The organism is Campylobacter hyointestinalis subsp. lawsonii, from assembly GCF_013372165.1.
Classification (GTDB): domain Bacteria; phylum Campylobacterota; class Campylobacteria; order Campylobacterales; family Campylobacteraceae; genus Campylobacter; species Campylobacter lawsonii.
Map to the genome: position 1 here is coordinate 1,669,532 of NZ_CP053828.1, position 57,428 is coordinate 1,726,959.

The 57,428-nt window shown below is 32.9% G+C and carries 61 protein-coding genes, 6 tRNA genes, 1 rRNA gene and 5 pseudogenes (2 of these 73 running past the window's edge); 46 read left to right on the top strand and 27 right to left on the bottom strand.

The window, feature by feature from the left end; translation table 11 throughout:
- A 16S ribosomal RNA gene (locus CHLWT_RS08585) occupies positions 1-26 on the bottom strand (it extends 1,713 nt beyond the left edge of the window).
- Positions 27-437: 411 nt separating this feature from the next.
- Between CHLWT_RS08585 and cheQ the strand changes: the two genes are divergently transcribed.
- Positions 438-914 carry a cheVAW transcriptional regulator CheQ gene (gene cheQ / locus CHLWT_RS08590; RefSeq protein ID WP_082858104.1) on the top strand — a complete coding sequence of 159 codons (477 nt, stop codon included), beginning with the start codon at positions 438-440 and terminating at the stop codon, positions 912-914.
- A 255-nt stretch (positions 915-1,169) separates the two neighbouring features.
- Here cheQ and CHLWT_RS08595 read toward each other — a convergent pair.
- The 6 genes and pseudogenes from CHLWT_RS08595 to ssb all read right to left on the bottom strand — a co-directional run.
- Positions 1,170-1,433, bottom strand: a pseudogene (locus CHLWT_RS08595) (ERF family protein); the annotation flags it as partial.
- 156 nt (positions 1,434-1,589) lie between these two features.
- Positions 1,590-1,742 carry a hypothetical protein gene (locus CHLWT_RS08600; RefSeq protein WP_170253232.1) on the bottom strand — a complete coding sequence of 51 codons (153 nt, stop codon included), beginning with the start codon at positions 1,740-1,742 and terminating at the stop codon, positions 1,590-1,592.
- Between the two features lie 427 nt (positions 1,743-2,169).
- On the bottom strand, positions 2,170-2,775 hold the full coding sequence (locus CHLWT_RS08605) for an RloB domain-containing protein (RefSeq protein WP_112000671.1): 606 nt from the start codon (positions 2,773-2,775) through the stop codon (positions 2,170-2,172).
- Complete coding sequence (locus tag CHLWT_RS08610; protein WP_112000672.1) at positions 2,768-3,841, bottom strand: AAA family ATPase; 1,074 nt, start codon at positions 3,839-3,841, stop codon at positions 2,768-2,770. Before CHLWT_RS08610 ends, CHLWT_RS08605 begins: the two co-directional genes overlap by 8 nt.
- A 137-nt stretch (positions 3,842-3,978) precedes the next feature.
- On the bottom strand, positions 3,979-4,632 hold the full coding sequence (locus CHLWT_RS08615; RefSeq protein WP_170253233.1) for an NYN domain-containing protein: 654 nt from the start codon (positions 4,630-4,632) through the stop codon (positions 3,979-3,981).
- Positions 4,633-4,984: 352 nt separating this feature from the next.
- A pseudogene (gene ssb / locus CHLWT_RS09490) lies at positions 4,985-5,164 on the bottom strand (single-stranded DNA-binding protein); the annotation flags it as partial.
- Positions 5,165-5,473: 309 nt separating this feature from the next.
- On the opposite strand from ssb, the gene CHLWT_RS08625 reads away from it, so the two are divergent.
- The 10 genes from CHLWT_RS08625 (at position 5,474) to CHLWT_RS08670 (ending at position 13,085) form a co-directional block, all read left to right on the top strand.
- Positions 5,474-6,076 (top strand): MotA/TolQ/ExbB proton channel family protein, encoded by a 603-nt coding sequence (locus CHLWT_RS08625; RefSeq protein ID WP_112000673.1) that lies wholly within the window; start codon positions 5,474-5,476, stop codon positions 6,074-6,076.
- Entirely contained in the window at positions 6,073-6,486 is a 414-nt protein-coding gene (locus CHLWT_RS08630) for an ExbD/TolR family protein (protein ID WP_112000674.1), read from the top strand. Before CHLWT_RS08625 ends, CHLWT_RS08630 begins: the two co-directional genes overlap by 4 nt.
- Positions 6,487-6,507: 21 nt before the next feature.
- On the top strand, positions 6,508-7,164 hold the full coding sequence (locus CHLWT_RS08635; protein WP_112000675.1) for a TonB-dependent receptor plug domain-containing protein: 657 nt from the start codon (positions 6,508-6,510) through the stop codon (positions 7,162-7,164).
- Entirely contained in the window at positions 7,165-8,508 is a 1,344-nt protein-coding gene (locus CHLWT_RS08640; protein ID WP_112000676.1) for a TonB-dependent receptor domain-containing protein, read from the top strand.
- A gap of 8 nt (positions 8,509-8,516) precedes the next feature.
- Positions 8,517-9,113 carry an energy transducer TonB gene (locus CHLWT_RS08645; RefSeq protein WP_112000677.1) on the top strand — a complete coding sequence of 199 codons (597 nt, stop codon included), beginning with the start codon at positions 8,517-8,519 and terminating at the stop codon, positions 9,111-9,113.
- Between the two features lie 65 nt (positions 9,114-9,178).
- Positions 9,179-9,694 carry a flavodoxin family protein gene (locus tag CHLWT_RS08650; RefSeq protein WP_111971008.1) on the top strand — a complete coding sequence of 172 codons (516 nt, stop codon included), beginning with the start codon at positions 9,179-9,181 and terminating at the stop codon, positions 9,692-9,694.
- A gap of 63 nt (positions 9,695-9,757) precedes the next feature.
- The gene (locus CHLWT_RS08655) at positions 9,758-10,519 is read left to right on the top strand and encodes a DUF2470 domain-containing protein (protein WP_111971007.1); all 762 of its coding nucleotides are present in this window, start codon (positions 9,758-9,760) and stop codon (positions 10,517-10,519) included.
- Position 10,520: 1 nt separating this feature from the next.
- On the top strand, positions 10,521-11,507 hold the full coding sequence (locus CHLWT_RS08660) for a FecCD family ABC transporter permease (protein WP_112000678.1): 987 nt from the start codon (positions 10,521-10,523) through the stop codon (positions 11,505-11,507).
- Positions 11,500-12,276 (top strand): ABC transporter ATP-binding protein, encoded by a 777-nt coding sequence (locus tag CHLWT_RS08665; RefSeq protein WP_112000679.1) that lies wholly within the window; start codon positions 11,500-11,502, stop codon positions 12,274-12,276. The genes CHLWT_RS08660 and CHLWT_RS08665 overlap by 8 nt, the downstream gene beginning before the upstream one ends.
- Before the next feature lie 2 nt (positions 12,277-12,278).
- Entirely contained in the window at positions 12,279-13,085 is an 807-nt protein-coding gene (locus CHLWT_RS08670) for an ABC transporter substrate-binding protein (RefSeq protein ID WP_112000680.1), read from the top strand.
- 63 nt (positions 13,086-13,148) lie between these two features.
- Here the strand turns inward: CHLWT_RS08670 and CHLWT_RS08675 are convergent.
- Positions 13,149-13,236: transfer RNA gene (locus CHLWT_RS08675), tRNA-Ser, on the bottom strand.
- 352 nt (positions 13,237-13,588) lie between these two features.
- Here CHLWT_RS08675 and moaC point away from each other — a divergent pair.
- The 5 genes from moaC (at position 13,589) to CHLWT_RS08700 (ending at position 18,643) form a co-directional block, all read left to right on the top strand.
- Positions 13,589-14,065 (top strand): cyclic pyranopterin monophosphate synthase MoaC, encoded by a 477-nt coding sequence (gene moaC, locus CHLWT_RS08680; protein ID WP_063998854.1) that lies wholly within the window; start codon positions 13,589-13,591, stop codon positions 14,063-14,065.
- Positions 14,058-14,321: an HP0495 family protein gene (locus tag CHLWT_RS08685; RefSeq protein ID WP_034963177.1), complete on the top strand. Its 264-nt coding sequence runs from the start codon at positions 14,058-14,060 to the stop codon at positions 14,319-14,321. Before moaC ends, CHLWT_RS08685 begins: the two co-directional genes overlap by 8 nt.
- An 8-nt stretch (positions 14,322-14,329) precedes the next feature.
- Positions 14,330-15,505 (top strand): hypothetical protein, encoded by a 1,176-nt coding sequence (locus tag CHLWT_RS08690; protein ID WP_112000755.1) that lies wholly within the window; start codon positions 14,330-14,332, stop codon positions 15,503-15,505.
- Between the two features lie 162 nt (positions 15,506-15,667).
- Positions 15,668-16,804, top strand: coding sequence for a hypothetical protein (locus CHLWT_RS08695; protein WP_112000753.1), 1,137 nt, complete (start codon positions 15,668-15,670; stop codon positions 16,802-16,804).
- Between the two features lie 51 nt (positions 16,805-16,855).
- Positions 16,856-18,643, top strand: coding sequence for a hypothetical protein (locus CHLWT_RS08700; RefSeq protein ID WP_112000752.1), 1,788 nt, complete (start codon positions 16,856-16,858; stop codon positions 18,641-18,643).
- 84 nt (positions 18,644-18,727) lie between these two features.
- Here CHLWT_RS08700 and CHLWT_RS08705 read toward each other — a convergent pair whose 3' ends face one another.
- Together CHLWT_RS08705 and CHLWT_RS08710 are read right to left on the bottom strand one after the other, a co-directional pair.
- Complete coding sequence (locus tag CHLWT_RS08705; RefSeq protein ID WP_112000751.1) at positions 18,728-19,537, bottom strand: M48 family metallopeptidase; 810 nt, start codon at positions 19,535-19,537, stop codon at positions 18,728-18,730.
- A gap of 8 nt (positions 19,538-19,545) precedes the next feature.
- Entirely contained in the window at positions 19,546-20,514 is a 969-nt protein-coding gene (locus CHLWT_RS08710; protein WP_112000750.1) for a putative transporter, read from the bottom strand.
- Between the two features lie 379 nt (positions 20,515-20,893).
- Here CHLWT_RS08710 and CHLWT_RS09495 point away from each other — a divergent pair.
- The 6 genes and pseudogenes from CHLWT_RS09495 to CHLWT_RS09610 form a co-directional block, all read left to right on the top strand.
- A pseudogene (locus CHLWT_RS09495) lies at positions 20,894-20,998 on the top strand (anaerobic C4-dicarboxylate transporter family protein); the annotation flags it as partial.
- Positions 20,987-21,214 (top strand): hypothetical protein, encoded by a 228-nt coding sequence (locus tag CHLWT_RS09500; RefSeq protein WP_244948774.1) that lies wholly within the window; start codon positions 20,987-20,989, stop codon positions 21,212-21,214. The pseudogene CHLWT_RS09495 and the gene CHLWT_RS09500, both read left to right, overlap by 12 nt.
- A gap of 90 nt (positions 21,215-21,304) precedes the next feature.
- Positions 21,305-21,430, top strand: a pseudogene (locus tag CHLWT_RS09505) (hypothetical protein); the annotation flags it as partial.
- 193 nt (positions 21,431-21,623) lie between these two features.
- Positions 21,624-22,931, top strand: coding sequence for a hemolysin family protein (locus CHLWT_RS08720; RefSeq protein WP_111969441.1), 1,308 nt, complete (start codon positions 21,624-21,626; stop codon positions 22,929-22,931).
- 249 nt (positions 22,932-23,180) lie between these two features.
- Positions 23,181-24,122, top strand: a complete 942-nt coding sequence (locus tag CHLWT_RS08725) for an acyltransferase (protein ID WP_143211768.1) — start codon at positions 23,181-23,183, stop codon at positions 24,120-24,122.
- 45 nt (positions 24,123-24,167) lie between these two features.
- Positions 24,168-24,290, top strand: a complete 123-nt coding sequence (locus CHLWT_RS09610) for a hypothetical protein (protein ID WP_280525906.1) — start codon at positions 24,168-24,170, stop codon at positions 24,288-24,290.
- 287 nt (positions 24,291-24,577) lie between these two features.
- Here CHLWT_RS09610 and CHLWT_RS09725 read toward each other — a convergent pair whose 3' ends face one another.
- The 11 genes from CHLWT_RS09725 to folE form a co-directional block, all read right to left on the bottom strand.
- Positions 24,578-25,990: a CofH family radical SAM protein gene (locus CHLWT_RS09725; protein ID WP_244948775.1), complete on the bottom strand. Its 1,413-nt coding sequence runs from the start codon at positions 25,988-25,990 to the stop codon at positions 24,578-24,580.
- Positions 25,991-26,147: 157 nt separating this feature from the next.
- Positions 26,148-26,933: a hypothetical protein gene (locus CHLWT_RS08735; protein ID WP_112000409.1), complete on the bottom strand. Its 786-nt coding sequence runs from the start codon at positions 26,931-26,933 to the stop codon at positions 26,148-26,150.
- Positions 26,930-27,082 carry a hypothetical protein gene (locus tag CHLWT_RS08740; RefSeq protein ID WP_170253194.1) on the bottom strand — a complete coding sequence of 51 codons (153 nt, stop codon included), beginning with the start codon at positions 27,080-27,082 and terminating at the stop codon, positions 26,930-26,932. Before CHLWT_RS08740 ends, CHLWT_RS08735 begins: the two co-directional genes overlap by 4 nt.
- 18 nt (positions 27,083-27,100) lie before the next feature.
- A complete protein-coding gene (locus tag CHLWT_RS08745) occupies positions 27,101-27,925 on the bottom strand; it encodes a hypothetical protein (RefSeq protein ID WP_112000410.1) in 825 nt (274 codons plus the stop codon).
- A gap of 4 nt (positions 27,926-27,929) precedes the next feature.
- A complete protein-coding gene (locus CHLWT_RS08750; protein ID WP_112000411.1) occupies positions 27,930-28,547 on the bottom strand; it encodes a hypothetical protein in 618 nt (205 codons plus the stop codon).
- A gap of 249 nt (positions 28,548-28,796) precedes the next feature.
- Positions 28,797-29,357 carry a bacteriohemerythrin gene (locus CHLWT_RS08755; RefSeq protein ID WP_063998893.1) on the bottom strand — a complete coding sequence of 187 codons (561 nt, stop codon included), beginning with the start codon at positions 29,355-29,357 and terminating at the stop codon, positions 28,797-28,799.
- Between the two features lie 71 nt (positions 29,358-29,428).
- Positions 29,429-29,824, bottom strand: a complete 396-nt coding sequence (locus CHLWT_RS08760; RefSeq protein WP_112000412.1) for a hypothetical protein — start codon at positions 29,822-29,824, stop codon at positions 29,429-29,431.
- Positions 29,821-30,822, bottom strand: a complete 1,002-nt coding sequence (locus CHLWT_RS08765) for an iron-sulfur cluster assembly scaffold protein (protein WP_111985938.1) — start codon at positions 30,820-30,822, stop codon at positions 29,821-29,823. The genes CHLWT_RS08760 and CHLWT_RS08765 overlap by 4 nt, the downstream gene beginning before the upstream one ends.
- 21 nt (positions 30,823-30,843) lie before the next feature.
- Positions 30,844-32,034, bottom strand: a complete 1,191-nt coding sequence (locus CHLWT_RS08770; RefSeq protein ID WP_111969308.1) for a NifS family cysteine desulfurase — start codon at positions 32,032-32,034, stop codon at positions 30,844-30,846.
- A 143-nt stretch (positions 32,035-32,177) separates the two neighbouring features.
- Positions 32,178-33,482 carry a flagellar protein export ATPase FliI gene (gene fliI, locus CHLWT_RS08775; protein ID WP_111969307.1) on the bottom strand — a complete coding sequence of 435 codons (1,305 nt, stop codon included), beginning with the start codon at positions 33,480-33,482 and terminating at the stop codon, positions 32,178-32,180.
- A complete protein-coding gene (gene folE / locus CHLWT_RS08780; protein WP_063998888.1) occupies positions 33,479-34,066 on the bottom strand; it encodes a GTP cyclohydrolase I FolE in 588 nt (195 codons plus the stop codon). Before folE ends, fliI begins: the two co-directional genes overlap by 4 nt.
- 144 nt (positions 34,067-34,210) lie before the next feature.
- On the opposite strand from folE, the gene tig reads away from it, so the two are divergent.
- From tig to CHLWT_RS08855, 15 genes are all read left to right on the top strand, one after another.
- Entirely contained in the window at positions 34,211-35,515 is a 1,305-nt protein-coding gene (tig, locus tag CHLWT_RS08785; protein WP_112000413.1) for a trigger factor, read from the top strand.
- Positions 35,515-36,105 (top strand): ATP-dependent Clp endopeptidase proteolytic subunit ClpP, encoded by a 591-nt coding sequence (gene clpP, locus CHLWT_RS08790; RefSeq protein WP_063998886.1) that lies wholly within the window; start codon positions 35,515-35,517, stop codon positions 36,103-36,105. Before tig ends, clpP begins: the two co-directional genes overlap by 1 nt.
- A 21-nt stretch (positions 36,106-36,126) precedes the next feature.
- Positions 36,127-37,209 (top strand): GGDEF domain-containing protein, encoded by a 1,083-nt coding sequence (locus CHLWT_RS08795; protein ID WP_112000414.1) that lies wholly within the window; start codon positions 36,127-36,129, stop codon positions 37,207-37,209.
- The gene (gene def, locus CHLWT_RS08800) at positions 37,209-37,724 is read left to right on the top strand and encodes a peptide deformylase (RefSeq protein WP_112000415.1); all 516 of its coding nucleotides are present in this window, start codon (positions 37,209-37,211) and stop codon (positions 37,722-37,724) included. The genes CHLWT_RS08795 and def overlap by 1 nt, the downstream gene beginning before the upstream one ends.
- Positions 37,721-39,235, top strand: a complete 1,515-nt coding sequence (locus CHLWT_RS08805) for a YifB family Mg chelatase-like AAA ATPase (protein ID WP_112000416.1) — start codon at positions 37,721-37,723, stop codon at positions 39,233-39,235. Before def ends, CHLWT_RS08805 begins: the two co-directional genes overlap by 4 nt.
- The gene (locus CHLWT_RS08810) at positions 39,232-40,617 is read left to right on the top strand and encodes an NAD(P)H-hydrate dehydratase (RefSeq protein WP_112000417.1); all 1,386 of its coding nucleotides are present in this window, start codon (positions 39,232-39,234) and stop codon (positions 40,615-40,617) included. The genes CHLWT_RS08805 and CHLWT_RS08810 overlap by 4 nt, the downstream gene beginning before the upstream one ends.
- Entirely contained in the window at positions 40,608-41,195 is a 588-nt protein-coding gene (gene purN / locus CHLWT_RS08815; protein ID WP_112000418.1) for a phosphoribosylglycinamide formyltransferase, read from the top strand. The genes CHLWT_RS08810 and purN overlap by 10 nt, the downstream gene beginning before the upstream one ends.
- A complete protein-coding gene (locus tag CHLWT_RS08820; RefSeq protein ID WP_112000419.1) occupies positions 41,188-41,907 on the top strand; it encodes a TerC family protein in 720 nt (239 codons plus the stop codon). The genes purN and CHLWT_RS08820 overlap by 8 nt, the downstream gene beginning before the upstream one ends.
- 120 nt (positions 41,908-42,027) lie before the next feature.
- Positions 42,028-42,105 (top strand) — tRNA-Pro (locus tag CHLWT_RS08825).
- A gap of 4 nt (positions 42,106-42,109) precedes the next feature.
- Positions 42,110-42,186: transfer RNA gene (locus CHLWT_RS08830), tRNA-His, on the top strand.
- A 17-nt stretch (positions 42,187-42,203) separates the two neighbouring features.
- Positions 42,204-42,280: transfer RNA gene (locus tag CHLWT_RS08835), tRNA-Arg, on the top strand.
- A 51-nt stretch (positions 42,281-42,331) separates the two neighbouring features.
- Positions 42,332-42,408, top strand: a tRNA-Arg gene (locus CHLWT_RS08840).
- 11 nt (positions 42,409-42,419) lie between these two features.
- Positions 42,420-42,504, top strand: a tRNA-Leu gene (locus CHLWT_RS08845).
- Positions 42,505-43,059: 555 nt separating this feature from the next.
- Positions 43,060-43,803: a carbonic anhydrase gene (locus CHLWT_RS08850; RefSeq protein WP_112000420.1), complete on the top strand. Its 744-nt coding sequence runs from the start codon at positions 43,060-43,062 to the stop codon at positions 43,801-43,803.
- A gap of 405 nt (positions 43,804-44,208) precedes the next feature.
- Positions 44,209-45,126 (top strand): type I restriction-modification system subunit M, encoded by a 918-nt coding sequence (locus tag CHLWT_RS08855; protein ID WP_112000421.1) that lies wholly within the window; start codon positions 44,209-44,211, stop codon positions 45,124-45,126.
- A gap of 165 nt (positions 45,127-45,291) precedes the next feature.
- On the opposite strand, the gene CHLWT_RS08860 is transcribed toward CHLWT_RS08855, so the two are convergent.
- The 3 genes and pseudogenes from CHLWT_RS08860 to CHLWT_RS08870 form a co-directional block, all read right to left on the bottom strand.
- The gene (locus CHLWT_RS08860; RefSeq protein WP_111949313.1) at positions 45,292-45,723 is read right to left on the bottom strand and encodes a hypothetical protein; all 432 of its coding nucleotides are present in this window, start codon (positions 45,721-45,723) and stop codon (positions 45,292-45,294) included.
- Positions 45,714-46,397 (bottom strand): toll/interleukin-1 receptor domain-containing protein, encoded by a 684-nt coding sequence (locus CHLWT_RS08865; protein ID WP_112000422.1) that lies wholly within the window; start codon positions 46,395-46,397, stop codon positions 45,714-45,716. The genes CHLWT_RS08860 and CHLWT_RS08865 overlap by 10 nt, the downstream gene beginning before the upstream one ends.
- A 135-nt stretch (positions 46,398-46,532) precedes the next feature.
- Positions 46,533-47,616, bottom strand: a pseudogene (locus tag CHLWT_RS08870) (DNA topoisomerase); the annotation flags it as partial.
- 31 nt (positions 47,617-47,647) lie between these two features.
- Here CHLWT_RS08870 and CHLWT_RS08875 point away from each other — a divergent pair.
- Positions 47,648-47,914 carry a type I restriction endonuclease subunit R, EcoR124 family gene (locus CHLWT_RS08875; protein WP_112000423.1) on the top strand — a complete coding sequence of 89 codons (267 nt, stop codon included), beginning with the start codon at positions 47,648-47,650 and terminating at the stop codon, positions 47,912-47,914.
- Positions 47,915-48,190: 276 nt separating this feature from the next.
- Here the strand turns inward: CHLWT_RS08875 and CHLWT_RS08880 are convergent, their stop codons facing one another.
- Genes CHLWT_RS08880 through exbB form a run of 3 tightly spaced genes read right to left on the bottom strand, consistent with a single transcriptional unit; the run spans position 48,191 to position 49,741 of the window.
- Entirely contained in the window at positions 48,191-48,934 is a 744-nt protein-coding gene (locus CHLWT_RS08880; RefSeq protein ID WP_112000424.1) for an energy transducer TonB, read from the bottom strand.
- Positions 48,931-49,320, bottom strand: coding sequence for a TonB system transport protein ExbD (exbD, locus tag CHLWT_RS08885; RefSeq protein ID WP_059434175.1), 390 nt, complete (start codon positions 49,318-49,320; stop codon positions 48,931-48,933). The genes CHLWT_RS08880 and exbD overlap by 4 nt, the downstream gene beginning before the upstream one ends.
- Complete coding sequence (exbB, locus tag CHLWT_RS08890) at positions 49,304-49,741, bottom strand: TonB-system energizer ExbB (RefSeq protein ID WP_104064118.1); 438 nt, start codon at positions 49,739-49,741, stop codon at positions 49,304-49,306. The genes exbD and exbB overlap by 17 nt, the downstream gene beginning before the upstream one ends.
- Positions 49,742-49,954: 213 nt before the next feature.
- On the opposite strand from exbB, the gene CHLWT_RS08895 reads away from it, so the two are divergent.
- From CHLWT_RS08895 to CHLWT_RS08930, 8 genes are all read left to right on the top strand, one after another.
- Complete coding sequence (locus CHLWT_RS08895) at positions 49,955-52,057, top strand: TonB-dependent receptor domain-containing protein (RefSeq protein ID WP_112000425.1); 2,103 nt, start codon at positions 49,955-49,957, stop codon at positions 52,055-52,057.
- Between the two features lie 75 nt (positions 52,058-52,132).
- Positions 52,133-53,239 carry a PepSY-associated TM helix domain-containing protein gene (locus CHLWT_RS08900; RefSeq protein WP_170253193.1) on the top strand — a complete coding sequence of 369 codons (1,107 nt, stop codon included), beginning with the start codon at positions 52,133-52,135 and terminating at the stop codon, positions 53,237-53,239.
- A 319-nt stretch (positions 53,240-53,558) separates the two neighbouring features.
- Positions 53,559-54,143 (top strand): DNA-binding protein, encoded by a 585-nt coding sequence (locus tag CHLWT_RS08905; protein WP_111985756.1) that lies wholly within the window; start codon positions 53,559-53,561, stop codon positions 54,141-54,143.
- Complete coding sequence (locus CHLWT_RS08910; protein WP_063998872.1) at positions 54,140-54,763, top strand: UPF0323 family lipoprotein; 624 nt, start codon at positions 54,140-54,142, stop codon at positions 54,761-54,763. The genes CHLWT_RS08905 and CHLWT_RS08910 overlap by 4 nt, the downstream gene beginning before the upstream one ends.
- A gap of 12 nt (positions 54,764-54,775) precedes the next feature.
- Complete coding sequence (locus CHLWT_RS08915; RefSeq protein WP_063998871.1) at positions 54,776-55,060, top strand: hypothetical protein; 285 nt, start codon at positions 54,776-54,778, stop codon at positions 55,058-55,060.
- Between the two features lie 37 nt (positions 55,061-55,097).
- Positions 55,098-56,276, top strand: coding sequence for a glutathionylspermidine synthase family protein (locus tag CHLWT_RS08920; RefSeq protein WP_112000427.1), 1,179 nt, complete (start codon positions 55,098-55,100; stop codon positions 56,274-56,276).
- Entirely contained in the window at positions 56,276-56,821 is a 546-nt protein-coding gene (locus tag CHLWT_RS08925) for a UbiX family flavin prenyltransferase (RefSeq protein WP_112000428.1), read from the top strand. Before CHLWT_RS08920 ends, CHLWT_RS08925 begins: the two co-directional genes overlap by 1 nt.
- Positions 56,822-56,883: 62 nt before the next feature.
- Positions 56,884-57,428, top strand: the 5' portion of a protein-coding gene (locus CHLWT_RS08930; RefSeq protein WP_112000429.1) for a D-2-hydroxyacid dehydrogenase. The gene runs 403 nt beyond the window's last position; the window shows 545 of its 948 coding nt (coding positions 1-545); the start codon lies at positions 56,884-56,886; the stop codon falls past the right edge of the window.

Below are 57,428 nucleotides of genomic sequence, written 5' to 3' on the forward strand. Positions count from 1 at the left end.
TGAGCCAGGATCAAACTCTCCATTTTTATGTTCTTTAACGCGTCAGCAAAGCTGCCGCTAAGAACCAATCCCTAAAGACAAAGATTGCTTACGCAATCTAAATTAAGGATTTTATGTTGAAGTTTTAATCTAAAAACTTAATTATTTGTAACTATTAAATTAGCAATTAATAATTAAAATTGCTTGGCTCAATCGATCACTTGTTTAGATTTCAAAGATTGACTATAAAAGATAGTTTAACATTTATAAATTTAAAAAACATCGAAAATAAAAAAAATGATTTCTAACTAGAAGAGTTAAAAGGTGTTTCTCATTTCGTGAGTTGGAATTATATAAGAGTTAAGCTTAAAATTTACTTAATGAAGTGAGAGAAAAGTGGAATTTATTGAATTTTTTTTATTTATTTATTAAAATAAGCTAAAAAATTTGGAGTTGGCGTGATTAAATTTACATTGGCATCTAATAATTTTTTAGATGAGTACGTATTAAATTGCGAATTTTGTAGTATTTGTAAAATATCAAATGGGGCTTATAAATTTTGGAAAGATGTGATTTCGGCCTCGTATCAAAACTCTCGCACAGTATTTTTGCATAAAAAATCCATTCCACCAAAATATCAATACGCTATAAAATCGTGTTCGAATTTAGATGGGTTCGTGCTAGCAAGTGCGTTTTGTTCGTTTAGCGGTGTGGCAAGTTCGCATTTGGTGGCGTCAAATGGCTCGAATTTACATAATTTGCTTGAGATTAAGATGGTTGATAAATTTAAATTTGTCAATCTTAAAAAGCTTTATGATGACCTTGGGCTTGCCTATTCGGTGCATATTTATATAGAAAAGTGTAAATATTTTTCGCCAACACCATTTGAAAAGCGTATCAAGATCACTGATACGCTTTGCTTGGGGTATTATTAGCGTTTGGATTTGTGTTTGTTTTGGATCTTTATAGCTTCAAATATAAATTTAATATATCCGCCTTTATACCAACTTTTGTGTGCTTTTATAAAAGCATTTCCTAGCTTGTAGCTTAGATGATTTTTGATGCTTTGGTTAGTTATTTCTAAATTTTTAATCTCTAGATCTTTTTTGCGTAAGCTCTCGTTTGTTGATTTTAGACTAGCTTCTTGAGCGCTTAATTTATCGCTAATTTCTTTTATAGCCTTATCTTTTTTATTTATCTCTTCTTTGAGTGAGTTTATCTGCTCTTGTGGGGTTGATTGTGGTGGCGTGGCGGGTTGAGTGGGTTGATACGCTTAGTTTATCGCCTTTTTCATTTATGATAGTAGCTGTGGCTTTGATATAGTATCTATCGCCGATGATGACTAGCTCATCATTTAGCAAAACTACGCATTTATATTTTTCTTGAAGTGGCTTTAAGGCTTCAACTATGTCTTCGCAACTTCTATATTGATAGCCACCAAATTTGTTAAATTGAGTTTTTTGGGGCTTTTAGCTCTGTTTGGATTTTAAGCAATTCTAGTACTTTATACTCCTATCTTTTAGTTTTTATTTATATTCTCTAATATTTCATCTCTATTTGTTAATTTATAGATATAATCTTTGCCATTAGGCGTTTTACCGTTTTAGCTTCTATTTGCCAAGTTGGATTTTGCTCCTTGATAGCATATATATGTCTTTTAAGAGAAAATATAAGCTTTCTGAAGCACTCATTGCGTGTAATTTGCCCTCTTTAGAGCCAAGTGGAGAAGCATTAGATTTAGAGTAAGTATTATCAGATACCAATTTTAATCCTTAAATTTACTTTAAAACAAAAATTAAAAAGGATTATACCATAAAAATTAAATAAAAGTGTAATAAATTTGTTTTTATTAAATTTTAAATATCTGAATACTAAAGAAAAATGAAGTATAAATTTAGTAGAATTTTTTCAAAACATAAAAGAAAAATATTACTCTCTAGATATATAAAGATACTTTTAGAAAGGAAAAGGAAATGAGTGGTATAACAATATTTGGGGGAATACTATTAATCTTTACATTTATAGCTGCTATATATTTTCATTTTAAATATAAAGATGGTACAAACAATCATAAATTACATAACAGTTAAGATATAAATACCACAGCTACTAGGCTGGGTACCCTAAAGCATAAGCTTTGAGCTTGTTCTCTTTGCAGAGCAAAATAGAATTTGGTTCTTAATTATAGCATTATTTTTTATTTTTTAAATCATCACAATATTCTATAAAATATATAAATGAGGATTGTTCTAGTCGGATTTTAGATTTATCAAATGTAGTTTTATTTTCTCTCTTATAACAACATAAATTTTCCTTTCTATATCTTTTAAAAATATTATTAAAACTACCATCATTTTTTAGGATATGGTTATAGATATCTCTTTTAGATTTTAATTCAGCCTTGCTGTTTAAATTTAATCTATTTAATATATTATTTTCATAAGGATCAAAATGAGATGATAGAAATCCTTCAAAATTAGGATATGTTATAAAAGCAAAACTATATCTAAACTCATTTAACTCTTTTAACATAATTTTAAAACTATTAAGCTCATTTTCATCATTAACTAACCTATCCATATCAGTTACAATAAATATAGTAACTTCAGATAAGCCTTTAAAAGATCTTATTCTTTTAGTAATAGAGTGATAACTACCACCCTTAACATTGTGGAAATTAAATCTAAGGGTTTCATCAAACTTATCTCTATCTTTTGTAAATTCTTTTAAGTAGTTTTCTTCAGTCATTCCTTCTACTATAACTTCTATTCTTATCCTAGGTTTTGTTTTACTCATAATCCCCCCTAAGAAAATTTAAATAAGCTTTTCTTTTATCCTTTCTTAATTCAAAAGAATCTAAAGAGTTTATCTTAGTAGCATAATCTTCTTTAGTTACTATATATATTTGATCTGGAGATAATAACTCTGTATCAAAGAGTAAAGGATTATGAGTACTTATTAAGAATTGACCATTTTTATTATCTTCTGAGTTTATTGTGCTATTTAAAAACCTGATTAACGATACAGTACCTATAGAGCTATCTAGCTCATCTATAAGGACTATTCCACCATTTTCCATAGTATTTATTATAAGTGGAATTAAATAAATTATTTTTTTAATTCCACTGCTTTCTAGCTCTATACCAAAATCTATCTCTCCTCGTTTCAAGATCATTTTATAGGAACCATCTTTTAAATCTAAGAAGTAAAAATCAGTTATACTATTATCTAATATTTTAAGAATATCTATAAGAGTATCTTTTGCTTTTTCAAAAAGCATTTTAACCCATTCTTCTGTTATCTTATAATTACGCATTCCATACTCTATTCTATAAAACATATAATCGTATTCTATAAATTCATATATTTCTGAAATTATATTATCTTTTAACTTTTGAAGAATAGTGCTTTTAGATTTGACAGAGAGTAAAGAGTTAAAATCTTGATAGAGGTCAGAAACTAAAGTACCATTTTTAAACTCATAAAATTCTTCATTGTTTTTAGCTAGATATTCATAGAGTATCTGCTCTTGGTTTATCTCTAATTTATAAGTATATAAGTTATTACCACAGATTACCTCTAAGTGATATTTTAACTCTTTTGTAAAAGTATTTATAAAAGTTTTTTGTTCTTCTAAGTCTATACCTTTATTTATAATATTAAATAGATTATCTATAGATTCTAAAACATTAGTTTTACCTACTGCATTATGACCAAACAAAAATATTGATTTAGGTAATCTATTATTAAAATAATTATACTCATATTTAGTCCCTTTAATTCTTTTTCCTTTAGAATTTAAATCTAATTCTATAGGCTCTCTTATAGATTTATACCCTGATACTTTAAAATATTTTATCATATAATATCCTTTTTAATTTTACTATTATATAAAACATAAACAAAAAAAATGCTTATATTTTTATAATTAGAATATTTATTACCAAAGATTACTATCACAGAGATTTGCCACAAAATTATAAGCTAAACCAAATCATCTTAATTTTTTAGAGAATTTAAAACTTCGACTATTGATTTTTCTCTAATTAGATCAGAGTGTAGTTTTAAGGGGTAGGTTACAGAGTGTTTTGACTCTTTTAGTGTAGGAATAATAGTTGTCAAGCCATTTGTTCTAGCTACTTTTAACACTGGTTTCATATCTGAATCTTTTGAAAATAAAATCACTTTATCTACAAGTTTTAAATACGAAACATGTGCTATGTCTAGTCCAATCAACATATCAACTTGTTTCTGTTTAGCATCCAGTCTGCCATTAGAAAGCAATTTATCTCCATACTTAATAATCCCTAGTCGCAACGCTATATACGGCTCAACAACTATTTCTTTTAAAAAATTATTTATTTTTTCTTCATATTCTCTATAATTATTTTTATCTTGTTCGGTTTTATAGACATCTGGGATCTCGTTAATATTTTTTGGTTTGGCCGTATAAAAGAAAATTCTATAAATCTCTTCATCATTTTCTAGAAAAGCTTCTATCAACTTGATAATATGTGATGAATTATTATAATCAAAGTTTTTTTGAAAATCTATAATAGATTGTTCATTTGTATATTTAGAATAATTTTGAATTTTTGCTATATCTTTTCTTAAATTGTCCCAATCAACAAAAATAGCAACTTTCTTTTTCAAATTATCTCCTATGTTTTTTAGATAATCTCGTATTATAGTAAAAATTTGAATAAAGAAGTAAAAAGTTACCCCCCCCCCACTCTCCCTAGGATTAATGGGAGAAAGCATTTGGGCTAGAATATGCATGAAGTTATACAAGAATTTCATAAAAATACGCTTAAATTCTATAATATTTTTTGATACTATATTACAAATATCCACTAAATAGACATTACAATTATTTTTTATTCCCTTTGTGTTAGCTAAGGTTACTTGGCTTAATTGGGAAACACTCGCTTATAGAAACGAGTGTTGTTCACTAGCTCATTCAAAATGGTATTATGTCATTATCTGTTTCATAATATTTATCATCATTTCTAGCTTGATTATCAGTATTTTCTTTGTTATATAGCATTTCCATACTCTCAACTATAATTGAGTGTTTATAGTAATTTATCCCGTTTTTGTCTTGCCAAATGTCAAACTTTAGCCGTCCTTCTACTAGGATTTTGCTACTTTTTTTTAGATATTGATTTGCCGCTTCGGCGGTCTTTTGACCCTATTTTCTCACTCTTAAATTCCGCTATTTTATCATTTTATTTTGCCATCTAGATAGATTTACAGATGAATTTTAACACCTTGTAAAGAGATGCTTCGTGGTGGCTGGATTTGAGTCAAACTGCGATTAATTTCATTTAAATTTCACCTCTTAAACCGACAATCAAAACTAAAATTTCAGATAGAAAAAAATATTGATATTTATTATCGTTTAAGGAATTTTCCGCTATAGTTCTCTTTAATTTTTGATAACAAATATCAATAAATATTAATATATCTTTATTTACTATTTACGGAGAATGCGATGTTAGCATATCTTTATGCTGGTGGTCCATTTATGTGGCCTATATTTTTCCTTTTTGTTTTGTCATTTGGCGTGATGCTAGAAAAGCTTTGTTATTTTCTGATTTACGAGCTAGATGCCACAGCGAAATTTAAGATGAGATTAGCCACTTTAATCAACGCCAACAAAGATGAAGAGGCAAAAATTTTGTGCCAAAGATATAAAAATACAATTGCTAAGACTACGATTTTTGTCCTTGAAAATGTGAATTTTAAACTAGATACAAAATCACAGATAGACTACACCATAGAAGAGGCCATAAATGACAAAGTGCTAAATTTAGAAAAGCACAATTGGATCCTTGCGATGTGTGCGAGCGTATCGCCGCAACTTGGGCTTTTGGGGACGATCACTGGAATGATTAGATCCTTTGCTGGTCTAAGCGGCGGAGTGAATGCACCAGAGGTGGCTGTGGGGATCTCTGAAGCGCTCTATACCACAGCAGCTGGGCTGATGGTGGCGATCCCTTGTTTGGTGATTTTACTGATGATAAACAAAAAAATAGATTATATTTTAAATGATTTAAATAGAACAATTGGGCTCTTTAGTAGGAGAATATCGTGAAATTTATCCAAAGAAAGCGGGAGCAAATCGGCAGAATTTCTATGCTAAATTTGATCGATATTATCTTTGTTTTGCTTCTGTTTTTTATGCTAACAACGACATTTAATCAACTCACCCATTTTGACCTTGAACTACCTAGTAGTAGCGCTGATTTCCAAAAAGATGATAAAGCGATGGTGGAGTTATTTTACGAAATAGATGAGAAAATCACATTAAAAATTGGCCCGATGGAGCAAATTTTGAGCATAGATGGATTGGAAAATTTTATTTTAAATTTGGATGAGAATCAGAAAAATATTATCAAAATAAGCGCCGATGAGAGGCTAGAATATAAGAAAATTATCGATCTTATTTCGATTTTGAAAAATGCAAATGTTAATAATGTAGAGTTAAATATAAGAAAAAATTAAACTAATAATTTAGGAGTGAAAATGATAAAAAAATTTGTTTTTTTTGGTGTATGTGCCACATCGACTATCGCTCTTAACGCCGCTGATACCAAGCTTGATACGACAGTCATCACGGCTACAGGCTTTGAGAGCCCCTTAAAAGATGAAACTAGAAATGTTTCGATCATCACAGCTGATGAGATCCAAGGGGGGGGGTATGCTAGCGTCCAAGAGATCTTAGAAAAACTCCCAAGTGTAACCTTTGTCAATCTAGGATTTGGCGATACGGTGGATCTTCGAGGTCAAGGGAGCAAGGCCAACACATCTGTAAAAGTCTTGATTAATGGAATTTCATTAAATATGTTAGACACCGCTCATGCTGTTGTCCCCATCAATATGATAAATGTCGATGATATTGAGAGAATCGAGGTGATCCCAGGCGGTGGAAGCGTCCTTTATGGTGGCGGAACAGCAGGTGGCGTGATAAACATAATTACCAAGCAAAAGCCCGAGGATTTTTTCGCTAATATTTCAGCTAAATTTGGCTCATACGCTCATAGATCTACAAATTTAGCTCTAGGGGTAAAAGCAACCGATGATTTGTATCTGAAATTTAACGCAAAAGCCTTCAGCGAAAATGGCTATAGATATGATGAAAGAAATAGGGGATATTATACGAGTTTAGCCACTATCTATTAGATGACAGATACCCAGAGCATAACGCTAAATACAAACTACTATAGCTCAAAAATCGACACCACAAGCGCAATATCAAAAAATGAGCTTAATAAAAATAGAAAATCCGCAGGCAGTGATAAAACACTACAAAAAGATAATCAACTAGATATCAGCTTGGATTACTCTATTAAGCCAACTGATAGGTTTGAATTGCGACTAACGCCATATTATCAAAAAATTAAAATGGCCCCCGATATCTACTCATCATATGTTACTTATGGCGTTTTCGAAGATGAAAAAAAAGGCGTCAAAACAAAAGGTAGATTAGATTATGGTAGCGGCGAATTCGTAGCTGGATATGAATTCGAACAAAATGATGGAGCAAGAAGCTCTATTATGGATATGAGTACTCCGATGATGAGATATCATCACGATATCAAGGTAGATGTAGCCAAAAGAACCCACTCCATATATGCGCTTGAAAGGCATGATTTTAGTAGTTGGTTTTCTTTGAGTGCGGGTGCGAGATATGAGTGGGCTGATTATGAAAATAGCAGAAATACAAATGTAAATATCACAATGCCAAATAGGCCTATTAATACAATAGACGGCATCCAAAATAGCACAAATATCAATAGCTACGCATTTGAGATTACGCCGAATTTCAAATACTCAGATACGGGGAATGTCTATTTGAAATTTGAGCGTGGATTTATATCGCCAAGTCCAGTTCAATTAACAGATAAAGATCAAATCAGAGGCTACTCATTTAATAACTTAAAACCAGAGATATTTAAAACCTATGAAATTGGTATGAAAGATCTGATTTTAGGACAATTTACAAGCGCTACAATATTCAAAACAGACACAACAGATGAGATCGTTTATGAAGAGATCGGCGCCACTCACGCTCAAGCTTGGAGATACTACAATCTCGCCAAAACCAGCCGTTATGGTGCAGAGCTATACTCGGAGCAATGGCTATTTGATCAATTAAAACTAAGCCAAACTCTCTCCTACATCAATGCACAGATAAAAGAGGGCAAAGATAGTGGCAAAAGAGTTCCATTCGTCCCAAAAACCAAAATTGTGCTAGGCGCTGACTATTCGCCGATTAAAAGCTTACATTTTATGAGCGATTTCAAATACTTGACAAGCATGGTTGATAGCAATTACGATAGGATAAATGATCGCTTCGTTGTTGATATCGGCTCTAAATATGAATTCGCCAAAAATTTCTCAATCTCTGCTGGGATAAAAAATCTATTCAATGAAAAATACAACACATACCAAAACAAAAAACAAAATGCGTATATCCCAGCGCCTGAGAGAAATTTTTATGCTGAACTCAAATATACATTTTAAGGGCTAAAATGAGATATTTCTTGCTCTCTTTTGTTTTAAATTTGGCGATACTCTTTTTGCCGCTACACTCAGATGAAGCGCAAAAACCATCCAAAAATATCACTATCAAATTAAACGAAACAAAAGAGCAAGAATATCCAAAAATCGAGCCAAAAATCAAAAACACAACCCCAAAATCCAACCCAAAACCCAAAAATCAACCAAAAACTACAAAAAAAGTAGAAATAATGGAGCAAATAAGCCAAAAACCGAGCCAAAATAGCCTTGAAAAATCTCAAATTCCAAACAAAACAACCCAAATCAATGAGCCCAAATCAAACAAAGATATCTGTACTGAGGGCGTCGGCTTTCTCATCACCAACAAGATAGAGCCAACCTACCCCAAAAAGGCGCTTTTGCTAAGGCTCAAAGAGAGTTTTAAAGTCGAGGTTGAATTCCAAATCAACAAAGATGGAAGCATCAAAATCCTAAATATAAACTCAAATAGCGAAATTTTCAATGACGAAGCAGTGAAATTAACCAAAAAGCTAGGTATTAAGGTACTCAAAGATGAAGTTACCAATTGTAAAATCATAAAACCATATGAATTTAAATTTGAAGGATAAAATATGTTTAGAGACCAAATTTGGCTTAAGACTTTGATGAAATTGAGCTTTATAAAGGATCTAGCGTGAAAAAAATTGTTATCTTTTCATCACTCACAGGCAACACCCAAAAAGTCGCAAATAGCATCGCAAACGCATTGAATTGCAAGAGTGTAAATTACACCCAAATTTCATTAGATGAGCTTAGAAATTATGATTTTATAGCGGTGGGATTTTATATAAATAAAGGCGATATGGATAGCGAATTTAAGGAGTTTGCCAGTAAAATCAGATCCAAAAAATTAGGCATATTTATAACTATGGGCGCAGACGCAAATAGCCAATACGCCCAAAAGACCATAGATGATTTTCGGGCTAAATTTATCTCACAAAATAATGAGGTTTTGACTACTTTTTGCTCTCAAGGTGCGATTGATCCTAAAATCATAGAAAAAATGCGAGAAATGGCGGCAATTTATCCAGATGATGAACGATACCAAATCACGCCAGATAGAGAAGCCAGATGGCTACAAGCTAGCACTCATCCTGATGAAACTGACTTAAAAAACGCTAAAAACGCATTTTTGGCGCTGAAAATTTAGGGGTTAAATTTTAGCCCAGATTGCTAGGCAGTTTGAGCTAAAATTTAATTTAAGGAGAAAAAAATGAAAAATAATGCAATCAAGCATATGAACGAAGAGCACGGCGATATAGTCGAAGAGATGGCACTAAAATTTGGCTCATTGCAAAATGCCAAAGGTGCAAAAATAGTAGATATCGATGAAGATGGTCTAGATATTGATGTTAGCGGCGATATCATCCGAGTTCCATTCGCCCAAAAAGCCAACCAAAATGGCCAAGGATACAAAGATGCGATAATGGAAATTTGCAAAGATCTAAATCCAAATGGTGACAAACTTGCCAAGATCTCATCTCAATTGATCGAATTCGTAGATAGTAGCAGTAGCGTCATAATCTCTAGCCTAAAAGATGGAGCGCCATTTTCGTCTTATGCGCCAGCTATCAGAAAAGATGATGAAATTTGGGTCTTGATCTCATCGGCAGCACCACACTATCAAAATTTGATATCAAATCCAAATAAGGTTTCGATACTTTTCATACAGGATGAAAGCAAGGCTAGCACGATATTTGCGCGTATTAGAGCTAGTTGGGAGGCTGAGGCGAAATTTGATAGAAATAGCCAAATAAAGGAGTTTTTCTTTGGTCAAATAAGCCAAAAATTTCCACAAGACCAAGCGGTGAAATTTATAAAAGAGATGAGTGATTTTGAGGTTGTCAGATTCACTCTTAAAGGTGGCAGATTCGTGCGTGGCTTTGGCGCGGCTTATGATATGATGGGATTAAAGATCTTATCACAAGCTAGCAGTGCTAATCCGCACAATATCCATCACAAACACAGGAAATGATATGCGAAAATCTTGGCGAGCGAATCTGTTTTTTATAGTTTTGTTGGTTGTTTTGGCTATCTATTTGCTAGGTGTCGGTGGAGCTGATATTGGTTTTGGCGATATTTTGCGGCTATTTAGTAGCGAAAATAGCATAGATGAAGCCAAAAAAACAATTTTACTTCAAATAAGGCTCCCAAGGCTCATTATGGCGCTATTAATCGGAATGCTCCTAGCTAGTAGCGGTGTGGTTGTTCAGAGCGTATTTTTAAATCCGCTTGCCGATCCCTATATAATAGGGATTGCGGCTAGTGCGACATTTGGTGCGGTTATAGCTTACTTTTTGAAGCTCCCTGATGTTTATTATGGGGTTTTTGCTTTTTTTGTGGCTTCGGCACTATCTTTGGTGATTTTTAGCCTTTATAAAAGAGGGAAAAATATCGCTACTTTGCTCATAATCGGTATCGCATTTAGCTCATTTTTGGGGGCATTTACGAGCTTTGCTACATATTTGATTGGCGAAGATAGCTTTAAGATAGTTGCTTGGATGATGGGGTTTTTAAGTGGAGCAACTTGGGAGAAAGTGGCTATTTTGATAGTTCCAGTGATTTTTTCTACAATGTATTTTTACTTTAAAAGACATGAGTTAAATGTGCTTTTAAGCGGAGATGAAGAGGCCAAAACCCTTGGTGTAAATGTCGAAAAAAGCAAGAAATCATTGCTCATTATAGCCAGCCTTGCGACAGCTTTTAGCGTGGCATTTACGGGGATGATAGGCTTTGTAGGGCTCATAATCCCGCATACTCTAAGGCTGATTTTGCGCACTTCAAGCAATGTGATTTTGATCCCAAATTCGTTGATTGTGGGGGCTTTATTTTTGCTATTTTGTGATAATTTAAGCAAAAGTATCTTATCACCAATAGAGATCCCAATAGGCGTTGTGACGGCGTTTTTTGGTGCTCCGTTTTTTCTATTTTTGGCGATGAAGCAAGGGAGAGGTAATGGCTGAAATCAGCACAAAAAACCTTAGCTTTTGGTATAGCAAAAAGCATATTTTAAAAGATATAAATTTAAGTGCTAAAAGTGGCGAATTGGTCGGGATTTTGGGCGCGAATGGCTCTGGCAAAAGCACTCTTTTGAAAAATCTTTTAAGGCTGATTGAGCCAAAAAGCGGAATTATAAAAATCAATGATAAACCACTTCAAAATTACACACTAAAAGAGTTAGCCCAAACCATCGGTTTTGTTCCGCAAAAGTCGGCGTTATCTATGCCTTTGAGCGTTTTTGATATTTTAATGATGGGGAGATTTTCGTATCTGAAAAATGGTTTTAAAAACTACTCAAATATAGATATGAAAAAGATAGATGAGATTATGAATCTACTGAAAATTTCTAAATTCAAAGATAGATTAGCAAGCTCATTAAGTGGTGGCGAATTCCAAAGGGTCTTAATAGCAAGGGCGCTAATCAGCGAGCCAAAAGCCCTATTTTTAGATGAGCCCACAAGCGCACTTGATCTGCGCTATGCTGTTGAGATTATGAAAATTTGTAAAAATTTAAGCAAAAATTTGAATTTACTAAGCTTGATGGTGATCCATGATCTAAATCTTGCTAGTATGTTTTGTGATAGATTGATTATGCTAAAAGATGGCAAAATCCGTTATAGCGGTGCTCCAAAAGAGCTTTTGAAAAAAGAAATTTTAAAAGAAATTTATTGCATAGATTGCGAAATTATCGAGCATAATGCCTCATATTTTGTTATAGTTTCAAAGGATTAAAAATGAAAAAATTTGTTATATTAATTTTGGTGGCGTTTTTTGCTTTAAATTTAGATGCCAAACGCCTTGTTGTACTCGATCCAGCCATTGTCGAGATGCTCTATATGCTCCAAGCCCAAGATGAAATTGTCGCCATCGCACAGCCGACAACTTCGGCAATTTGGCCAGAAAACCTAACGAAAAATCTCCCTAGCGTGGGCACCTACACCAAGCCAAATTTAGAAAAAATTATCGAGCTAAAGCCAGATCTTGTGATCGCTAGCTTTCACTCCATCAACATAGTAAGTGAGCTAAAAAAATTCGATATAAATGTCACAATTTATGAGGCCAATAGCCTTGAAAATATCTACTCTAATCTAGAACAAATCGGCAAAATCGTCCAAAAAAGCTATAAAGCTAACGAAATTATCACTTCGCTTAAAAACTCATTAAACAGCGCCACCAATCACGATAAATTTCAAGGCAAAAAGATTGCGATTTTATTTTCGGTCAATCCAATTATGGCATTTAACGATCAAACCTTGCCAGGCGATATCGCATCAAAGCTAGGTCTAAAAAACATCGCCACCGACACAAAAGCCAAATCACCCACCTTGTCAATAGAGACTCTGCTCGCTGCAAATCCTGATTTTATCATAGTTATCGGAGACAATGAACAAAAAAATAGCTTGATAAAATCATACCCGGCACTAAAATCCATCAAAGCTGCAAAAAATGGCAAAATCATATCCATTCCTTCATCACTTATATTAAGAGGGACGCCTAGGATAGCAGAAGGGATTGAAATTTTGCTAAAAGAGATGAGATAGCGCGTCTGTTTTCTTGGCGAATTTGCTAAGAAAACAGTAAAATCGCAAATAGATCAAATTTAGTGGCGGACAGAGAGGGATTTGAACCCTCGAAGGCTTGCACCTTACACGCGTTCCAGGCGTGCTCCTTCAACCGCTCGGACATCTGCCCAAAAAAATGAAAGTCAAATTATACATTTTGTAAGCTTAAATAAAGAAGAAATGCCCAAAAAATAGGGCATTATAAAAGGAGGTTATCTGTTTAGGGTTTTGGATTGTATAATATAATTATTAATATATAAAAAATAATTATTTAATATTATAATTATTAGGCAAAATTGCTTGATTTTCATGATATTTAACTTTATTTTTTATTAACTAGCCATTAAGAGCTAATTAGCTTAATAAATGTATCATTACAAAGTCCAACAAAAACCTCCTTTTTATAACAGCTAATGCATCTCATCAAAGAGATGCATTTTTTATTTATACACTTTTTGATATAATTCCCAAAAAGGAAAATTATGCTGACACACTTAAATGAACAAAATTTACCAAAAATGGTTGATGTAGGAAATAAAAATATAACAAGAAGAATAGCACTTGCAAGCGGTAATATCAAAATGTCTAGAGACGCTTATAATGCTATCAAAGAAAATACCGGTAAAAAAGGTCCAGTTCTACAAACCGCTGTAGTAGCTGCTGTCATGGCTGCTAAAAAAACAAGCGAACTCATACCTATGACGCATCCTCTTCCTATAACTTCGGTAAATATAAATGTTATCAGTCTTGAAGAGCTTCCGGGGTTTAAGCTAGAAGCTGAGGTCATAACAGACGGCAAAACAGGAGTAGAAATGGAAGCGCTAACTAGCGTAAGCGTAGGTCTGCTTACGATATATGATATGATAAAAGCCATAGATAAATCAATGATGATAAGCGAAATAGTCTTAGAAAGAAAAAGTGGCGGGAAAAGTGGAGATTACAGGAGAGCAGATGCCTAGTGTTTGTGATTTTGATAAAAAACCTGATATCAAATACCCTGTTTTTTGGGAGTATAAGATCATTTTAGATAAGAATGACGACGAAAAAGAGCTTGTAAAAAATTTGATCGGCACTAAAGAACATACATTAAATTTCTCAAAAAATTCAGGGAATGGTAAATTTAAAAGCTTTAATTTGGCGGTGCTAGTTTATAGCGATGAAGAGCGTTTGGAGCTTTTTAGTCTTCTAAAAAGATATGCTAAATTTGTATTGTGAGAAAAAATATGATTTTAACTGAGTTGATAAGTTCAAATTTAAATGAACCAAATTTATTAGGTCTGATAAAAGAAAAAGTTTTTAAAGACGCTAAGGAAATTTTTGCCTGTAAAAGTGATGAAGAAAAACTAGAAATTTCAAAGAGTTTCTTTGCAAAAGTCTGCACTGATTTAGATGAATTTAGTATTTTAAATTCAAAAAACGTAGATGTTGTTTTGGAGTCTATAAACAAGGCTATGAACTATGATGCTGAGCAGTATCTTTATAAGATAATGTTTGAGCGAGACAGACTAAAAAAACAGATAAAAGATGAAAAACAGCATATGAAAACTCTGATGAGCCTTACTTGCAAGGGCTTAGAAGAGTTCATCTCTACTAGTAAATTTAAAAATAAAGACGAGATATCAAAGATCCTAAAAGATAGACTTATAAATGATCTTGAGTTGCTTGGTATCTTAAAAGAGACGGCAGAATCCGCGTTTTTAACCACTATAGAGATGGGAAATGACGTCGAAGATACGGCTTATGAAATAGCAAAAAGTATGGTCTATCTAGCCATAAATGAAGGTGAGCTTTCAAAAAGCCGTTTTATGGATATAACTTTGGTTGTTATAGAATCAGCTATAAGTATTTCAAATGAGAGTAAAATTTATGCAAAAGAGTTGCTAAAAGGTGCCATAAATGGCAGCAATGATGGCATATCAAAAGCGATAGAAAAGTTCAAAGACGAGCTTAAATTTATCCCAGATGAGATCAGCGATAGTCTAGAGCTGAGCATAAAAGAGATAACCAAAGTAGAAGATGAGTTTATATCTTTGCTAAAAGAGCTAAGCACAAAATGTGACGAGCCTGCAAGTAGCATTATCACCGAGATCTTGCAAAGCGATTATGATACGTATTTTGCAAAGCTAAGAAGAATTTCAGCCGAAGCAAGAGAGCAAATACTAGAAAAGATAGAAGAGATTAGAGGGAAGAGCCTTAGGCTAAAAGATGGACTAAATATAGACGAAAAAATACTAAATTTAAAAAAAGAGATAGTAGAACTAGAGAAAAAAGCCAGTCAAAAATTAGCTCAAATGAAGAGCTTACAAACATTTGAAAACGCTAAAGAACAAGCCAAAAAGCTTGGTGATAGAGTTTATGAGGCTGCTAAAAATCTCATTGACAATGCAAAAAAAAGCTAAATTTATACTTTACTTCTTGAATGGTGATAGAAATCGCCATTCTAATATAAATTTATCCTTAAACAAAATTCAAACCAAATAACTTCACTATAAAGTAAACTATATTAATCTATTTTTAGTATCGCCGATTTATGGATTATATTTCAAATAAAAGAAGATTTGATGAAAAAATTTGCTTTAGCAACTATTTTTTTAGTTTCTGCTCTTTTTTCAGCAGATAATTTTACTTTTGAAAAAGTAAATAACCCAAAAGAGATTTTAAGTAAAATTTCTACTAAAAAGCCAAGCAGATCCAAGCGAAGTGTTCGCTCTTACACTCCACTTCCTATAGATCAGTTTGTGTTTGATTCAAATTTAGATGAGCTTACGAGCATTTCAAGTGGCGGACAGCTTTTATTTTATTTGGCTTATAATAAAAATCAAGGTGATCCCACAAATTTTCTAATTAAAAATATTTCAGAAAATTATCGTTGTGATTATGATGGAACAAATCAAGCTAATTGTAATTTCGATTTGTATCATACTAGAGTTGAATACGCCCTAAATAGCATCGGTGGTTGGTTTTATTTCACGCAATATCCATCTAGTGATGATGAGTTTGTTTTAATCAGTAGAATGAATTCGCAAAGAGGTTCGGTTGAATCTTTGATGTTAGATACCCCGTCTTATAGAAAACCACATTTTAAAGTATTTGTTGATACTTATGGTAAGCTTAGTGTAACATTTACCTTAGTAACTGGTGGCACTCAAACAGTATCAACACCACAAGCTATACCATTAAATACTAAAGTTTATCTTCAAGCAAACAATACGGGAATAAACTATGAAGTAGGCTGGACTACACTTGATGGAGTTAGCTCAAGAGCAAGTGGAAGTCATCAAGGATTTTCTATCCCAGCTGATATAGATGAGCATAGGGTTGGTCGAAATACTCAAAAACTTTGTGTATCAGATGGTGGTGATAACGCTACAAAAGAGACATCTGGTTGTATAACGATCTCTTCTCCTTTTGCGGGGCAAGAATTTAATAGATCAAAAAATACATACAAAACTTTTTCTAAATATCACCGTATGACTAACTTTTTTTGGGATTATGGCGTAGATATGTTTGCAGATATGAATACAACAAATCTTAGCAATAAGCCTATATACCAATCAAGCTTATCTATAGATGGAAATTTGATAAATAAAATACTTTCAGATCTGTCTGGCGCTACAAATTATTTTAATAATGGCGAACTTAGAGTTTATGTAGATGGCAATAATAATGTTATAGTTGCCGATATTAGGGCATATTAATTAACTTTGGGCGATTAATTCGCCTAAAACTCAACGCAAGAAAGGTTTAAAATGAATATTAGCTTGCTATCATCAAATACATTTCAAATTCAAATTAATCAAAAATTGCCAAAAATAGAGCCAAATTTCGCTCAAACAGAGCAAATAAAACAAGATGAAAACACTGATAGATTTGGTAGAAAAATAGAGTATTATGATTATTATGCAGGATCTTACGGAGACATAAATATAGTCCAAAAATATGAAACAAAAACACAAACCAAAGAAGAAGCGTTGGATGAATTTATCGCTAGACAAACAAAGAGTATTTTAGATGGTGCTTTGTATAATTCAACATTTGGTGTGTCAGATATAAAAGGTATATCAGAAGTAAGAGAACACACTGCGACCATAGAGGATTTTGAGTATCCAACATTTGATAGTGGATATTTCATGGATATATATTATTATCGATATGGCAAAATCCCGCAAGAGTACTACCTAAATTCCTACGCAAACTCAAATTTAATTGATACTAAATTTGGTAAAGCAGAGCTATTTTTGGATTTAGCTGGAGATAATGATAGATTAGGAGTTGGAAGCTTTAGCTCAAATTCGCAGCTTTTTAGATTTGATAGTGATGGAAATGGATTTGTAGATAAAAATGACACCTACTTTGATAAACTAAAAATAAGAGCTTATGATAAAGATGGAAATGAGATTATCAAAAAACTCAGCGAAGTAGTTGATAGTATAAATTTAAAAGATTTTATAGATAGCAAGAGCAATGCCTTAAAAAAACTTGAAGCTCAAAAAGATAATTATGGAACAATAGAAGCTTATGAAAACTCATTACAATCGCTAAAAGATTATAATCCATACTCTATTTTTAAGCCTGAAGTAAGATATGAAAGTATGAATGAGAATGATATAAAAGAGCTCTCAAAACTAGCCGATGAAGATGGCTGGATAGATATAAATTTAAATTTAGGAACTTTTGATGTAGGATTACTTGGGATTGCTTACGCTAAGCAAGGGGTTGATGGGAATTATAGATTAGAAGAGTTATCTAGCTGGATTGAAGGCTATACGACAAATTTCGGTGCTAAAAATGAATATAACCCAATTACTAAAAAAGTTTCTTGGCGAGATAGCGATAAAGACTCTTATCAAAATCAACAATACACTAGATTTATAAATTTATATAATGATTATATGAGCGAGCTTAAAAATAGAGATGATTATATAAATGAATTTGATGATGAAACAAAGGCAAGGTATCAAAATGTAAAATCTAGCGTTATGCTATCTATAGAGCGTGAATTTAGCTCTGCGACCGGACTTAACTTCACCTTAGAAAATCTACAAAAAGTCAAAGATAGCTTTGCAAAAGATAGAGCAAATACCGCAAATATGCTTAAAGACACAGACGCATTAACAGCTATAAAAATCAACAAAAATGGCACATTTACCCTTAAATTTAACAGCGGAAGGGAGATAATCGTAAATGAGCTTTATAAAGATAGCGGTAAAGCCTTTGATATAGAACTAAATTTAAATGCTAAGTTTATGAGCGAAGAAGAACTAAACCAAAACTTAGATCTAAGCGTAAGCGTCGCAAAAGTAAAAGATGAAATAACAGGAGAAGTACAAACCAAATCTTTAAAAGATTTAGGAGTGCAAATAATCAAAAAGCTGACAAATGGTAAATTCGCACTTCAAACAAATGATGGCAGAAATATCATCGTAGATCAAATTTACACCAAACTAAATGATAAAGAAAAAGATCAAAATAGTAATAAAAATCAAATAGATGATAAAGAAAAATTCTACCCAAAACCACTTAGAATTTGGGCGTAAGCAGTTTAGAGTATATTTTTGATTATAAATTTATAAAATCATTTAAAGACCATAAAAACAGCTTTTAAATTTGCTTTAAAAGCGTTATTGCTTTTTAGCATTTTTGTATAATGGTTCTACTTTTGCGACTATTTGTTTAAGATCTCGTATTCTAGTGTCGTTTGATGGGTGAGTAGAAGCTATCTCAAGAGGCGTATTTGCGTTTTGCTTTGCCATTTTTTGCCATAGTTTTATAGCAGCGTTTGGATCAAATCCTGCTCTTGCCATTAGCTCTGTTCCCATAGCATCTGCTTCGCTTTCGTTTGAGCGAGAAAATGGAAGAGTTATTGTATATTTTGTCGCTAAATTTGCTAAATTCGCTCCTTCTTGCCCAAGTCCAAGCACACTAGCACCTATTGATAAAGCGGCGTTTTTGGCTAGATCTATACTTGCTTTTTCTCTGCTATGCTCTCTTAGAGCGTGAGAAATTTCGTGTCCGATTATGGCGGCTAGTTCATCGTCGCTTAGGCTTAGCTTTTCTATTATTCCGCTATAAACAACTATCTTTCCTCCTGGCATACACCAAGCATTTATAGTATCTTCATTTATTACATTGACTTGCCAGTCCCATTTCAAAGCATCATCTCTAAAAACGCCGACTTGCTTTATAAGGCGATTTGATATCTCTCTTACTCTTTTTGTTTGAGCTACATTTTTATTTAATGTATTTTTGGCTTTTGCCTCATTTAAAGCTACTATGTAAGCTTGTGTGGCTGCATTATCTATCTCTGATTTGCTTATTAAAAATAGTTGAGAGTTGCTACTTTGAGCAACAGAAGGCTTTGTAGAGCTATAAAAACAGCCTCCAAAAATAAGCAGACCTACTACTAAAATGGCAAAAGAGCGTTTTTTCATTTTGCATACTATCCTTTAAATTTAATGTTTATTTCAAACTCATCTAGACGTTTATGTATGCTTCTAAGTTCTGTTATAGTAGTCCAGTTGTCTATAAACACACTAAAACTACTTCTTACTTGATCAAAGGCATTACTGACTTGTACTAAGATACCAAGCGTAATGATGCCAGTAAATAGCCCAGGTCCCATTATCACATAAGGGACTATTACCATAAATTGCGAGAACGATATAAGCCAAACGTTAAAATATCCATAATGCAAAAACAGCCTATAGAAATTATACCTAAGTCCAGTAAAAAGCTCAAAGATTGTCTGTGAGTTTGCATAGTTTATCTTATCATCTTCAGCATACACAAGCTCTTTTCTAAATGCAGCTTCACTTTTTTGTATGTTGTATTCGAGTTTTGGTAGTTTTATGCCGACAAACCATGAAATTATCAGTCCGCCGACGCTAACAACTAAGGCTATCCATACAAGTGATCCTGGTATTTCTTTGATGATAGGCATATCTATACCCTTGCTAAGCCCCCATAAAACCGGTATAAATGCGATAAGCGTCATTATGGCTCTTAAAATTTGAAGCCCCAAACTTTCAGTGATCTTTGCAAATCGATAAACGTCTTCTTGCATACGTTGGCTTGAGCCTTCGATATCCTTTTCGCATTTTTTCCAAACATCTACATAGGCAAAAGTCATCGCCTCTCTCCAGCGAAACACCCAGTGGCTAGCAAAGAAGCTTGTTATGGTAGATATAATCACATAAGGCATTGCTATATATAAAAACTGCAAAATTCCAGCCCAAAACTCATCAACGCTATGTTCTTTTACATTTTGCAAAATATCGTAGAAATCTTTATACCAGTTGTTTATCGCTACATTTAAATGAGTTTGAAATACTAAAGATACTATGATAAGACCAAGTCCGCCATAAGCCCAAAAAGCCCATTTTTTACTTTTGAAAAATGATGAAAACATATACACCTTTTTTTAAATTTGAGTGATTATATCACAGGTTTCTTAAATAAATTTATTTGTTTTTGTGAAATGAGTTATCAAAAAATAATAGTTTGCAAGGTTTTGTTTTTATCTTTTTTTCAAATTTAGCTAAATTGAAACTAGCTTATCTATATTTTATAGCAATAAATAATTTATAACTAAATTTATACTTATAAATTTACATTAAGTTTTAAATATATAATTTATACGATTAAACTATATCTTAAATAAACTTTAATACTATAGGTTAATTAAGAAGAAAATAAACATTTTAATAATATAATACTTACAAATCTTAAATTAAAAGTAGAAATGTATGGATTTTTTTATGAATCTTAGCTAAGGTTGGCAATTTACTATTTGGCTTCTCATAGTCCTTATTTGTCTATTTTATGGAGCAAAAAAGGGCGGTATAGCTTTAGGACTTCTTGGTGGTATAGGTCTTATAGTTTTGGTATTTGCATGCAGTGGTTGCGACATTAGGATATTTCAAAGATTTAAGACCGGCTTGGAACTCAACCAAAGGGTAGTTCAAATCGTAGCTGTTTATCCAACAGAACAAAAGATCTTAGAAAAAATCGTTTTAAAAGATGCAAAGATCTTAGGCTCTCATATAGATATTTATGGTAGTAAGCTAAAAGGAAATGTAAATAATATTTCTAGATTGACGCTTACTTAAAAAGATGGTTCAAAAATAACTTTTACTCAAAATGAACAAGGTAGCGTTGTATATACAAATGCAAGAAATATAGGCAAAAACGAGATTTTCCGCTTAGGAACTACTCATATAGGCAAATATGTTATCAATCACAGCTTCATTTTTCCTGGACTTATCGGAGTTATAAGTTCTTGTATATTTGGTTATATTTTAGCCGGACTTTATGGTTATCTATAGTAGATTTGGGCTTTATAGCCCAGATCTTTTATTTTAAAAAATATCTACTGATTTTATCTATTCTTTTATAAAAGATCATCTAAATTTAAAAATATACAAAAAATGTTTTTAAATTTATTTTTGTAAATTTTTTGGTATAATAATCCAAAATTTTTCTATATAAGGACAATAATTGGACACGGAACCCTTTATTATGGTTATTTTAGCTGCTGTTTTTATATTTTTAAACGGCTTTTTTGTTTTATCTGAATTCTCGATCGTTAAAGTTAGAAAATCAAGACTTGAGGAGCTTGTAAAAGATAAAGTTCCAAATGCAAAACTTGCTTACAAAATGTCAAATTCACTCGATACTTATCTTAGCGCAACACAACTTGGAATAACTCTTAGCTCTCTTGCACTTGGTTGGGTAGGCGAGCCAGCAGTTGCAAATCTCATAGAAACACCTCTTAAAACTTATTTTGGTATAGATGGCATTGCCGTCCATACTATAGCATTTATCATAGCTTTTACTCTTATCACACTTTTGCACGTCGTACTTGGAGAGCTTGTGCCAAAATCAGTAGCCATAGCAAAAGCAGAAAAATCAGTTTTATTTATCGCTAAACCACTTTATATATTTTGGGTGATATTTTTTCCTGTTATTAGGACATTTGACTTCATTGCTAGTTTATCTCTTAAAACTATAGGTATAAAACCTGCAAAAGATAGCGAGCTTGCCCACTCTGAAGAAGAGATTAAAATCATAGTCGGTGAGAGCTTAAAGGGCGGTGTGCTAGATAGCATGGAAAGTGAAATCATAAAAAATGCCGTTGATTTTAGTGATACAGTGGCTAAAGAGATCATGACTCCACGCAAAGATATGGTATGCCTAAATAAGCAAAAAAGCTTTGAAGAAAATATGAAAGCCATAGAAGATAGTAAATATACACGTTTTCCATATATAGATGGAAGCAAAGATATAGTGCTAGGAATGATACATATAAGAGATATATTGCAAAATAATCTAAGAAATATAGATACAAATTTAGATAATATAGTTCGTAAATTTATCATAGTTCCAGAAAATAGCTCAATATCTAAAATCCTTGTAATGATGAATAAAGATAGAATTTCAGCAGCTCTTGTCGTCGATGAATACGGCGGGACTGCGGGACTTCTAACGATGGAAGATATCATCGAAGAGATTGTAGGTGATATCAACGACGAACACGATGATAAAGACCAAAATTATAAAAAAATCGCCGATGATACATATGAATTTAATGGTAGATTTGAGATTGAATCTGTGGAAGAGATAATGGGAATTTGCTTTGATGAAGAGACAGAGCAGCTCACAATCGGCGGATATGTCTTTAATCTATTTGAGAGACTTCCTATAGTCGGAGATAAGATAGATGATGAAAACTGCATATATGAAGTCACAAAGATGGACGGGGCTAGTATCGGTGCAGTTAAAGTAACGCTTTTAAATTCCAATGATAATGAAGAGGAATTCAACTAACACGCTACGCCTTTTTGGCGTGGTATATTCTTAAATTCATATAAACTAAATTTAGTTTTTTAATCAAATTTTTTATCCCACGCCAATGCAAAGCGATCTATTTTCTATTTTGCGTAGTTTAAAGGAAATCATCAAATCTACCAAATTTGATTTAAGATTATTGAAACTAATCTTAAATAAATAAACTAGTCTATTTTTCTCATTTCGTTTTTTTTGATAATCTACCGCCAAAGTTTCGCAGGAGAGATTATGCAAAAACATATAATAGAAAATGGAAATGTGATTTATGCTTATGAATCTTTGGATAAAATTTTAAATAATTCAAATATCAAATTTAATGGTAAGAATAATATTTTATTTTTATGCAGCGGTGCTAAAATCGATAATTCTAATATTGAATTTGTCAATGATAATTCACTAGTGTTTATATGTTCAACTAATTTAATCAAAACAAACATTTCTTTGCATTATAATAGTATTTGTTATATTGGAAATTACTCATATTTTAATCCATATGGAATGCGATATTTGGCCCTAGCTGAAGGGCAAAATATTATATTTGGAGATGGATGTTTATTCTCTACTCATATAGAATTTCATACACTTGATTGGCATTTAATATATGATAACGATACGAATTTAAGAGTAAATTTATCAAAATCTATCTATTTAGGAGACCATGTGTGGATTGGTATAGATGCTTTGATATTAAAAGGCTCTATAATCCATTCCGGTGCGATCATCGGCGCTAGAAGTGTATCTACAAAGCAATATTATTCTAATACTGTAAATGTGGGTAATCCGGCAAGGGAGATAAAATCAAATTTGTTTTGGGATGCGAAATGTCCGAAGAGTTATACAAAAGAACAAACCCTAAAACACTCAAATATCCCAAATGATGATTTCAAATACACCTACAACCAAAACGAATTCCTATCACCAAAAGCAATTGAAGCCAAGCTAGACTCCCTAAATACAGCACAAGAGAAATTAGAATTTGTATATGACGCAATCTATATGAATAAAAACAAAAATCGCTTTGCTTACTTCAAAGATATGCCTTACGATATCCCTTTACCAAAATACGAAAGCAAATTTAAACTTTTAAAATTTGAAGAGATACAGCCCACATCGTCACAACCCGCCACACCACAACCAACCCCACAAGAGCAGATAAGCTCACTCAAATAAGAGATAAATAAAAAAGATAAGGCTATAAAAGAATTTAGTGATAAATTGAGTTTGCAAGAAGCTAATCTAAAATCAACAAACGAGAGCTTACTCAAAAAAGACCTAGAGATCAAAAATTTAGAAATAACTAGCCAAAAAGCCCAAAACATCAAAAATCATCTAAGTTAGGAAATGCTTTTATAAAAGCACACAAAAGCTGGTATAAAGGCGGATATATTAAATTTATATTTGAAGCTATAAAGATCAAAAACGAGCATAAAAATAGAACAAAATAAAGATAAAAAATAAATAAAAATAAAGCATTATGGCTGAGCTATTTAGTTTTTGTAATTTTAAAATATAATAAATACAAAGTAAATAGCCAAGCAAAATGTTATAAATTTAAATTTTGTAAGACAACCAAAAATAATCAAAATATCATAAACTTAAATTTATAAAATAGGCCATAATCAGGGCTAAAACATCTCCAAAATATCATAGTTTGTGTTACGTTTAGCAGGAATTTCGCCTATATCTTTGATGATTTCTATCATCTCATTTTGGCTCATTCTAAAGCTTGCTCCGGCTGCTTTGACGACGTTTTCTTCCATCATAGTGCTACCTAGATCATTTGCTCCAAATTTTAATGCAAGCGCCCCAACATAACTGCCTTGAGTCACCCAGCTACTTTGTATATTTTTAAAATTATCTAAAAATAGTCTTGAAACTGCAAGCAGTCTTAAGTATCTATTTGGCGATTGTTTTTTGATATTTGGATACTCTTCTTTTAATTTAGTGTTTTGTGACTGAAAACTCCAAAGTATAAAAGCTCTAAAGCCACCTGTTTCATCTTGAAGACGTCTGATTTTATCCAAGTGTTCTATTATCTCAGTGTCAGTTTCAACCGTCCCAAACATCATCGTAGCCGTAGTTTTCATACCTATAGAGTGAGCTTCTTTATGGATATCAAGCCATTTTTGGCTACTGCATTTTTTAGGTGCGACTATATCTCTTACTCTATCACTTAGCACCTCAGCACCAGCTCCTGGGATACTATAAAGCCCATCATCACGCTCATACACGCTCATATCGGGGTTAAATGTAAAATCATCAGCTTCCATATCGCTCGTCTTAGGCGAAAAATCAAGCCTTTGGATATAAACCCCACTTACCCCAGCAGGCAGACTTTCATTTAAATCATTGATTTTATTTAGCTCATAATTATTTTTATAAACATTACTAACAACACCTAGAGATACATTGTTCGCACTAAAAGCACTATCATTAGTGCTAAAACCTTTTGGCAAATCTGCCAAATCACTTGTGCTAAAAGTGCTTTTGCTAGTGCGAACCACGCTTTGGGGCTGCGCATAATAAGCCCCAAAATTTGCTGCTACATCTATGTTTTTGTAGTAGCTAGGTTCTGTGATTTTACCCTGCTGTGCTGCTATGAAGTTTTTGTGTAAAGTGGCGTTCCAAGCAGTGTTTTTATGCGAGACTTCTACAAACTCATCTAGTGTGCTTTTGTGAATTTGAAACTCAGCTGGCAAACCAGCGGCCGCGTTAAAATCCGCTCCCATAAAGCCTTTGCTATCTACGCTATATCCATAGGCGGTAGCGGTTGAGGTAGTTGCTTGACTGACAGCAGTCGCCGAACTCACAGCCGAACTCACACTTGAATTCATAGCTGAATTTATCTCTACATTTGAGCTATGGAATTCTAGGTATTCTATGCCGTTTATTTCTAGTTTTTTGCCTGTTTTTATATCGCTTTGGGTTTTTATCTCGGCAGGGAATTCTAGTTTGAAAGTTTCATTAGAATTCCCTTGTTTTTGCTTAGAAAAACTAGAATTCCAGCTTAAAGAGCTTTGATTTTGTGTTACTAGCATTTTTTGCCTTTTTATTTTATATGCTAAGCAATATCTGTTCCAAAATGAGAGAAAGTTTTATAAAATATTGTTACAATTCTACACAAAATATTAATTTAAAATTCTTAGCAATTTTCTATGTTTTATTCTATAATTCCTAGATACAAAACTCTAGATTTTACGCCTTTATATCTATTTTTTTCATTATTTCTAAAAGAGCTAATGGATTATTATTTTTTAAAAACTCTTCAAAGAAAGTTTTTAGAATTTCGTTTTTACTCTCAAAACTAGCACTCCTGCTTTTTGCGCCGTTATATTGTCGCATTAGCATACGATTATTGCGTTCTATTTCATCATCTGCACTTGTTATATCAGCCGCTGCTTTGCTTAGATTTTCTCTTAAATTAGCAAAATCAGCTTTGATATTTTTTCCGCCACTTTGCTCGCTTAGCTCTTTTACTCTATTTTTCCACTCATCTATGCTTATAGGCTCAAGAAACAAAGCACTAGCTTTTTCTTCCATGTTTGGTGCGCTAAAATTTATAACATTTTCATCGTAGAATTTCACAATCTCTAATTGCTTTTCATTACTCATAGCTATGAATTGCTCCATAAAAGTTCCTTTTTTCTCTCCGCCAAAAATAGCTTGAGTTAGCGAATATTGTAATGCCTCTACAATATTGCCATTAGGTTTTGGCGAGTTTAAGAGCTTATAGATTTCAATGCTTTTTGGATCGGTTTTCTCATCATTGCTCAGCTCTTCTTTCCAAAGCTTGATTTCTCCGTTTTTTTCTTCACCTTTTATACCTGAATTTACAAATGCATCAATTTTTGCATTACTCAGCTCGTTTGCGCTTAACTCGTTTTGGTTTTTTACTTCGTTTGAAAATGCCTTTGTTATAGCAGCATAAGCTCCAGCCTCTACAAATCTAGAACTAAAAGTTTGTGAAAAAATATCATTCATTTTAGACCTAACCTTAACCCGAGCACCCTTACACCAGGGCTATTATCACTAACATTACCATTAGTAAGACTAGCTAATAAATCAGCACCAAAGGCACCGCTAGCTAAAATAGTTGAAATTACAGCACCAAAGAAAAGTTTTTTAGACATATTTACTCCTTAAAAAATTTACGCCCTAATATCTATTTTTTTCATAAACTCTAAAAACTTCAAAGGGTTATTATTTTTTAAAAACTCTTCAAAAAATATTTTTAAAATCTCATTTTTACTCTCAGCGTTTATATTTTTACTCTTTGCGCCGTTATATTTTCGCATTAGCATGCGATTATTGCGTTCTATTTCATCGGCTTTTTCTTGTTCGTTATTTTTAGTATTTGTGCTTATTGCTGGTGTTTGGCTAAAATCTACACCGGCGTATTCATAACCCTTATATTCACCTGGGTGTGAGTTTTTATATTCCATTGTTTTTTTAGAAAATTCAGCCCATTTATTCTTAAACTCATCAATGCTAATATCATCTAAAAATAGCTTAGCAAGTTCGCTTTCACCATAAGGCGTGATTAGGCTAACTGGGTTTTTACCTATGAAATCAACCAAGCTTTTTATCTCACTTTGGCTCATTTTTGACATTTGCTTTGTGATAGTGTTTTTATCGCTAAGCCCTATAATTGCATCATAAGATGAATATTGTATTGCTGAAATAATGTTTGAGCTATCAGCACCACGCTCTATGATGCCTTTTATATATTCTATTTGATTTTGCTGAGACATCAAGCGCTCATCATCGCTAAGCTCTTTTGATGGTGCTAGAATAGTGCCATTTTCTAGCCTAGCTTCTAGGCTTTTAGCACCTTTTTCTACTTGCGTAAGCTCTTTTAATTTACCATCTAAACTTTGGTTTAAATTTATTTTTTTAGCAAATTTTGCGCTTTGAAAGGCTCCATTTATGTCTTGTTCTATGTTTTGTGCTGCTATATCTCTTAGATTTATCATTTTTTTACCTTATACTTTTTATTTGCAAGCCGCCTAATTGGCTTTCAAATTGCGATTTAAAATTAGCGCTCAAAGTTTTAATAATTTGATTGTTGTTTAATAAATTGCTAGTTGTAAGATTGTGAAAAGTCCTTAGTTTTTCATCATAAGAAACAACTTTATAAGTGAAATATGTATACTGTTGACTTCTGTTGATGCTTGTATTTCTTGTTACTACATAGCCTATATGTTGTGTCATAGCGTAGTCTATCATATTTTTAATTTCTTTATGATTTTTGTAGCTAATAGGAGCAATCTCAGCTATTGCACTTAAGTATTCTTGACCTATCCTTGTCAAAGTAAGACTGGTAGCTGTTCCATTTTTAATTTCATCGTAATTTGGATTTAGCTTATATTTATTAAAGGGTCTTACGAGCACAAGCATCTCATTTTGATTTAATTGACTAACATATGAATATAAAAGCCCACCCTTAACTTGCTTTGCTTCATCTAGGCTAAGCACCTTTGCGCCAGGGCTATTATCACTTATTTTGCCATTTGTTAGCTTAGCTAATAAATCAGCAGCAAATAACGAACTAGCTAAGCTAACAATTAAAAAAGATAAAAAAAGAAAATTTTTCACTAACTTTCCTTTTAAATAAGATATTTGACATTATAATAAAACGAGAAATAAATAACAAGAGCTTTTTATGTAAGTGTTTATATTTTACGCATTTTACCTTTGCATATAAAAAATATTTTTGCATAATTTTATTTAGAGAATTTTATTATTTCTAAATTTAGTTGGTGCATTTTCCAACTGCAACCTTGAAACATTCCTGATTTGCACTAGGTAGCACTTGCAATCAATAATCGATCTTAATATTTATGATTATCGGTCTTTTATTTTTATGAGTTGGTTGCATATAGAACATGAATATTTTTTACCTTGCAGTATTCTATCATGTATGGTTTTTGATATATTGTGTATTTTATTTTGGCAGCCACAGACGTATTCATACTTTATGTCATCTTTTTTCAGATCTTTTTGTATATTTATGGCTTTTAAACGTCTCCATTCTTCTATTTTAACATCATTTTGAAGTATGTGTTCAATTAGCCATCTTTCAGCTATTACGACTAAATTTTCTTTCATATCATTGATATTTTTTGTAGTGCGTATCAAATTTGACATACTATTTATAATGTCTTTATGGATCTTAGAGTGCTCTTCTAGTCTTGGATAGCCTATTTGTTCCATATATAGCTCTTCTTTGCTAAAATGTTCTTTCATATACTCAAAGAATTCGCCTATAATACCCTTCATATCATCTTTTGAGATATTTTTGTTCGCGTATATATAGGCTTTTCTTGCTAATTCGAACAATTTTTTGTGTTGCGCGTCTATCTCGTCATTATTAATGCTATACTTTGCATCCCATATAGGAATCATAATACCACTCCCTCACAAAAAAATTCGCACGATGTGTATTATACTAAATTCTATGTGAGTTTGTATATATTTTATCTGAATTTTATATTTAAATCAGCAATTGTGATACTTTTTTCATCAAAGCTTACTATAAAGTCATTTTTAAATTCGACAACTCTAGCAAGAAAGAAGCTAGTAAATTTATTTGCAAGAACAGAATTTCTTAGTGTTAAAATACGCTCACTCAAAAGCTCTTTATCTATGATATCTGAGCTTATGATTCCTAAGGTTTCATCATCTATGCAGTATCTAAATTTATCGCTATCTTCTAGCCCATCATCATGAACTCCGACATTAAAATTCGCATATTCATAGACGCCATTAATTTTACCAAAGCCAAGTTTTATTTCACATAGGTTTTCATAGCTTAGTATGTATTTTAAGGCGCCTATATAGTAGCTTCCTTTTTTAAATTTAGCACTTATCAAACTGGAAGTACTCTGATATTTGGGCTGAGATTTTCTTGAAGTACTGTTTCTATTGCATAAAGCGTACCGCCAGCTCCACTAGCACAACCACTACAAGCACCAAGATATCTAATGTAAATATCTATTTTACCGCTCTCTTCGTCTTTTTTGATATCCAATATCTCAAGATTTCCACCATCCATCGCAAGCATAGGGCGTATATTTTCATCTATTACTGCTTCTACGGCTTTTAGTTGTTTTACGATAGTTAGCTCTTCAAAGCTTAGATCGCTATCAAGTCCGCTTCCGCTTATTTTTGCATCAGCTATGGCTTTTAGTCTTTCAGCTTCCATTTCGGCTCTAGTTTCTGCTAAGATATCGACTAGATAATACTCTCTTTTTTCATGGCCACCTGGTTTGATACAGCTCTTACAAAAAGCCCCCGCCTTTGTATATTGAGTGATCTCTTCAACTGTTTTTAAGTCATTTAGTCGAATTACCTCTTTTATCGTCCCAAGGCTCACTCTAGCACACTCACACACGATAATCTCATCTTCAAAATGCTCTGGATCTACACCTTTATAGCTAGCCGCAGCTGCTTTTATAACATCATAAGCCATAACCGAGCAGTGCATTTTTTGTGGTGGGACAGCTGGCACATCAGGGGTATCGCGCATAGCTTTTTCTACATCTATATTTGTGATTTTGACTGCTTCATCTACGGTTTTACCTTTGCAAAGCTCAGCCATATAGTCGCTACTTGCTATAGCCGTTCCACAGCCAAAGCTTTTAAATTTAGCTTCTTTGATGATATCGGTGCCTTCTTCGACAGCCCAATACAGCCTAACTGCGTCGCCACAGCTCTCTGCGCCATGGTCTGCAATGATGAGCTTACAGCCCATAGCTTTAGCATCTTCTTCTGTGATTTCGCCCATATTTTTTGGGTGATTCATCGCATCTTGAACTTTTTGAGAATACTCTTCCCATATATTTCCGCTTATTAAATTTCCTTTAGCCATTTTTATTCCTATAGTTTTATTTTATAATCCAGATTTATGCCATTTTGGAGCGTAAGCATAACTACTTGAGATACTTCTTAGTCTTTTAGTAGCTGCTTTTATCTTTTCTATAGCATAGTCTATCTCTTCTTCAGTGTTAAATCTAGACAGAGAGAGCCTAAGAGCGGTATGAGCTAGCTCACTATCAGCACCTATGGCCTCCATTATCGGGTTGCTTTCTAGATCTTCGCTTGCACAGGCTGAGCCAGTACTAGCTGCAATGCCAACTTGATTTAGATCCCAAAGCATAGCTTCTCCTTCTACGCCTTTTATAGAAGCTAAAATAGTATTTGGCACTCTATGTTCTTTTTTGCCTATAACAGTAACTTCTGGAAGTTCAAGCAGAGCATCTTCTAGTTTATCTCTTAGTCTTCTTACGTGAGAATCTTCGTATTTTAAGAATTTATTAGCATTTTCTAGCGCTTTTCCCATAGCTACTATTCCAGCTACGTTTAGCGTACCACTTCTTCTACCGCCCATATGCTCTCCGCCGTGAAGCAAACTAGTAAGCTTCATACTATCTTTTATAAATAGACCGCCTACGCCTTTTGGGCCGTGAAATTTATGTGCCGAGAAGCTTAGAAAATCAACATCTACGTCTTGAGTATTTACTGGAATTTTACCTATAGCTTGAACAGCGTCAGTATGAAAAAGCGCTCCGTATTCGTGAGATACTTTAGCAAGCTCTTTTATAGGAAATATCATTCCTGTTTCGTTATTTGCCCACATTACTGTGACAAGTGCTACGTCATCGCCCATCACTCGTCTAAGATCATCAGGCGTAATGACACCTTCTTCATTGACATCTATCCTTGTAATTTCTACACCAAGACTTTCTAAAAACGTGCAAGTTGCTCCGATAGCCGGATGTTCGACTGTGGTAGTGACTATACGTTTTTTTTCACCCGTAAAAATCTTGTCAAAATAGATGCCTTTTAAAACCCAGTTGTTGCTCTCAGTAGCACAGCTAGTAACGATAATATCATCGCTATCTTTCGCATTTATACCAGCATATAGTTGATCCATAGCAGTACGCAAAGCAGGGTGAGTTTGGCTACCATAAGCATGAAGTGAGTTTGGATTTCCAAAGTTTTCTTGCAAAAACGGTAACATAAGCTCAAAAGCTTCAGGATCAAGCATAGTGGTTGCGTTATTGTCTAAATATACTTTCAAATTTAACCTTTCGTTGGCTATATCCTAAAAATTTAATTAGGATAAACTTTATCTTTTTAATTCTTGAATGATATAACAATTTTTATAAATTTTACTTTAAAATTCATAAAAATAATCAATGCTTAAGAAATGTCAAAATGCAGTTAGTTTATATTTTGTAACAGTTTAATCGTATCTTCAAATTTAAATTGATCATCTGGGCTTTGTTTCATAAATTCTTCCATAAATCCTTTTTTAGAAATAGCTTGATCAAGCTCTTTGTCTGAGCCTTTTTGGTATGCTCCTATACGGATCAATACTTCATTTTCTTTTAGCATAGAAAATAGTCTTTTAAATTTAGCAGCATTCTCTTTATGCTCTTTGCTGATGACATCTCCCATCACACGACTTGCTGAATTTAAGATATTTATCGGTGGATAAATACCAAAATCAGTAAGCTCACGACTAAGTACGATATGTCCATCTAAAATCGATCTGCTTTGATCAGCTATTGGATCGCTCATATCATCGCCCTCTACTAAAACTGTAAAAAACGCTGTTATGCTACCTTTTTCCTCTTCTTTTCCTGCTCTTTCCATTAATTGTGGTAGCAAGGTCAGGGCACTTGGCGGATAACCTTTTGAAGTCGGTGGCTCTCCTAAGGCAAGTCCTATTTCGCGTTGAGCCATAGCAAAACGAGTCACACTATCCATTATAAAAAGCACATCTCTTCCGCTAGATTTAAAGTATTCAGCTACGCTCATAGCACAAAATGCACCGTATTTTCTCATAAGAGGACTATCATCGCTAGTAGCGACTATGATCACGGTACCGCTTAGGTCACCATTTAAATTTTTTTCTATAAACTCAGGCACCTCACGCCCTCTTTCGCCTATTAAAGCGACCACTTTTATAGGGGCTGATGAGTTTTTGACTATCATTCCCATAAGGGTTGATTTTCCCACGCCACTTCCTGCAAAAATGCCTAACTTCTGTCCTTTGCCACAAGTAAGTAAACCATCTATAGTCTTTATACCGACACTAAAAGGCTCATTTATAAGCCCTCTTTTCATTACATCTATTGGTGGGCGCATAATGGGAGTGTATGAGCTAAATTTGATTTCGCCTTTAGAATCTTTTGGATTCATAAATGGATCAACAACTCTACCTAAAAGTGCTTCTCCAACCGGAATTTGCATACCTTGATCACTTGCATATACCTTATCGTTTATCTTAAATCCCTCTACAAAGCCAAACGGACTTACTATCGCTCCGCCTGAGTGAATTTGAGTGACCATTCCAAGGCTCTCTTTGGCATTGTCATTACTAATAATACGAACTATATCGCCTATACTAGCACGAAGTCCGGTAACTTCTATATTGTTTGATGATATCTTTTTGATAGTTCCGAAAATACTTGATAAATTTAGATTTTTACCAAGTTTGTCTTTAATCTTTTCTAGGCTCAAAATTTTACCGATTTTGGTGAGTTTATAAGGTCGAAAAATTCTTTTCTAGTTTCGGCCGATTTGATGAAAATTCCCCTTAAAGCAGAAGTTGTAGTAATAGAGTTTATCTTTTGTACTCCTCTCATTTCTACGCACATGTGTCTTGCTTCGACGACTACGCCTACACCTTTTGGATTTATAGCTTCTTGCAAAGCGATGGCTATTTGTTCGGTCATTTGTTCTTGAATTTGCAGTCTTCTTGCGTAGATATTTACCATACGTGGGATCTTTGATAGTCCAACAACCTTTCCGTTTGGTATATAAGCTACGTGAGCACGTCCTATGATAGGTAATAAATGATGTTCGCAAAGACTATAGAATTCGATATCTTTTATAAGCACCATTTCGTTATTGCTACTATCAAAAAGAGCGTCGTTTAGCACATCTTTTGGGTTTAAGGAATAACCGCTAGTGATAAACTCATACGCTTTTGCGACTCTTTTTGGAGTGTCTAAAAGTCCTTCTCTGTCTGGATTTTCGCCTATTATCTCAAGCATTGTGCGAATACATTTTTCAAATTCAGCTCTTCTATTTTGGTCAAACATAAACTACCTCAATAAATTTTTTGTAATTTTATAATATTTTGACTTTTATAGTTATAAATTCATTGATTTATAATAATTTATACTTAAATAAAGCAAAAATTTGGTATATTGCTTACTAATTTTTTTATAATGTAAAGGAAAATAATGGAAGTTAAAGCAAAACTTTTAAACCCGGCAAATGCTACTGCAAGTACTCAAATAAAAGCAGATGAGCTAAATGCTAAAGTTGAAAATTTAGCTAAAAAAGCTGCTAAAAATATAAAAATAGATGGTTTTAGAAAAGGTAAAGTCCCAACGGCGCAGGTGCTAAAAAGATACGGAAAAGATCTTGAAAATGATGCAAAAAATGATCTTTTTAGAGATATTATCACTGAAAGCTTAAAGATAGTAGATAAAAAAGTTGATGCAGTCATAGGTGAGCCTATGGTTTTAAAATTCGATGAAAAAGACGGAAATATCGACGTTGAGCTTGAGATTTCATTTAAACCAGAAGTTGATATAAGCGGATTTGAAAGTATCATTCCTGAGTTTTCTACTCCAAGAGTAACTAAAAAAGAGATCGAAGAAAAAACAAATGAATTTCTCACTATGTTAGCACCAGTAGAAAAGATAGAAAAAGAGATTTTAGAAAAAGGCGACTTTGCTAAATTTGACTTTGAAGGTTTTGTAGATGGCGAAGCATTTGATGGCGGTAAGGCTGAGGGTTATTTGCTAGAGATCGGTTCAAATCAATTTATTCCGGGATTTGAAGATGGCATGATAGGGCTAAAAGTCGGCGAAGAGAAAGATATAAATGTAAAATTCCCAGATGCTTATGGCGCAGCTCACTTAGCAGGAAAGCCTGCAGTTTTTAAAGTAAAACTACATGAAATTCATGGTAAAAAAGTAGGTAAGCTTGATGACGAAACACTTAAAAAATTAATGCCAAATGAAGAAAATGTAAGCGTAGAAAAATTTGAAGAGCGTCTTAAAGAACAACTAAGAGCCGATAAGATTCAAAAGCTTATTAATGATGAGCTAAAATCTAAATTTGCAGAAGCTGCTGTGGCTAAATTTGTATTTGATCTACCAAAAAATATAGTAGAACAAGAGATAAGTATGCAATTTAGAAACGCATGGGACAACTTCAGCGAAGATGAAAAAAAGAAATTTAGTACCGATAAAGAAGAAGCCTTAAAACAACGCGAAACTTATAGAAATGAAGCTGAAAAAAGCGTTAGGCTTACTTTTATCATTGATGAACTTGCTAAATTTAAAGGAATAACAGTAAGCGATGCTGAGCTCGTTCAAGCCGTATATTTTGAAGCATATAGATATGGAATAGATCCTAAAAAACATCTTGATGATTATAAAAAACAAGGTATGTTGCCGGCTATAAAAATGGCTATTATAGAAGAAAAGCTCTTCAATAATCTATTTAAAAAAGATACTAAAGAGGATAAAGAGTAATGAGCTACTATATCCCGTATGTAGTCGAAAAAACCAGCAAAGGCGAGAGAAGTTATGATATATATTCTCGTCTTTTAAAAGATCGTATCATTATGCTTAGCGGAGAGATAGAAGATGCTATGGCAAGTGCTATTGTTGCTCAAATGCTATTTTTAGAAGCAGAAGATCCAGACAAAGATATATACTTATATATCAATAGCCCAGGCGGCGTAGTGACTAGTGGATATAGTATATTTGATACTATGAATTACATAAAACCAGATGTTTGTACTATTTGCATAGGACAAGCAGCTAGTATGGGTGCATTTTTACTTAGTTGCGGAACAAAAGGTAAGAGATACGCCCTACCAAATTCTCGTATCATGATACATCAACCTTTAGGTGGCGCTAGAGGACAAGCTACTGATATAGAGATCCAAGCAAAAGAAATTTTACGTTTAAAAGAGAATTTAAATACAATTTTAGCAAATAATACAGGTCAAAAGCTATCAAAAATAGCAAAAGATACAGATAGAGATTTCTTTATGAGTGCGCAAGAGGCTGCGGAGTATGGACTTATAGATAAAGTGCTAGAAAAGAGCTTTAAATAAGCAAGATTAAGAGGGGCTTTCGTGGTTAAACTAAGCAAAGATAAAAATCGTACAAAATTACCAGACATTGTAGAGATGCCAAATCAGCAAAATCTTTCACAAACAACGACTAACAAAAATACTAGTAAATCTACAGAAAAAGAAGGCGATAGCGGTGTTGATTTAAATAAATTTTCACAAATCGTATTGAAGCAATTATCAGATGACAATATCCAAGCTACGCCTAAGAATTTCGATATTTATTTTTGGAAGCTTTTAGAAACCAAACCAGCAGCATTTCAAAAGAGAGTTTTGGAGTTGGTGGATTATGAAAAAGATGATGCCGTGGAGCAACAAGCACTTATGGAAAAAGAGATAAAACTCGGCTTTGGTCAGATAAAAAATATGCTTCAAATCATAGCTTTAATCTATAAAAATTTGGTTGTGATGAAAGGCATAGTTCAAAAAAGACTTGATGAAGCCAAGTCAAACTTAAACTCTTTAGAAATTCAAAATATCATAAAAATCTTTGGTGATGAACTTGCGAAACTCAACTCATTGATGGAGCGACATTTAGACGCCATAAAAAATAGCTATGAAGACGTGGATAAGATATTTAAAAATGTAGAAGAAAAATCCATATACGACTCTAAATTTGGAGTTTATAACAAAAAGTATTTTCTAAAAAGCATAGAAGATGAGTTAGATAATGTAAAAAGATACAATTATAACGTTTGCGTTATGCTAATCCATGTAAAAGATTCTGTTTTAAATTCAATAACTAGTATAAAAGATAAGAACGGAATTCTAAGAAATATAGCCAAAATTCTACTTAAAACTTCTCGTAGAAGCGATATAGTCGCTCATTATGAAGATGGGTGTTTTGGTATGATTATGAAGCATACAGATATTGAAGGCGGAAAAAAAGCTTGTGAAAGAATAGGTCAAATGCTATATCAAACTACATTTTTCATAGGCGAAGAAGAGCTTGATATAGATATAGAAATTTCCGTTATCGCTCTTGATGCTGGATATAGCACCGAAGAGATCGTTTCTAAGGCGCTTGATGGTTTGGCAAAAAGTGGCAAAAGGATAAAGCTTTATGAAGCGATCGAGGAGATGTGATGGTATTAGAGATACTTACTTATCCTGATAAAAGGTTGTTTGATAAAGGAGAAGAGGTCAAAGTATTTGATGAAAATCTAGGTCTTTTTTTGGACGATATGTATGATACTATGATAGCAAAAAACGGCATCGGACTAGCGGCTTTGCAAGTTGGAAAGCCGATCCGCGCTTTTATAGTAAATTTAATAAATGAGCAAAATATTCAAGATAAAAATGATCTTTATGAGATAATAAATCCAAAATTTATTAAAAAAGATGGCGAGATAGTCTATCAAGAAGGATGCTTGAGCGTTCCTGGATATTATGAAGATGTCAAGCGCGCTGCAAATGTCTTGCTTGAGTATCAAGATAGATTTGGAAATACAAAAACACTAGAAGCAGATGGTCTTTTGGCTGTGGCATTGCAGCATGAAAACGACCATTTGGACGGCCATTTGTTTATAGAAAGAATCGGCTTTAATAAACGTAAAAAATTTGATAAAGAATACAAAAAAAACTCTAAAAAAGCTATATGAAATCACTAAAAAGTGCTTGTTTAAGCGATGCTCTGCATATCATAAATATAGAATCCACATTTCTTAGAGCTTTACCAAATTTTGATATCGTAGGACTTGCAAGTACAACCATAAAAGAGTCTGTTTCACGTGTAAAATCAGCCCTTACTAGCGTTGATGGCTTTACTCTACCTGCTCTTAGAATCGTTATAAATTTAAGTCCAAGCGATGTAAAAAAAGACGGCTCACACTTTGATCTTCCTATCGCTCTTTTGATTTTGTTACAAAAAGAGAAATTTGAAAATGACTTTTTTGTCTTTGGAGAACTCGGACTTGATGGAAGCGTCAAAAGTAATGCGGAGCTATTTTCAATACTGCTTTTTCTAAGCTCACAGGTCGAAAAAGCCAGAGTTTTAGTGCCTACTTCTATAGCGCAAAAAGCCTCTATGATACCAAATTTAGATGTATTTGCGGTTTCAAATTTAAATGAGGCTAGAGAGTTTTTCAAAAACAATGAATTTATGCAGAGCTGTTCTGTAAAAAACTCACACCCTCTTTTTGATAACGTAATAGAGATAAATGGGCGTAAATTTGTCCCAAACTCAAATTTTGAGCTTGATTTTATCGATATTAAAGGTCAAGAAAGAGCCAAACGAGCCGCTCTTATATGCGCCGCAGGTATGCATAACATACTTTTTGAAGGAAGCCCAGGATGTGGCAAGTCTATGAGCGCTAAAAGAATTCGCTACATTTTACCTCCACAAAGCCTAGAAGAGATACTTCTAGCTAGTGCTTACCAGTCGCTAAATTCAAAAGATGCTCCTTTTAGCTCACTTAGAGCTTTTCGCAGTCCTCATCATACCAGCACTAGAAGCTCTATTTTTGGTGGCGGAAGCGGCACAGCAAAGATAGGAGAAGTTGCTTTGGCAAACGGCGGAGTGCTATTTTTTGATGAATTTCCACATTTTGGAAAGCAGATATTAGAGAGTCTAAGAGAGCCGTTAGAAGACAATAAAATCAATATTTCACGTGTAAATTCAAAAGTCAGCTATGAGACTAAATTTGTCTTTGTCGCAGCACAAAATCCTTGCCCTTGTGGAAATGCATTTAGCAAAACAGAGATTTGTAGATGTTCTGATAAGGACAAAAACAGATACCAAAATTTGATTTCTTCAGCACTTTTAGATAGGATAGATATCTATGTGGCTATGAGTGAGGTAAGTAGCGATGATAAACCAACTATAAGTAGCAAGGATATGCAAAGTATGGTTTTAAAGGCATTTAAAATGCAGATCTCGCGTAGTCAAAGCGAGCTAAATGGAAAGCTAAATGACGCTGAGATACTTAAGTTTTGTGTATGCGATGAAGAGGCAAAAATACTGCTAGATAGAGCACTTAATAGCTATAATCTCAGTCAAAGAGGCGTAAATAAAACCTTGAAAGTCGCTAGAACAATAGCTGATTTAGATGGTAGCCAAATGATACGAAAAGCCCATATTTTAGAGAGTTTAAGCTATAGGATGAAGAGATGAAAAATTTGTATTTTGATAGCGATAAATTTGATAAAAATGCAATTTCTAGCTATTTTATGAGTGAGCTTATACTTCAAGAAAATGCAGCTAATGGCGTGGCAAATTTGATAAAAAATAAGCTAGAGCTTGGCTCAAAAATCCTTATTATTTGCGGTGGCGGAAATAACGCAAGTGACGCTATAGCCGTAGCTAGAATGCTTGAGGGTGATTATGAGTGTAAGCTGTTTTTTACCACTTCAAACCTAAATGAAAACTGTAAAACTCAACTAAAAATAGCTAAACAAATCGGTGTAAAAATTTGTGAAAATTTGAGTTTAGATGGTGTTAAATGCGTGGTTGATGGGATATTTGGCAGTGGATTAAATAAAAATTTAAATAATGAAATTTCGCAAATATTAAATTTGATAAATGATTTTAAAGCCCTTAAGATCGCTATTGATTTTCCAAGCGGACTTGAAAAAAATGGACGTATTTTAGGTGTTTGCTTTAAAGCTGATTTTACCGTAGCTATGGGCGTGAGAAAACTAGGGCTTTATAGCGACGCAGCAAAAGATTTTGTAGGTGAAATAGTATGCTCAAATTTAGGCATTTGTGAGAGTAAATTTGCTAGAGAAAATGGCGATTTTTTACTTGAGCTTGACGATCTTACACTGCCAAAACGAGAGATTTTAAACACAAATAAGGGCGATTTTGGTCATGCTTTTGTGGCTTGTGGCGAGTTAAGTGGCGCTGCTAAGATTTGTGCTAAAGCCGCTTTAAAAATGGGTTCTGGTAGAGTGAGTCTTGTAAATTTAAATAAGCAAAATATAAATTTAGATGAAGAAATTATGCAAAAAGATAGTTTCAAAGGCGCGGACGCAATCGCTGTTGGAATGGGGCTTGGAAAAGCTAAATTTGATATAAATGAGATACTAGATATACCTTGCGTGGTCGATGCAGATATGTTTTATAAAAAAGAAATTTTAAGCCTCTTACACAAAGATGATGCCATTTTAACCCCTCATCCAAAAGAGTTTGCAAGTCTTTTAAATATAGCAGAATTTGGAAATTTCAGTATAGAAGATGTGCAAAGAAGTCGCTTTGAGCTAGCTAGAGAGTTTTCTAAAAGATTTTCTCCTGTTTTGATTTTAAAAGGCGCAAACGTCATCATAGCTAAAAATGGTGTGCTTTATGTATCAAATTTAGGCACTCCTAGTTTAGCGGTAGCAGGAAGTGGCGACGCACTTTGTGGAATACTTCTTGGATTTTTGGCTCAAGGTTTTAGTCCGCTTGATGCAAGTTTAAATGGAGTTTTAGCTCACCAAAAAACGGCGCTGTCTTACAAAGCAAATAGTTATAGTTTCACGCCAAACGACATTATAAAAGGACTTCAATGGTTATAAAAAATATTGCTATTTTATTTAGTGGAAGCGGTTCAAATTTAGAAGCGATACTAGAAAAAGTGCATGGAAAGGTTTTTGGGAACGTAAAAATAGTCGCTAAACTACTCATTTGTAACAAACTAGACGCTTATGGGATAGAGAGAGCCAAAAAATTTGGGCTTACTACTACTATAATAGAAAATAAAGCGTTTAGCTCAAGAGAGGAATTTGACGCAGCTTTGGTTAAAGAGATAGAGAAAAACGATATAGACTTGACTATTTTAGCCGGATTTATGCGTATTTTAACTCCTGTTTTTACAAAAAGTGTAAAAGCTATAAATCTTCATCCGAGCATTTTACCGCTTTTTAAAGGTGCTCACGCCATAAAAGAGAGTTTTGAAAGCGATATGGCTGTTGGTGGCGTAAGTGTTCATTTGGTCAGCGATGAGCTAGACGGCGGTAGGATTTTAGCTCAAGAAACATTTCAAAGAGATGGTAAAACTTTCAAAGAGTGGGAGGAGACGATACATAAGATAGAGCACGAAATTCTACCAAAAACGATTATAAATATTTTAACAAATAAGGAAAACAATGCTTGAGTGGATCTACTCGCCAGAGGCTTGGATAAGCCTACTTACTCTGACTAGTTTAGAGATAGTTTTAGGTATAGACAATATTATTTTTATAGCTATTTTATGCGGAAAACTTCCTGCTCATCAAAGAGATAGAGCTAGGATAATGGGGCTTGGTCTTGCTATGGTAACTAGAATTTTATTGCTTTTGAGTCTATTTTGGATCATGAAGCTTACAACGCCTCTTTTTGCTCTTATGGGTCAAGAGATTTCGGGGCGTGATATTGTCTTGATCGCTGGTGGGCTATTTTTGATAGCAAAATCCACACTAGAAATTCACTCTCATGCTACTGGCGAAAATGAGAGCGAAAATATATCAAATATAAAAAATGCCGGTTTTATGGCGACGATAGCACAGATAGGAGTGCTAGATATAGTATTTTCACTAGATAGCGTTATAACAGCAGTTGGAATGGCTGATCATATAGAAATAATGATTATAGCCGTGATTTTAGCAGTTGGTGTTATGCTACTTGCTAGTGGCGTTATAAGCCGTTTTGTTGATAATAATCCAACGATAAAAGTGCTTGCTTTAGCATTTTTGATAATGATTGGTATAGCACTAGTTGCAGAGGCTTTAGAGCTTCATATACCAAAAGCTTATATTTATTTTGCAATGGCATTTTCTTTATGTGTAGAGATGATAAATATTTACTCAAAAAAGAAGCATTCTAAATAATTATCTAAATTTAGCTCTATTTGGAGCTAAATTTATTTTTTTAAGATTGCTTTAATTGACAATACATAAAAAAGTAGATATAATTTCAACTCTTAATTTAAAGTAGTGATACTCACGCTTCGGGGTGTAGCGCAGTCTGGTTAGCGCACTTGGTTTGGGACCAAGGGGCCGAAGGTTCGAATCCTTTCACCCCGACCATTTGGTGAGTGTAGCTCAGTCGGTTAGAGCATCAGATTGTGGTCCTGAGGGTCGTGGGTTCGATTCCCATCGCTCACCCCATTTGATAGATCCTTTATGCGCTCGTAGCTCAATTGGATAGAGCGACAGACTTCGGATCTGTAGGTTATGGGTTCGACCCCTATCGGGCGCGCCACTTTAGTTTTGCTGAGTTTTTTGCAGCTTTTTTGTTATTTATTTTAGCTATGCGCTCATAGCTCAGCTGGATAGAGCAACGGCCTTCTAAGCCGTAGGCCAGAGGTTCGAATCCTCTTGGGCGTACCACTTATTTTTACGCGGACGTGGTGAAATTGGCAGACACGCCAGACTTAGGATCTGGTGCCTTACGGTGTGGAGGTTCAAGTCCTCTCGTCCGCACCATTACTACTTTTTATCACTTTTCTTAAACTTTCACAAATCACCAAAAAGCCTTGAAATCACATTATAAAATAAATTAAGCTTTTATTTTGATATTTTTTCATTTGTTTTCACTAAAAAATATACCCAAAAGAAAAATACAAAATTCTAAAGTAATAATAAAATGAAAAGCTATACAATATTATAATTAGCTAAAAGCCACCACGCCACCACCACAAGGCCAAAAGCTAATAATCAGATATAAATTTTCAAATTTCTAAAATGATTTTTAAAATTCATTTTAAATTTAGTTTAAAATCCCTTTCATATCATTTAATGGCGATGAAATCACAATAGACAAAATAGCAACTTTATACTAGATTAAGCTAAATCAAATTCCAAATCAAACATCAAATTTAAATTAATGATATTTGCCACGCATAAAAATATAAATATTAAGAAAAATTTATGTTTAAGGCGAGTATAATAACTGATTTTTATTATAAAAATAATTTAATTAATATAATTAAATTAAATTATATTAATTAAATTATTTTAAATTCATTCCAAGGAGAAATTATGAGATTTTTAGCTATTTTGCTTTTTGGTTTTTTAATTGGTGCGAGTGGTTCTAATACTCATCACGATACGCCACATTGGGGTTATAGTGGTGATGGATCGCCAGAGCATTGGGGAGATTTGGCGGATGAATTTCGCACCTGTAAATATGGCAAAAATCAATCGCCAATTGATATAGCTCAAACTACGAAATCCACGCTACAAAAGCCTATATTTGATTATAAAAATAGCCCAAAAGAGCTTATCAATAACGGACACACTTTACAAGTGAGCTTCAATCCAGGTAGCACCCTAACATTTCAAGAGAAAAAATTCGAGCTTTTACAGATGCATTTTCACACGCCATCAGAATATACTTTTGATAAAAAGCACTATCCTATGGTGGCTCATTTGGTTCATAAGGCTAGTGATGGGGAGCTTTTGGTATTGGCGATTATGTTTGATAAAGGTGGCGAAAATCCTGTGATTAAAGAGATTTGGGCGGACGCACCTACTAAGGTTGGAGAGAGTAGAAAACTAGCGAATTTAGCCTTAAGCGACCTAGTAAAAAATCTTCAAAATTATATTAAGCTAGTTGGCTCACTCACTACGCCACCATGCTCTGAGGGTGTGATCTGGTTGATAAATCGTGGCAATGCCTTTGCTTCAGATGAACAGATTAAATTTTTTACTAATATAATAGGTCAAAACAACCGCCCAATCCAAGATATCAATGGCCGAAAAATCCTAGAAATATCTAAATAAATTTATAATCCATCCTTAAGCCACCACCGCCCAACAATCGCCCAATTCGGGCGACCAACCACCCGCGAAATTTCACGGACATCGTCATAGCAACTGCCACCACGCAAACCCCCAAATTCCGCCGTCGTCTAATAAGATTAGCTAAATTTAAATTTCTCAACCGCCACCACAGCACCGCAGCGTCCAAAACCCACGCCACCATTGCCGACCCAAAAAGCAGCCCTCATATTCCGCCGCCAAAGATAGCCACCACCAACCAAATTCCACCACATATCGTCGCAGTATCGCCAACCACCACAACACCTATTCGCACAAAATCGCATTAAAATATTGTAATTTAATCAATGAGAATATATAATACAAACCAAAAAACGCTATCAAAAATCAAATTTAAAGGTAATCAAAATGGCAAGCAACCACCAAAGAGAAGAATTACATAAAGCGATATGGTCCATCGCTGATGATTTGAGAGGTTCAGTAGATGGATGGGATTTTAAGCAGTATGTGCTAGGTGTTATGTTTTATAGATACATATCAGAAAATATAGCTAATTATATAAATGAAGGGGAGAGAGAAGCGACAGGCGATACCACTTTTGATTATGCGAATTTAGAAGATAGCGAGGCCGAATTAGAAAGGGATAATCTTGTCACAGAGAAAGGGTTTTTCATTCGTCCTTCAGAGTTGTTTTGCAATGTGATTAAATCAGCTAAAAGCGATACCGCTACATTCACAGATAACGAAGGTAAAACTAAAAATATAAAAGATAATTTAAATGAATATTTAGAAATGATATTTAACAATATCGAAAACTCCGCCAAAGGCACGCAGAGTGAAGATGACTTTTCTGGGTTATTTGATGATATAGATGTCAATAGCAATAAGCTAGGTGCCACAGTTGCTAAAAGAAATGAAAAACTTCTAAAAATATTAGATGGAATAGCTGGGATAAATTTAGGCAATTATAAGGATAACAATATAGACGCATTTGGAGATGCTTATGAGTTTTTGATGTCTATGTATGCATCAAATGCTGGTAAATCAGGTGGAGAGTTCTACACACCACAAGAGGTTAGCGAACTACTTACCAAACTCGCTATTTTGGATAAAAAAATAGACGATGAGGTATTTGAGATGGAGCTTGTAAGGCAACTAGAGGTAAATATAGATTATATTTTGATGCTAGTTGCAAAATACCATAAATCAAATTGCAAAGACCAAGAGATACGAAACTCAATCGATAAAGCCATTAGAGCAAGCTTGTCACTAAGATCTAAAAAAGATCTAATAGATCTAAAAATAGTTCTATCTTTTATGGATTGATGCTTACATAGACATTTTTAATCTTTGTTGTTAATCTTGGATAATGTTTGCAATAGTTTTAAGTTGATAATTCCACATATGAAGTATATCTTTTATGTCTTTTTCAAAAATATGCTTAGTTACTCCAGACAAAACCACACCTTATTAAAAAATTAAATTTAAGCCTTATGGATGAAAAAAAGGTAAATTAAAATGATTGCAAGTAAATATAAATATTAAGATAATAAATATACTACCATAAAATGGGAGTGTGCTTACAGAAAAACAAATTTTAAAAGTTGATTTAACATCTTTTTTATATTTTTCTGGATTTACATTAAAAAAATTTTCATCACTATGCATTCTCGTAGCAATAATCTCCTCATATTGTTTTCTAAATAATCTTTCTTGTCTTAAATAATAAGAATCTAAAATCCAAAAAGCAATAAGAGGAATAAAAGCTATATATTTATATTCAAATTTTAAGATTAAAGTGCTTATAACTAAAGCTACTGTCCATTTTTTTATTTCTAAAGAATTTGTGGCCATTCTTTTTATAATTTCTTGTAAATTTTTTACTTCTTCGGTAAGAATTTTTAATTTATTTTCTACTTCCATCTTAAATTATACAATAACTCATTTAACTTTATTTCGTTCATATTTTTAATAATATCATCAATATTAAAAAAACATCTCATTGGTATTTTTTTATTCTCTTGAGAACTTTCTAATAAATTTTCAAGACCGAGTGTTATTTCTTTTGGATTGAGCATATTTGCAATTTCTAATTCAAAATAAATCCAAGGGGATTCTGTAGTTTTATTATGCTTAATGTCTGCAATACTATTTTCACTTTCAAAAAAAATAAAATATCGACTAGATTGTATCATCTGAGCAATAGCTGTCGTAATCATAATATGTAAATGTTTTAATACGGTATTAGTATTATATTGTTCAGCGAGCTTTATTTCAGCATCATATACAGATTGCCAATATAAAGAATCAATAAAAACTTTTATATTTTTACATTCACTTTCAATTTTTGATTTTATACTTAAAGCTTTTTCTATATCTTTGTATGAATGAGATAAAAATACACTTGTCTGTGAAATTTGAGGAAAAAAGCGATCTTGCATTTTTTTTCCATCAAAAGATCCATATCGAGGATTATAACATTCTTCAATTATATTATTAGTTAATTTTTTCTTATCTTCATCATATTCATTTTTTTTAGAAAAATAGTATGGATTTTCATTAATTTCATTGATATTAATTTTAAAAATTTCGTTCATATAATATACCTTAATCTTTTTATAAATTATCAAGTAATTTTATATTGTATCGAAAAATAAATAACATTGTGTTTAAAGTTATTTAATTATTTCAACAATTTTCTTAATATTAAAATTAATTAATATTTATTAATATTATACATTTATTATTTTAGGTTTTCCATTATCATCATAATACATAGCCTTGTAACCTTGTTTAAATTCACTATAACCCCACTACCAACTATTACCATTTTTACTTTTTATTCTTTGTAAAAATCCTTTATTACATTGTGGGCATTGAATTTTTGGTTTGTTTTCATTATCTAGTATTTTAAATTCTTGATTCTTATCAATTCTTTGAATTTCACTAATTACTTCTTTTGTGATTTCTTCTAAGAACTGTTCTCTTCTTAATTCTGATATTTCTATCATTTTTTGTTGCTCAAACCACAACGCTGTCATGTCAGGAGTAATAAGTGATTTTGGAGAAAGTTTAATTAAATCTTTACCATTTTTAGTGGATTTGATAATTTGTTTTTTATCTTTACTTACTTTTATATGCTCTCTTTCAATTAAGGTTTCTATATGATTAAATCTTGTTGCAAGTGTTTCTATACCACCACTTTCGCCTTTTTTTCTTTGTTTTTTTCATTAGCAATTTTTTAATTCTTTCATCAGACACATATTTTGCGACACTATTTAAATCTTTAAGTAGCATTATCATAGTGTAGTAATGGCGTGGCTTTGTTTGCTTTTTTCAATTTGTATAAAAGAGATTTTCCAATATCACCATTTTTAAGTTAAATAAATCGTTTGTATTATTTTCATTATTCTCTTGTTCTTCTTCACCATCTACATTTTGCCAAAGACTTCTAAAACCACTTTTTGTTGTCTTGTTTTGAGTAGCGGTAAAAATTCTTTGATTTACTTCTAAATTAATTGTAGTAGTTTGATATTCTCTAGGATGAAAGAATTGGATAATAAATCTTTTAGCAATTAGATTATAAACAACTAATTCATCTTGAGTTAATTGTGATGAAATTTTATTTTGAGTAGGGATTATCCCATAGTGTGCTAAAATATTAGCATCATTAAAAGCCTTGCTTTTTATTGTTGTATCACTACCAGCAATGAGATCTTGAATTTTATCATTATTTAAATTTTTCTTTATGATATTTAAAATATTTGGTGTTTCTTCAAAAATTGTTTCAGGTAAATATTGACAATTTGATGGATTTATCAATAAAATTAATACAAATACAGATGTAATGACAGATTGGGCTAAATTTGTCAAAGAACAAAAGGAGAGTGATCTAAAAAATTTAATAAAAGATGAAAATTTAAAAGAGAGCGAGACAAGAAAGTTTTTAGATAACTCTTTTAGAGATGGTCAGGTCAAAACAATAGGAACAGATATAGAAAAAATACTACCGCCTATGGGTAGATTTAACGGCGACAATAGAAATGAAAGAAAACAAGCAATAATCGAAAAATTATTGAAATTCTTTGATAAGTATTTTGGATTGGGTGTATAAAAAAGCTCATTTTGGATTATAAGCTAGGGCATTTTTAAAAGAGCGTGGCGAAAATATCAGATAAAATCAAAAGCTAAAAATAGTAATAAATTTGATTTTAAACTACTGGGCAAAGTAAAATTTCTTTGCTGGTAATAATGGATTTTTAGGATATTTTACTTTATTTTTAATATGTTTAGTCAAATCCTAATAAAAGCCCTAAATGCGAGTTGAAATTTTATTTTATTAATAATTTTTCGCACTTCATTATTGTGGTGCAATTGGCAAGGTTTTAGGTTACTTGATCTTATATATGATCGGTACTTGAATTTTAATGGTTTTATGATGTTTGGGGAAGTTTCTTGAAGCTTTGATTATGGTTTCTAACGCACTTTTATCAAGTATATCGTGACTTGATTTTTTGGTTATCTTAAGATCTTCGAGCTTTGAATTTTTTGTCCAAATAAACTCAAGCCAAATTTCGCCCTCAAGTCGCATTTTACGAGCGATCCTAGGATAAATCCCAGCTCTATCTATCGCGGTTTTTAACTCTTTTAAAAATGGATCGTCGCTATTTCCATAAGATAATGTTTGCATTTGTTCTGTAGCCTCGGCTGTTTTGGTTGTAGGCTCTTGCGTATTAGTTTGGGCAGTGCTAATGGCTTGGTTTTGATCATTTATGGTTGTAGGTTTTTGTGGTATGGGTTTTTCAATGATTGGTTTTTTAAATTTATTTTTTATATGATGCGGTTTGATTGCTTTTATCTTTTTTGGTTTTTTAAATTCCTCTATCTTTTGTATAGGTTTTACTTGTTCTAGTATGGGCTCAGGCTCAGGCGGCTTTACTGAAAACTTTGAAAGCGATGATGATTTATTTAACGTGATTTGCTTTATACTTAGTAGAATTTCATCGCTTTTTTGCTGTTCAAATTTAATAGTAGTCGCAAATTGTATAAATGCAAAAATCATAGGCATAAATAGCAATGAAGTGATATAAAATGCTTGAAGCTTGTGGTTAAAATATGGACGAATGTATCTCATTGCTCTTTTTCTGTGATGATTTGAAATTTATCGTGATTTTTGAGTTTTAATAGATCTATTATCTGTATAAAACTCTCAAATTTAGCATTTTTGTCGCTTTTTAGCTCTACAAAAGTATCAAGGCTTAGATTTTCAAATTTAGATTTTATATCATCTATGCTTGTTTCTTTATCGTCTAAATAGAATTTATTATTTTCGTCTATTGTTATGAGAAGTTTTTTAATTTCATCGCTAAGACTTGCAGCAGACTGCGATTTTGGTAGGTTTATCTTTATCTCTCCTTGCGCGATGAAAGTAGATACGCTAAGTACTATAGCGAGTAAAACCAGCATTATATCGATAAATGGAATGATATTTAACCCTTCGTTTTTAGGCAATTTTATCACTATTTATCCTTGAAGCGTATCTGCTTGATAGCAAATTTATTTTTCTAAGCAAAGCGTTGTATGCCATTAGGCTAGGTATCGCTACAAAAAGCCCAAGAGCAGTTGCTTTTAAGGCCAAAGAGAGCCCTGAAACTACTGATTTTACGTCTATATTTCCTACCATTCCCATATCATAAAACGTTATCATTATGCCTATGACCGTTCCTAAAAGCCCGACGTAAGGAGCATTTGAGTATATGATATATAAAGTAGTCAAATTTTCACTTATGCTATCTTCAAATTCATTTTGATTTTTATAGTCGTCGAAATTTATTTTTCTTAAAAATAAGATTCTTTCTATAACGCACCATAAGGCTATAAAAGCCATAAATCCAAGTATTATGAATATAATAATGTCTATGTACTCTTTTAAGAATTGCATTTTTAGTCCTAATCTCTAATTTTTTGATAATTATATTCAAATAAAAATAAATTTAAAATTAATATCAATATATAAGCTTATAAATTTTTATTGATATTAATTATTGAATTAATACTACTATATATAATTTTAAAAATTATTATCAAAATTTATAAAAAATTCAACAAATTAATAATAAAATTTCAAAATCAATAAAAAACTATAAGGAAAAAAATGCTTAACAGTAGCTTTGTTACAAAAAGTTTAAGTTTAGTTTTGCTTTCATCTTATTTATTTGCAAACTCAGATGATAGCTACACGTTAGATAAGTCAGTCGTAAGTGCAAGCGGATTTGAACAGTCCATGACAGATGCCCCCGCAAGTATATCTGTAGTCACAAAAGAAGAGCTTGAAAACAAGCCTTTTAAAGATATAGGAGAGATGATAGCAGATGTGCCAGGAGTCGATGTTACTATGAATAAAACAGGAACTTACGACTATAGCATACGTGGATTTGGTAGCACATATACGCTTGTTCTAATAGATGGAAAGCGTCAAAGCGTTGCAAATGGGTTTTACGACAACGGTTTTGGTGGAAGCGAGTCCGGATATATTCCACCAGCATCTATGATAGAAAAAGTTGAGATTATCAGAGGTCCGGCTTCCACGCTTTATGGCTCAGACGCTGTTGGTGGTATTATAAATATCATCACAAAGAAAAATCCAAACCAACCAGAGGCTAGTATAGAGTTGAGTACGCAGCTTCAGCAGCACGAAAAATTATACGGAAATGCGGGCGGATTTAATGGATATGTGGCAACTCCGCTTATCGATGATGTTCTATCGCTTAGTCTTAGAGGTAAATACTACTCTAAAGAAGAGTCAAATTTGCTTTGGCCGCAGTCGCCTTGGATAGCTGGAAGAGGTGGTGGTGGTCAAGATACTCAAAGACCCGAAAACTATCAGATTGCAAGTCATAGTCCCGGCGCATTTACGACAACTGGTTTTGGTGGTAGATTAAACTGGACGTTAGATGGGCAAAATAATATTTATCTTGATTTAGAACGCTATATAAATGATATCTCTGTAGAATCAACAAGCAATCAAGCTATCAAAAGTGAAAGAACTATCGTCAAAGACAATATTGTTTTAAATCACGATGGAGATTATAAATTCGGCTCTACAAATACTTATTTTCAGTATGGTCGTACTTACGACAGAAGCGATATCTCTAGTGATATTTACGTAGCTGAGTCAAAAGCAGTTATTCCTTTTGATCTTAGTAGTTTTGGATCTATCATTGGATCATTTGGTGCAAGAGCTGACTATGAAGTATTTAACAATAGTTCTAATAACGCAAATCAAGCGATTAAGGGAAAAGATTTAGACCAAACTACGTTAGCATTATATGGCGAGGGTGAATATTTCATTACTGAAGATTTGATATTTACAACTGGTCTTAGATATATTTATAGCGATCTATTTGACTCTGAAGTAACTCCAAGAGCCTACTTAGTTTATCGCCCTTATGAGTTAGTTACGCTAAAAGGTGGTGTTGCAAAAGGATATAAAACTCCAGCCGCAAAACAATTAACAAATGGAATTTATAGCTATAGCTCTACTACAGCAACATATGGTAATCCAAACCTTAGTCCAGAAACAAGCACTAACTATGAAATCGGTGCTGAATTTGTTATACCTAAATACCTAAAATATGGCTTAACGTTTTTTATGACAGATTTTAAAGATGAGATAGCTACAGATAGCTATAATCAATTCGCTACGCTTCCAAATGGTCAAATTTGTTCTTACACAGGAGGTTGTAGCTATGTTGTCAATCAAGGTAAAACTAGAGCAAAAGGTATAGAGTTTTATTTCAACACGTATTCATACCAAGGTTTTAGCTTAGATGGAACCTATACGTATCTTGATAAGCGTTATAAAGATGGTAAGACAAATGTTTATGGAGGTGATAGAGTAGAAAACATAGCCAAACATACGGCTATGCTAAAGCTAAACTATGAAATAGGCAAATGGAAATCATACATAAGACAAAAAGCCAGACTAGATACTGTTTCAAAATCAAAAGGTGGTGGAAACAGACCTTTACCATTTCAGACATATAAAGATTTTTATACAACCGATCTTGGAGTTAGCTATAAAATAGATCAAAAATCATCTTTGAGTTTTGTTATAACAAATTTATTTGATCAAGACTATTTTAAGCCAGTAGCTACAGGATATACAAATTCCGGAAATCCAACAGGATATGCTAATGAATATCAAGATTATACTGAAGGTAGGGCTTTTTGGCTGAGTTATAAACATAATTTTTAATACTTGTAAATTTAAAGTTAGCGAGATATAAAATCGCTAACTTTATCTAATTATGGTTTTATTAAAGGAGGAACTTTGTTTTTTAAAAAGAAAAAATACATTTTTAATCTGCATTTAATTTTAGGATTTATAATTTTTATCCCGTTGATTTTGGTTGCTCTTAGCGGTTCTCTTATCTCTTATGATAAGCAAATTGCAAATTTGATAAATAAAGTTATGCTAAAAGATACGAAGAGTGAAATTCTAAATCCTGATTTTGAAAATTTGATATTAAATTTTAGAGATAAAAACCCAAATTTAGAGATAATCTCGGTAAAATTTGATGAGAGAAACCAGAAATTTTACACAATACAAGCACTAAAAGAAAAAGAGAATTTAACGCTTTTTGTATCGGATAAGGGTGAAATTTTAGGGCAGGACTACGGCAATAAATTTAACCGCTTTGTTAGGCAGCTTCATAGGTGGCTTCTTTTTAGCGAATTTGATTTACAAAAGCTCGGTAAAAACATAGTTGCACTCACTACCATAGGCTTTATGGTCTTGGTAATAAGTGGCTTTTATATATATTTTCCTCATCTTAAATACAGCACAATAAAGGCTTTTAGTATAAACTTTCATGCTAAAAAGCAGATGATTTTTTATAAATTTCACGCTGTTTTTGGAGTGATTTTTGGGCTTATTTTTCTTTTCATTTGTTTAACTGGGCTTTACTGGTCTTATGAATGGATAAATAACTTGGTAAATAGAGCTTTTGGCGTTCCTAATAGTGAAACAAGAATGGCTCATAAAAAAGAGGTAAATATCATAGAAAATAGTTTTGCAAAAGATGATTTTACAATAGTTTTGAGTAAATTTAAAGAGCATTTTAGAGATTATAACAAAAGCTTAAGTATAACCCAAACCAAAGAGGGCATTTATACGTTTGCGTATGAGGATGGAGGCATAAAAAAATTAGCCCAAATAACAACTGATGGTGGATTCAAAGAAGTAAATTCCGCCATGCAAATGAGTGAGCGCAAGAAAGTTAGTATGACTATTTTAGCACTTCATTCGGGTAGATTTTTTGGCAATATCGGTGAGTTTATATTTTGCGTAGTATCGTTTTTTGGTGCTTTGATAGCAATGAGTGGCATTTTTATGACATACTTTAGACTAAAACCTAAATTTCGTCATAAAGATTAAATATAATTTAAATATCAATTGTAATATATCTAAAATTAATAGTTTAAATTTTAGATATATTTTGATAGTATTTATTATAAATTATTTAAAAATTATGATAATAGATATTATTTATAAATATTCTTTAGTTTTGATTTATAACTTTTTTACTTTTTCTAAAATTCACAACCATCATATCAATACACTAAAATATGATTTAAGCTAAAAATTAGATAAATTCACATAAATTTAAATTGCCTATCAAACGCTATATATAAAGTTTAACGAGATTTTTAGTAAAATTTTTTTATAATAATTAAACCACTATCTAAGGCTATAGATGAAAAGAGTTCCTATAAATGAAGCAGCTCAAATTTTAGGTATCACAAAAGAGGCTATTTACAACCGCATAAGAAGAAAATCACTTAAAAGCGAGGAAAAAGACGGCGTTAAATACGTGATTTTAGATGATGAACCTATAAAACCTAAAAAAACAGATAATTTTACGAAATATTTATTATCTCAAATAGCGTCTTTGAAACTTCAAAATGAGAGATTGCTAGAGCAAAAAGATAAACTAATCAAAGAAAAAGAAGAGATCATCATAACAAAAATAGAAGAGCTAAAAGCCGCATATCAAAGTAGCGACGAGAGACTAAGAGCTGTTTTAAGTATGGCTGGGCGTTCTTTTAAGGCTCTTGATGATACGCAAATGATAGAAGCCGAGGTTGAAGAGATAGGAAGTAAAAAATGGCTTAGTTTGAGTGAATTTTTATCAAATTTAAAAATAAAAGAAAAAAAGTTAAAAAAACTTCAAATTTATCTGTTAAAATGTATAGGTAAAAAGAAATTTATTAAATTTGAAAACGGAATTATCTATGTAAGATCAAATTTGGATTATGATAGATTAAAGGAGAAAATTTGAAACATATAAAAACATTAAAAGATATAGGCAAGATTAGTGGTTTGAGTGCGATTTTAGTTTTTGGTCTAGCATCTTGTGGCAATGAAAGCAATAGTTCTAGCAATGGTAGCGGAGCCATAAATGAAGCTGCAAATAAGCAAGGCGCAACCGTTTTTGTAGAAAAAAATAGCGACGGAAGTTATAAGATAGCAGATGAGTTTCCTAGCAATGAAACTCGTGTTTTCTTACGTGAGCCTGGTGAAAATGGACAGATGCAAGAGCGACTTTTAAGTGCGGCAGAGCTAGATAAGCTTATGCAAGAAGAAAATGCAAAAATAGACGCTGGAACTAGCAATCTAACAAACGCAAGTGTGAGCAGTGGCGGAATGAGCTTAGGCGAGACTATTTTAGCTAGTGCTGCTGGCGCTATTATCGGTAGTTGGATAGGAAGCAAGCTCTTTAACTCTCCTGGATATCAAAATCAAAGACAGACCGCATATAAAAATCCATCTGCGTATAACAAAAGCGTAAATAGTTTTAATAAGGCGTCTACTTCAAGTTCAAAAGCCACCTCATCAAAAAGTGGATTTTTTGGCGGTGGAAGTAAAGCTGCGTCATCAGGAACTTCAGTCGGAGGCTAAAAGGGAGGCAAGATGCAAATTTCAAATCAGATGAATGCTCTTCTTAAGAGCTATACAAGTAAAAGTTTAGCAAATAAAAGTGATGATTTTAAGAAATTCTTAACTGAAAGCGACGCTAAATTTAAAGAATTACAAGATTTGATAAATAGTTTGGAAGATAAGATCAAAAAAGATGGAGATATGTTTAAAGTATTTGATTTTATGCAGATTATGAATCAGCTGATATATGGAAATTTGGACGATAAAGCTAAAGACAAACTTCTACAAAAAGCTATAAAAATAAGCAAAGAAGTTTAAGCCAAACTGCACTTTATAAAATTTAGATTAAGGAATTATATTGAATTTAAAAAAGATAGAACCGCTTAGCAATGAGTATTTAGAAAGTATAGGTTTTAGTTGGCATACAGATCCTGATCAAACGCCCTATATCGCAGATGAGCTAGTAGTAGTAAGCGAGGCTGAGTGCGAGGCTTATTATAAAGCAGCAAATGAGCTTTATGATATGTTTATAGCTGCTGCTGAGCACGTCATAGAAAATAATCTTTTCCATGAATTAGGTATCCCTTTTAATCTTATAGATATCATAAAAAGTAGCTGGGAAAATGATGTGCATTGGCATATTTATGGCAGATTTGATCTTGCAGGCGGACTTGATGGTAAGCCTATAAAGCTTATCGAGTTTAACGCAGATACGCCTACAAACGTGTTTGAGACGGCAATAGTGCAGTGGGCTATGCTTAAATTTAATAATATGGATGAGAGCAGACAGTTTAATAATCTTTTCGAAGCTTTGAGTGAAAACTTTAAGCGTTTGGTGACGTTAGAAGAAGATACTAGTGGCTTTGATGAGCATTATGAGGGCTGGAAGATACTATTTTCAAGTATTGCTGGAAACAGCGAAGATGAAAATACAACTAGACTTTTGCAAAGCGCTGCAAATGAAGCTGGATTTGAGACTGAGTTTGCTTATGTCGATGAAGTTAGCTTTAGTGATGAGGATGGTATCTTTTTTAACGGCAAGAATTACGAATATTGGTTTAAGCTGATCCCGTGGGAAAATATCGCCGTTGAAGAAGGGGAGCTGGCCCTTATCTTAAAAAATATTATAAATAATCAAAAAGCGATTATTTTAAATCCGGCTTATACTCTTTTATTTCAAAGTAAAGGGATTATGAAAATCCTATGGGATCTATATCCAAATCATCCTCTTTTGCTAGAGAGTAGTTTTGAGCCTCTTACTCATAAAAAACAGGTCAAAAAGCCGTTTTTAGCAAGAGAAGGAGCAAATGTAGCCATACTTGATGAAAATGCAAATGTAGAGTATGAAAACGGCGGAGAGTATGAAAATAGTAAATTTTTATATCAAGAATTTGTAGAGTTTAACAAAGACGGCAAGGGCGATAATTATCAAGCAGGTGTGTTTTTTGCTTATGAGGGTTGCGCGCTTGGTTTTAGAAAAGGTGGCGTAGTACTTGATAATTACTCAAAATTCGTCGGACACGTGATAAAATAGTGAAAATACTAGTAGGTATAACAGGAGCTAGTGGAGCTAATTTGGGTGTAAATCTAGCAAATATGGTATCAAATTTAGGTCACGAAGTTCATCTCATCATCAGTGAAAATGCAAAAATTTCTATGGAAAAAGAAGGTTTTGATACAGATGATCTAAATTCAAATGTTATCACGCATCAAAATGGTGAAATTTATTCAAGCCCAGCTAGTGGTTCATCTAAATTTGATAAGATGATAGTTGCGCCTTGTAGCATCAACACTCTAGCTAAAATTTCTTGCTCTTTGGCAGATAATCTCATAACAAGAGCGGCTGCCGTTATGCTAAAAGAGCACAAAACACTTATTTTGGCTGTTAGAGAAATGCCATTTTCGGCTATATCTCTTCGCCAAATGAGCGAATTATCAGCCTTAGGAATTATCATCGCGCCACCTGTTTTAGCCTACTACTCAAACCCAAAAAATTTAGATGAAATGGAAAACTTTATAATCGGTAAGTGGCTTGATCTGCTTGGCATAGAACACGATATATTTAGGCGTTGGAGTTAGAAATTTGATAATATTTTTTAAATTAAATTTGATATAATCAACCAAAACATAAAGGATATTCAATGGGCAAAGAAAATAGTTTAAAAATCGTCTGCTTAGATGCTGATACTCTTGGCGGAGATATAGACTTGAGTTCATATTTTAGTGAGTTTGACTTTACAAGCTATCCAAAGACAGATCCTTCAAATACCATTCAAAGGCTACAAAACGCTGATATAGTCATCACGAATAAGGTTTTAATAACCAAAGAAGTCATCGCACAAACAAATTTAAAACTGATTTGTGTAAGCGCAACTGGGGTGAATAATATAGACCTAGAAGCAGCAAAAGCAGCAAATATCCCTGTGAAAAATGTAGCTGGTTATTCGACTGCGAGTGTGGCACAGCAAACTTTTGCGTCGCTTTTGACGCTGCGAAATCAAGTCGCTTATTATGATGAGTATTGTAAGCGTGAAAATGGCTGGGCTGCTAGTCCTATTTTTGTGCATTTAAATAAGCCGATTTTTGAGCTAGAAGGCAAAAGCTTTTGTGTAATCGGACTTGGTGAGATCGGTAAAAAAGTAGCTAATATTGCAAGAAGCTTTGGATGCGTTGTGAGTTATTATTC

Bases quoted from the DNA above. Each gene is read 5' to 3' on its own strand.
- CHLWT_RS08670 (WP_112000680.1), top strand. From the start codon at position 12,279: ATGAAAAAATTTGTTATATTAATTTTGGTGGCGTTTTTTGCTTTAAAT.
- CHLWT_RS08720 (WP_111969441.1), top strand. From the start codon at position 21,624: ATGGTTATTTTAGCTGCTGTTTTTATATTTTTAAACGGCTTTTTTGTT.
- CHLWT_RS09725 (WP_244948775.1), bottom strand. From the start codon at position 25,990: ATGCTAGTAACACAAAATCAAAGCTCTTTAAGCTGGAATTCTAGTTTT.
- CHLWT_RS08640 (WP_112000676.1), top strand. From the start codon at position 7,165: ATGACAGATACCCAGAGCATAACGCTAAATACAAACTACTATAGCTCA.
- CHLWT_RS08860 (WP_111949313.1), bottom strand. From the start codon at position 45,723: ATGGAAGTAGAAAATAAATTAAAAATTCTTACCGAAGAAGTAAAAAAT.
- CHLWT_RS08905 (WP_111985756.1), top strand. From the start codon at position 53,559: ATGAAAAGAGTTCCTATAAATGAAGCAGCTCAAATTTTAGGTATCACA.
- CHLWT_RS08855 (WP_112000421.1), top strand. From the start codon at position 44,209: ATGGCAAGCAACCACCAAAGAGAAGAATTACATAAAGCGATATGGTCC.
- CHLWT_RS08700 (WP_112000752.1), top strand. From the start codon at position 16,856: ATGAATATTAGCTTGCTATCATCAAATACATTTCAAATTCAAATTAAT.
- purN (WP_112000418.1), top strand. From the start codon at position 40,608: ATGGTTATAAAAAATATTGCTATTTTATTTAGTGGAAGCGGTTCAAAT.
- CHLWT_RS08655 (WP_111971007.1), top strand. From the start codon at position 9,758: ATGAAAAATAATGCAATCAAGCATATGAACGAAGAGCACGGCGATATA.
- CHLWT_RS08820 (WP_112000419.1), top strand. From the start codon at position 41,188: ATGCTTGAGTGGATCTACTCGCCAGAGGCTTGGATAAGCCTACTTACT.
- CHLWT_RS08805 (WP_112000416.1), top strand. From the start codon at position 37,721: ATGAAATCACTAAAAAGTGCTTGTTTAAGCGATGCTCTGCATATCATA.
- CHLWT_RS08850 (WP_112000420.1), top strand. From the start codon at position 43,060: ATGAGATTTTTAGCTATTTTGCTTTTTGGTTTTTTAATTGGTGCGAGT.
- CHLWT_RS08710 (WP_112000750.1), bottom strand. From the start codon at position 20,514: ATGTTTTCATCATTTTTCAAAAGTAAAAAATGGGCTTTTTGGGCTTAT.
- moaC (WP_063998854.1), top strand. From the start codon at position 13,589: ATGCTGACACACTTAAATGAACAAAATTTACCAAAAATGGTTGATGTA.
- CHLWT_RS08745 (WP_112000410.1), bottom strand. From the start codon at position 27,925: ATGATAAATCTAAGAGATATAGCAGCACAAAACATAGAACAAGACATA.
- CHLWT_RS08895 (WP_112000425.1), top strand. From the start codon at position 49,955: ATGCTTAACAGTAGCTTTGTTACAAAAAGTTTAAGTTTAGTTTTGCTT.
- CHLWT_RS08690 (WP_112000755.1), top strand. From the start codon at position 14,330: ATGATTTTAACTGAGTTGATAAGTTCAAATTTAAATGAACCAAATTTA.
- CHLWT_RS08660 (WP_112000678.1), top strand. From the start codon at position 10,521: ATGCGAAAATCTTGGCGAGCGAATCTGTTTTTTATAGTTTTGTTGGTT.
- CHLWT_RS08875 (WP_112000423.1), top strand. From the start codon at position 47,648: ATGACAGATTGGGCTAAATTTGTCAAAGAACAAAAGGAGAGTGATCTA.
- CHLWT_RS08865 (WP_112000422.1), bottom strand. From the start codon at position 46,397: ATGAACGAAATTTTTAAAATTAATATCAATGAAATTAATGAAAATCCA.
- CHLWT_RS08735 (WP_112000409.1), bottom strand. From the start codon at position 26,933: ATGAATGATATTTTTTCACAAACTTTTAGTTCTAGATTTGTAGAGGCT.
- clpP (WP_063998886.1), top strand. From the start codon at position 35,515: ATGAGCTACTATATCCCGTATGTAGTCGAAAAAACCAGCAAAGGCGAG.
- folE (WP_063998888.1), bottom strand. From the start codon at position 34,066: ATGTTTGACCAAAATAGAAGAGCTGAATTTGAAAAATGTATTCGCACA.
- exbB (WP_104064118.1), bottom strand. From the start codon at position 49,741: ATGCAATTCTTAAAAGAGTACATAGACATTATTATATTCATAATACTT.
- CHLWT_RS08705 (WP_112000751.1), bottom strand. From the start codon at position 19,537: ATGAAAAAACGCTCTTTTGCCATTTTAGTAGTAGGTCTGCTTATTTTT.
- CHLWT_RS08810 (WP_112000417.1), top strand. From the start codon at position 39,232: ATGAAAAATTTGTATTTTGATAGCGATAAATTTGATAAAAATGCAATT.
- CHLWT_RS08685 (WP_034963177.1), top strand. From the start codon at position 14,058: ATGCCTAGTGTTTGTGATTTTGATAAAAAACCTGATATCAAATACCCT.
- CHLWT_RS08635 (WP_112000675.1), top strand. From the start codon at position 6,508: ATGATAAAAAAATTTGTTTTTTTTGGTGTATGTGCCACATCGACTATC.
- CHLWT_RS08645 (WP_112000677.1), top strand. From the start codon at position 8,517: ATGAGATATTTCTTGCTCTCTTTTGTTTTAAATTTGGCGATACTCTTT.
- def (WP_112000415.1), top strand. From the start codon at position 37,209: ATGGTATTAGAGATACTTACTTATCCTGATAAAAGGTTGTTTGATAAA.
- CHLWT_RS08610 (WP_112000672.1), bottom strand. From the start codon at position 3,841: ATGATAAAATATTTTAAAGTATCAGGGTATAAATCTATAAGAGAGCCT.
- CHLWT_RS08915 (WP_063998871.1), top strand. From the start codon at position 54,776: ATGCAAATTTCAAATCAGATGAATGCTCTTCTTAAGAGCTATACAAGT.
- CHLWT_RS08740 (WP_170253194.1), bottom strand. From the start codon at position 27,082: ATGTCTAAAAAACTTTTCTTTGGTGCTGTAATTTCAACTATTTTAGCT.
- CHLWT_RS08755 (WP_063998893.1), bottom strand. From the start codon at position 29,357: ATGATTCCTATATGGGATGCAAAGTATAGCATTAATAATGACGAGATA.
- CHLWT_RS08605 (WP_112000671.1), bottom strand. From the start codon at position 2,775: ATGAGTAAAACAAAACCTAGGATAAGAATAGAAGTTATAGTAGAAGGA.
- CHLWT_RS08880 (WP_112000424.1), bottom strand. From the start codon at position 48,934: ATGAGATACATTCGTCCATATTTTAACCACAAGCTTCAAGCATTTTAT.
- CHLWT_RS08695 (WP_112000753.1), top strand. From the start codon at position 15,668: ATGAAAAAATTTGCTTTAGCAACTATTTTTTTAGTTTCTGCTCTTTTT.
- CHLWT_RS08625 (WP_112000673.1), top strand. From the start codon at position 5,474: ATGTTAGCATATCTTTATGCTGGTGGTCCATTTATGTGGCCTATATTT.
- CHLWT_RS08765 (WP_111985938.1), bottom strand. From the start codon at position 30,822: ATGGCTAAAGGAAATTTAATAAGCGGAAATATATGGGAAGAGTATTCT.
- CHLWT_RS08725 (WP_143211768.1), top strand. From the start codon at position 23,181: ATGCAAAAACATATAATAGAAAATGGAAATGTGATTTATGCTTATGAA.
- CHLWT_RS08665 (WP_112000679.1), top strand. From the start codon at position 11,500: ATGGCTGAAATCAGCACAAAAAACCTTAGCTTTTGGTATAGCAAAAAG.
- tig (WP_112000413.1), top strand. From the start codon at position 34,211: ATGGAAGTTAAAGCAAAACTTTTAAACCCGGCAAATGCTACTGCAAGT.